The organism is Staphylococcus sp. HMSC14D10 (genome assembly GCF_001808125.1).
Classification (GTDB): Bacteria; Bacillota; Bacilli; order Staphylococcales; family Staphylococcaceae; genus Staphylococcus; species Staphylococcus haemolyticus.
Genome location: NZ_KV792272.1, coordinates 34,966 through 92,636, shown reverse-complemented (window position 1 = coordinate 92,636; position 57,671 = coordinate 34,966). Strand labels below are relative to the sequence as shown.

At 31.6% G+C, this 57,671-nt stretch carries 57 protein-coding genes, 1 pseudogene and 1 riboswitch (1 of these 59 running past the window's edge); of the genes and pseudogenes, 10 read left to right on the top strand and 48 right to left on the bottom strand.

Annotated features, from left to right (window positions below):
* Positions 1-249, bottom strand: the 5' portion of a protein-coding gene (locus HMPREF3134_RS11235) for a DUF1798 family protein (protein WP_070442996.1). It extends 90 nt beyond the left edge of the window; the window shows 249 of its 339 coding nt (coding positions 1-249); the start codon lies at positions 247-249; its stop codon lies beyond the left edge, outside the window.
* Between the two features lie 305 nt (positions 250-554).
* Between HMPREF3134_RS11235 and recU the strand changes: the two genes are divergently transcribed.
* Both recU and HMPREF3134_RS11225 read left to right on the top strand, forming a co-directional pair.
* Complete coding sequence (recU, locus tag HMPREF3134_RS11230; protein ID WP_070442993.1) at positions 555-1,181, top strand: Holliday junction resolvase RecU; 627 nt, start codon at positions 555-557, stop codon at positions 1,179-1,181.
* Positions 1,178-3,457, top strand: a complete 2,280-nt coding sequence (locus tag HMPREF3134_RS11225) for a transglycosylase domain-containing protein (RefSeq protein ID WP_070442990.1) — start codon at positions 1,178-1,180, stop codon at positions 3,455-3,457. Before recU ends, HMPREF3134_RS11225 begins: the two co-directional genes overlap by 4 nt.
* Positions 3,458-3,620: 163 nt before the next feature.
* On the opposite strand, the gene HMPREF3134_RS11220 is transcribed toward HMPREF3134_RS11225, so the two are convergent.
* From HMPREF3134_RS11220 to cmk, 25 genes are all read right to left on the bottom strand, one after another.
* Positions 3,621-3,950, bottom strand: a complete 330-nt coding sequence (locus tag HMPREF3134_RS11220) for a YpoC family protein (protein ID WP_037550426.1) — start codon at positions 3,948-3,950, stop codon at positions 3,621-3,623.
* Positions 3,951-3,954: 4 nt separating this feature from the next.
* Complete coding sequence (gene nth, locus HMPREF3134_RS11215; RefSeq protein ID WP_070442987.1) at positions 3,955-4,614, bottom strand: endonuclease III; 660 nt, start codon at positions 4,612-4,614, stop codon at positions 3,955-3,957.
* Positions 4,604-5,290, bottom strand: a complete 687-nt coding sequence (locus HMPREF3134_RS11210) for a DnaD domain-containing protein (protein ID WP_070442984.1) — start codon at positions 5,288-5,290, stop codon at positions 4,604-4,606. The genes nth and HMPREF3134_RS11210 overlap by 11 nt, the downstream gene beginning before the upstream one ends.
* Before the next feature lie 89 nt (positions 5,291-5,379).
* Positions 5,380-6,672, bottom strand: a complete 1,293-nt coding sequence (asnS, locus tag HMPREF3134_RS11205) for an asparagine--tRNA ligase (protein WP_070442981.1) — start codon at positions 6,670-6,672, stop codon at positions 5,380-5,382.
* Positions 6,673-6,782: 110 nt separating this feature from the next.
* A complete protein-coding gene (locus HMPREF3134_RS11200) occupies positions 6,783-9,485 on the bottom strand; it encodes a helicase C-terminal domain-containing protein (protein ID WP_070442978.1) in 2,703 nt (900 codons plus the stop codon).
* A 32-nt stretch (positions 9,486-9,517) separates the two neighbouring features.
* Positions 9,518-10,489 carry a biotin--[acetyl-CoA-carboxylase] ligase gene (locus tag HMPREF3134_RS11195; protein WP_070442975.1) on the bottom strand — a complete coding sequence of 324 codons (972 nt, stop codon included), beginning with the start codon at positions 10,487-10,489 and terminating at the stop codon, positions 9,518-9,520.
* Positions 10,476-11,678, bottom strand: a complete 1,203-nt coding sequence (locus tag HMPREF3134_RS11190; RefSeq protein WP_070442972.1) for a CCA tRNA nucleotidyltransferase — start codon at positions 11,676-11,678, stop codon at positions 10,476-10,478. Before HMPREF3134_RS11190 ends, HMPREF3134_RS11195 begins: the two co-directional genes overlap by 14 nt.
* Before the next feature lies 1 nt (position 11,679).
* Entirely contained in the window at positions 11,680-12,810 is a 1,131-nt protein-coding gene (gene bshA, locus HMPREF3134_RS11185) for an N-acetyl-alpha-D-glucosaminyl L-malate synthase BshA (RefSeq protein ID WP_070442969.1), read from the bottom strand.
* A 27-nt stretch (positions 12,811-12,837) separates the two neighbouring features.
* Positions 12,838-13,155: a nucleotide pyrophosphohydrolase gene (locus tag HMPREF3134_RS11180; protein WP_011275748.1), complete on the bottom strand. Its 318-nt coding sequence runs from the start codon at positions 13,153-13,155 to the stop codon at positions 12,838-12,840.
* Between the two features lie 290 nt (positions 13,156-13,445).
* Positions 13,446-14,144 (bottom strand): zinc metallopeptidase, encoded by a 699-nt coding sequence (locus HMPREF3134_RS11175; RefSeq protein WP_037550453.1) that lies wholly within the window; start codon positions 14,142-14,144, stop codon positions 13,446-13,448.
* A 44-nt stretch (positions 14,145-14,188) separates the two neighbouring features.
* A complete protein-coding gene (locus HMPREF3134_RS11170; RefSeq protein WP_070442966.1) occupies positions 14,189-14,788 on the bottom strand; it encodes a DUF1405 domain-containing protein in 600 nt (199 codons plus the stop codon).
* A gap of 22 nt (positions 14,789-14,810) precedes the next feature.
* Positions 14,811-15,326, bottom strand: coding sequence for a YpiB family protein (locus HMPREF3134_RS11165; RefSeq protein ID WP_080287547.1), 516 nt, complete (start codon positions 15,324-15,326; stop codon positions 14,811-14,813).
* A gap of 35 nt (positions 15,327-15,361) precedes the next feature.
* Positions 15,362-16,606, bottom strand: coding sequence for a tetratricopeptide repeat protein (locus HMPREF3134_RS11160; protein ID WP_037550462.1), 1,245 nt, complete (start codon positions 16,604-16,606; stop codon positions 15,362-15,364).
* Positions 16,607-16,612: 6 nt separating this feature from the next.
* Positions 16,613-17,911, bottom strand: a complete 1,299-nt coding sequence (gene aroA / locus HMPREF3134_RS11155; protein ID WP_070442964.1) for a 3-phosphoshikimate 1-carboxyvinyltransferase — start codon at positions 17,909-17,911, stop codon at positions 16,613-16,615.
* A 12-nt stretch (positions 17,912-17,923) separates the two neighbouring features.
* Positions 17,924-18,988 (bottom strand): 3-dehydroquinate synthase, encoded by a 1,065-nt coding sequence (aroB, locus tag HMPREF3134_RS11150; RefSeq protein ID WP_070442959.1) that lies wholly within the window; start codon positions 18,986-18,988, stop codon positions 17,924-17,926.
* Between the two features lie 32 nt (positions 18,989-19,020).
* Positions 19,021-20,187 carry a chorismate synthase gene (gene aroC / locus HMPREF3134_RS11145; RefSeq protein ID WP_070442956.1) on the bottom strand — a complete coding sequence of 389 codons (1,167 nt, stop codon included), beginning with the start codon at positions 20,185-20,187 and terminating at the stop codon, positions 19,021-19,023.
* 302 nt (positions 20,188-20,489) lie between these two features.
* On the bottom strand, positions 20,490-20,939 hold the full coding sequence (gene ndk, locus HMPREF3134_RS11140) for a nucleoside-diphosphate kinase (RefSeq protein ID WP_037537054.1): 450 nt from the start codon (positions 20,937-20,939) through the stop codon (positions 20,490-20,492).
* 147 nt (positions 20,940-21,086) lie between these two features.
* Positions 21,087-22,043 carry a polyprenyl synthetase family protein gene (locus tag HMPREF3134_RS11135; protein ID WP_011275739.1) on the bottom strand — a complete coding sequence of 319 codons (957 nt, stop codon included), beginning with the start codon at positions 22,041-22,043 and terminating at the stop codon, positions 21,087-21,089.
* A gap of 12 nt (positions 22,044-22,055) precedes the next feature.
* Positions 22,056-22,775, bottom strand: coding sequence for a demethylmenaquinone methyltransferase (locus tag HMPREF3134_RS11130; RefSeq protein WP_070442953.1), 720 nt, complete (start codon positions 22,773-22,775; stop codon positions 22,056-22,058).
* Entirely contained in the window at positions 22,768-23,355 is a 588-nt protein-coding gene (locus tag HMPREF3134_RS11125; RefSeq protein WP_070442950.1) for a heptaprenyl pyrophosphate synthase subunit A, read from the bottom strand. Before HMPREF3134_RS11125 ends, HMPREF3134_RS11130 begins: the two co-directional genes overlap by 8 nt.
* A 210-nt stretch (positions 23,356-23,565) precedes the next feature.
* Entirely contained in the window at positions 23,566-23,838 is a 273-nt protein-coding gene (locus HMPREF3134_RS11120; RefSeq protein WP_011275733.1) for an HU family DNA-binding protein, read from the bottom strand.
* A 168-nt stretch (positions 23,839-24,006) separates the two neighbouring features.
* Complete coding sequence (locus tag HMPREF3134_RS11115; protein ID WP_059747522.1) at positions 24,007-25,005, bottom strand: NAD(P)H-dependent glycerol-3-phosphate dehydrogenase; 999 nt, start codon at positions 25,003-25,005, stop codon at positions 24,007-24,009.
* Positions 25,006-25,020: 15 nt separating this feature from the next.
* Positions 25,021-26,331 carry a ribosome biogenesis GTPase Der gene (gene der, locus HMPREF3134_RS11110; protein ID WP_070442947.1) on the bottom strand — a complete coding sequence of 437 codons (1,311 nt, stop codon included), beginning with the start codon at positions 26,329-26,331 and terminating at the stop codon, positions 25,021-25,023.
* 224 nt (positions 26,332-26,555) lie between these two features.
* Positions 26,556-27,734, bottom strand: a complete 1,179-nt coding sequence (gene rpsA / locus HMPREF3134_RS11105; RefSeq protein ID WP_070442944.1) for a 30S ribosomal protein S1 — start codon at positions 27,732-27,734, stop codon at positions 26,556-26,558.
* Positions 27,735-28,045: 311 nt separating this feature from the next.
* Positions 28,046-28,702, bottom strand: coding sequence for a (d)CMP kinase (cmk, locus tag HMPREF3134_RS11100; protein WP_011275729.1), 657 nt, complete (start codon positions 28,700-28,702; stop codon positions 28,046-28,048).
* A 75-nt stretch (positions 28,703-28,777) separates the two neighbouring features.
* Here cmk and HMPREF3134_RS11095 point away from each other — a divergent pair, with 75 nt between their 5' ends.
* Complete coding sequence (locus HMPREF3134_RS11095) at positions 28,778-29,752, top strand: asparaginase (protein ID WP_070442941.1); 975 nt, start codon at positions 28,778-28,780, stop codon at positions 29,750-29,752.
* Between the two features lie 177 nt (positions 29,753-29,929).
* Here HMPREF3134_RS11095 and ypdA read toward each other — a convergent pair whose 3' ends face one another.
* The 4 genes from ypdA to HMPREF3134_RS11075 all read right to left on the bottom strand — a co-directional run bounded on the left by ypdA (position 29,930) and on the right by HMPREF3134_RS11075 (position 35,179).
* Complete coding sequence (ypdA, locus tag HMPREF3134_RS11090; RefSeq protein ID WP_070442938.1) at positions 29,930-30,916, bottom strand: bacillithiol disulfide reductase YpdA; 987 nt, start codon at positions 30,914-30,916, stop codon at positions 29,930-29,932.
* Positions 30,917-31,078: 162 nt separating this feature from the next.
* Entirely contained in the window at positions 31,079-32,710 is a 1,632-nt protein-coding gene (ebpS, locus tag HMPREF3134_RS11085; RefSeq protein ID WP_240556435.1) for an elastin-binding protein EbpS, read from the bottom strand.
* 143 nt (positions 32,711-32,853) lie between these two features.
* Entirely contained in the window at positions 32,854-34,233 is a 1,380-nt protein-coding gene (locus HMPREF3134_RS11080; protein ID WP_070442931.1) for a RecQ family ATP-dependent DNA helicase, read from the bottom strand.
* Positions 34,226-35,179 carry a YpbB family protein gene (locus HMPREF3134_RS11075; RefSeq protein WP_070442929.1) on the bottom strand — a complete coding sequence of 318 codons (954 nt, stop codon included), beginning with the start codon at positions 35,177-35,179 and terminating at the stop codon, positions 34,226-34,228. Before HMPREF3134_RS11075 ends, HMPREF3134_RS11080 begins: the two co-directional genes overlap by 8 nt.
* A gap of 109 nt (positions 35,180-35,288) precedes the next feature.
* On the opposite strand from HMPREF3134_RS11075, the gene HMPREF3134_RS11070 reads away from it, so the two are divergent.
* Positions 35,289-35,537 carry a ferredoxin gene (locus HMPREF3134_RS11070; protein ID WP_002449743.1) on the top strand — a complete coding sequence of 83 codons (249 nt, stop codon included), beginning with the start codon at positions 35,289-35,291 and terminating at the stop codon, positions 35,535-35,537.
* A 72-nt stretch (positions 35,538-35,609) separates the two neighbouring features.
* On the opposite strand, the gene HMPREF3134_RS11065 is transcribed toward HMPREF3134_RS11070, so the two are convergent.
* From HMPREF3134_RS11065 to HMPREF3134_RS11040, 6 genes are all read right to left on the bottom strand, one after another.
* Positions 35,610-36,161 (bottom strand): ECF transporter S component, encoded by a 552-nt coding sequence (locus tag HMPREF3134_RS11065; RefSeq protein ID WP_070442926.1) that lies wholly within the window; start codon positions 36,159-36,161, stop codon positions 35,610-35,612.
* A 64-nt stretch (positions 36,162-36,225) separates the two neighbouring features.
* A riboswitch (FMN riboswitch) is annotated at positions 36,226-36,352 on the bottom strand.
* 136 nt (positions 36,353-36,488) lie between these two features.
* Complete coding sequence (locus tag HMPREF3134_RS11060) at positions 36,489-38,258, bottom strand: ATP-binding protein (protein WP_070442923.1); 1,770 nt, start codon at positions 38,256-38,258, stop codon at positions 36,489-36,491.
* Positions 38,239-38,964 carry a response regulator gene (locus tag HMPREF3134_RS11055; protein ID WP_037550503.1) on the bottom strand — a complete coding sequence of 242 codons (726 nt, stop codon included), beginning with the start codon at positions 38,962-38,964 and terminating at the stop codon, positions 38,239-38,241. The genes HMPREF3134_RS11060 and HMPREF3134_RS11055 overlap by 20 nt, the downstream gene beginning before the upstream one ends.
* Before the next feature lie 151 nt (positions 38,965-39,115).
* Entirely contained in the window at positions 39,116-39,853 is a 738-nt protein-coding gene (locus tag HMPREF3134_RS11050) for a pseudouridine synthase (RefSeq protein WP_011275719.1), read from the bottom strand.
* Positions 39,850-40,389 (bottom strand): SMC-Scp complex subunit ScpB, encoded by a 540-nt coding sequence (gene scpB / locus HMPREF3134_RS11045; RefSeq protein WP_070442919.1) that lies wholly within the window; start codon positions 40,387-40,389, stop codon positions 39,850-39,852. The genes HMPREF3134_RS11050 and scpB overlap by 4 nt, the downstream gene beginning before the upstream one ends.
* Positions 40,382-41,113 carry a segregation and condensation protein A gene (locus HMPREF3134_RS11040; protein ID WP_070442916.1) on the bottom strand — a complete coding sequence of 244 codons (732 nt, stop codon included), beginning with the start codon at positions 41,111-41,113 and terminating at the stop codon, positions 40,382-40,384. Before HMPREF3134_RS11040 ends, scpB begins: the two co-directional genes overlap by 8 nt.
* A 93-nt stretch (positions 41,114-41,206) precedes the next feature.
* On the opposite strand from HMPREF3134_RS11040, the gene HMPREF3134_RS11035 reads away from it, so the two are divergent.
* Positions 41,207-41,728 (top strand): DUF309 domain-containing protein, encoded by a 522-nt coding sequence (locus HMPREF3134_RS11035; protein WP_070442913.1) that lies wholly within the window; start codon positions 41,207-41,209, stop codon positions 41,726-41,728.
* 103 nt (positions 41,729-41,831) lie between these two features.
* Here HMPREF3134_RS11035 and xerD read toward each other — a convergent pair whose 3' ends face one another.
* The 3 genes from xerD to HMPREF3134_RS11020 all read right to left on the bottom strand — a co-directional run bounded on the left by xerD (position 41,832) and on the right by HMPREF3134_RS11020 (position 43,913).
* Positions 41,832-42,719: a site-specific tyrosine recombinase XerD gene (gene xerD / locus HMPREF3134_RS11030; RefSeq protein WP_070442911.1), complete on the bottom strand. Its 888-nt coding sequence runs from the start codon at positions 42,717-42,719 to the stop codon at positions 41,832-41,834.
* Between the two features lie 100 nt (positions 42,720-42,819).
* The gene (locus tag HMPREF3134_RS11025; RefSeq protein ID WP_011275714.1) at positions 42,820-43,266 is read right to left on the bottom strand and encodes a ferric iron uptake transcriptional regulator; all 447 of its coding nucleotides are present in this window, start codon (positions 43,264-43,266) and stop codon (positions 42,820-42,822) included.
* A gap of 104 nt (positions 43,267-43,370) precedes the next feature.
* Entirely contained in the window at positions 43,371-43,913 is a 543-nt protein-coding gene (locus tag HMPREF3134_RS11020; RefSeq protein WP_037537035.1) for an NUDIX hydrolase, read from the bottom strand.
* Positions 43,914-43,994: 81 nt separating this feature from the next.
* On the opposite strand from HMPREF3134_RS11020, the gene HMPREF3134_RS11015 reads away from it, so the two are divergent.
* Complete coding sequence (locus tag HMPREF3134_RS11015; protein WP_070442909.1) at positions 43,995-44,903, top strand: aldo/keto reductase; 909 nt, start codon at positions 43,995-43,997, stop codon at positions 44,901-44,903.
* 102 nt (positions 44,904-45,005) lie between these two features.
* On the opposite strand, the gene HMPREF3134_RS11010 is transcribed toward HMPREF3134_RS11015, so the two are convergent.
* Positions 45,006-45,248: a hypothetical protein gene (locus HMPREF3134_RS11010; RefSeq protein ID WP_070442904.1), complete on the bottom strand. Its 243-nt coding sequence runs from the start codon at positions 45,246-45,248 to the stop codon at positions 45,006-45,008.
* Between the two features lie 14 nt (positions 45,249-45,262).
* Entirely contained in the window at positions 45,263-46,018 is a 756-nt protein-coding gene (locus HMPREF3134_RS11005) for an SDR family NAD(P)-dependent oxidoreductase (RefSeq protein ID WP_033079848.1), read from the bottom strand.
* 388 nt (positions 46,019-46,406) lie between these two features.
* On the opposite strand from HMPREF3134_RS11005, the gene proC reads away from it, so the two are divergent.
* On the top strand, positions 46,407-47,222 hold the full coding sequence (gene proC / locus HMPREF3134_RS11000; RefSeq protein ID WP_070442902.1) for a pyrroline-5-carboxylate reductase: 816 nt from the start codon (positions 46,407-46,409) through the stop codon (positions 47,220-47,222).
* A 113-nt stretch (positions 47,223-47,335) separates the two neighbouring features.
* On the opposite strand, the gene rnz is transcribed toward proC, so the two are convergent.
* Positions 47,336-48,256 (bottom strand): ribonuclease Z, encoded by a 921-nt coding sequence (rnz, locus tag HMPREF3134_RS10995; RefSeq protein WP_070442899.1) that lies wholly within the window; start codon positions 48,254-48,256, stop codon positions 47,336-47,338.
* A gap of 235 nt (positions 48,257-48,491) precedes the next feature.
* Here rnz and zwf point away from each other — a divergent pair, with 235 nt between their 5' ends.
* Positions 48,492-49,976 (top strand): glucose-6-phosphate dehydrogenase, encoded by a 1,485-nt coding sequence (gene zwf / locus HMPREF3134_RS10990; protein WP_070442896.1) that lies wholly within the window; start codon positions 48,492-48,494, stop codon positions 49,974-49,976.
* Positions 49,977-50,259: 283 nt separating this feature from the next.
* A complete protein-coding gene (locus HMPREF3134_RS10985) occupies positions 50,260-51,123 on the top strand; it encodes an AraC family transcriptional regulator (protein ID WP_033079852.1) in 864 nt (287 codons plus the stop codon).
* A 161-nt stretch (positions 51,124-51,284) separates the two neighbouring features.
* Here HMPREF3134_RS10985 and HMPREF3134_RS12110 read toward each other — a convergent pair whose 3' ends face one another.
* The 5 genes from HMPREF3134_RS12110 to HMPREF3134_RS10965 form a co-directional block, all read right to left on the bottom strand.
* A complete protein-coding gene (locus tag HMPREF3134_RS12110; protein WP_107609979.1) occupies positions 51,285-51,380 on the bottom strand; it encodes a type I toxin-antitoxin system Fst family toxin in 96 nt (31 codons plus the stop codon).
* A 171-nt stretch (positions 51,381-51,551) separates the two neighbouring features.
* Positions 51,552-53,198 (bottom strand): glycoside hydrolase family 13 protein, encoded by a 1,647-nt coding sequence (locus tag HMPREF3134_RS10980; protein WP_070442893.1) that lies wholly within the window; start codon positions 53,196-53,198, stop codon positions 51,552-51,554.
* 12 nt (positions 53,199-53,210) lie between these two features.
* Positions 53,211-54,206 (bottom strand): LacI family DNA-binding transcriptional regulator, encoded by a 996-nt coding sequence (locus HMPREF3134_RS10975; RefSeq protein WP_070442890.1) that lies wholly within the window; start codon positions 54,204-54,206, stop codon positions 53,211-53,213.
* 175 nt (positions 54,207-54,381) lie between these two features.
* On the bottom strand, positions 54,382-55,788 hold the full coding sequence (gene gndA, locus HMPREF3134_RS10970) for an NADP-dependent phosphogluconate dehydrogenase (protein ID WP_070442887.1): 1,407 nt from the start codon (positions 55,786-55,788) through the stop codon (positions 54,382-54,384).
* Positions 55,789-55,861: 73 nt separating this feature from the next.
* Positions 55,862-56,989 (bottom strand): M20/M25/M40 family metallo-hydrolase, encoded by a 1,128-nt coding sequence (locus HMPREF3134_RS10965; protein ID WP_070442884.1) that lies wholly within the window; start codon positions 56,987-56,989, stop codon positions 55,862-55,864.
* A 157-nt stretch (positions 56,990-57,146) separates the two neighbouring features.
* On the opposite strand from HMPREF3134_RS10965, the gene prli42 reads away from it, so the two are divergent.
* Positions 57,147-57,242: a stressosome-associated protein Prli42 gene (gene prli42 / locus HMPREF3134_RS12260; protein WP_176744141.1), complete on the top strand. Its 96-nt coding sequence runs from the start codon at positions 57,147-57,149 to the stop codon at positions 57,240-57,242.
* Here prli42 and HMPREF3134_RS12585 read toward each other — a convergent pair.
* A pseudogene (locus HMPREF3134_RS12585) lies at positions 57,239-57,671 on the bottom strand (transposase); the annotation flags it as partial. The gene prli42 and the pseudogene HMPREF3134_RS12585 sit on opposite strands and share 4 nt — an antisense overlap.

Below are 57,671 nucleotides of genomic sequence, written 5' to 3'. Positions count from 1 at the left end.
GTGACAATCTACTGATAATTCTTTATATGACTTAATTAGTAAATCAAACTTATTAGCATTCATATAACTCAAATGAATAATCTGGGGTTTTAATTTAATGAGATTTTCTAACTTAGTGTCTATCGCTTGCGAATAAGGGTAAACTACTTCATAAAAATCAAAGTTCGTCTCGGAATTTTTAACAATATTATAGCGATCTTCTATTGTATGTAATTCATTGATTAAATCATTTATCAACATAGTATCCATGAAGACGCCCCCCCTTATATTTAATTTAATTTATCATAATTTAAACTAACCGTCATTTAAATTGCTATCTATATAAACAGGATAAATACATTGAAATATTGTTTTACTAGTTAATTAACGTTAAAATAAAGTAGATTAATAATGAAATTCATAGATAAGATTAAATACTTATTTGTCTATTTTTATTATTATCTATCATAGTTTGAACATATAATCATTTTTCATAAATGATTATTAATAGTATTAGTTAGTGTAAGTTTTACATAACCACTATTATATGAATTCAAACTTGTGTGGTGAATTAAATGAATTACCCTAATGGAAAACCTTTTAAGGGAAATACGACTATGGTCGGAAGAAATGGTAAATCGAATTTTAGTAATATAGAATATGGTGGACGTGGTATGACTCTTGAAAAGGATATTGAACTTTCAAATGATTATTATTTAAAACATGGTAAAGCGGTTATCCATAAAAAACCAACACCTGTTCAAATCGTTAATGTTCATTATCCCAAGCGAAGTAAAGCAGTTATAAATGAGGCTTACTTTCGTACACCTTCAACTACAGATTATAATGGCATTTATAATGGTTATTATATTGATTTTGAAGCAAAGGAAACTAAAAATAAAACATCTTTTCCTTTGAATAATATTCATGATCATCAAGTAGAACATATGAAAAATGTATTTCTTCAAAAAGGAATTGTATTTTTAATTATAAGATTTAAATTACTTGATGAAGTATATTTATTGCCATTTTCCAAATTCCAAAAATATTGGGATAGATATAAAAATGAAATAAAAAAATCAATAACAGTTGAAGAAATAAGAAAAAATAGTTACTATATTCCTTATCAGTATCAACCAAGATTAAATTACCTCAATGCAGTTGATAAGTTGATATTAGATGAAAGTGAGGACCGCGTATGACGGAAAATAAAGGATCTTCTCAACCTAAAAATGGTAAAAATGGGAAGTCCAAAGCAAAAAAGAATAAGAATGTGAAAAGAACGATTATCAAGATTATTGGCTTTTTATTAATTGCCTTTATCGTTTTAGTTCTATTAGGCATTTTATTATTTGCGTATTATGCATGGAAAGCTCCTGCATTTACCGAATCTAAATTACAAGATCCTAAACCGGCAGAAATTTACGACAAAAATGGTGATTTAGTAAAAAAATTAGATAACGGCGCAAGAAGAGAACATGTTGAGTTAAAAGATGTTCCTAAAAATATGAGAAATGCTGTGCTAGCAACTGAAGATAACCGATTCTATGACCACGGTGCAATTGACTATAAACGTTTATTTGGTGCCATTGGTAAAAACTTGACTGGTGGATTTGGTTCACAAGGTGCATCTACTTTAACACAACAAGTAGTTAAACGAGCATTCTTAAGTGAAGAGAAATCTATCGGACGTAAAGCACAAGAAGCTTACCTATCCTACCGTCTAGAACAAGAGTACAGTAAAGATGAAATCTTCCAAATGTACTTAAATAAAATTTATTATTCAGATGGTGTTTATGGCGTTAAAGCTGCAGCTAGATATTACTTCAATAAAGATTTGAAAGATTTAAATCTTGCGGAAGAAGCATATTTAGCAGGTTTACCACAGGTGCCTAACCTTTATAATATTTACGACAACCCTAAACAAGCGGAAAATCGTAAAAACACTGTACTCTACTTAATGCATTATCACAAAAGAATTTCTGATAAAGAGTATAATGCCGCTAAGAAAATTAATTTAAAAGCTAATTTAGTAGATCGTACGACTAAGGAACGTCAAATTGGCACTGATAACTCTGATTCAGAATACGATTCATATGTGAACTTTGTTAAATCTGAATTGATGAACAATAAAGAATTCAAGAATAAAAACTTGAGTGATGTTCTTCAAAGTGGAATTAAGATTTATACAAATATGGACAAAGATGTTCAAAAAACATTACAAGATCGTATAGACAACGGTAATTACTATAAAAATGAAGACCAACGTGTTGGTTCTACAATTCTTGATAGTAAGACTGGTGGCTTAGTTGCAATTTCTGGAGGTCGTAACTTCAAGGACGTTGTTGACAATAACGCTGCAACTGATGCGCATTTAACTGGTTCATCATTGAAACCGTTCTTAGCTTATGGTCCAGCTATTGAAAACATGCAATGGGCTACGAATCATGCAATTCAAGACGAATCAAGCTATTCAATAGATGGTGGTACATTCCGTAACTATGATGGAAATGGACATGGTACTGTAACTGCGTATGATGCGTTAAGACAAAGTTTCAACATTCCAGCGCTTAAAACTTGGCAACAAGTTAATTCACAAGCTGGGGATAATGCAGCTAAGAAATTCGCATCAAAAGTTGGATTAGATTATCAAAGTGACATTGGCCCTTCTGATGTACTTGGTGGTGGCGCTTCTGAGTTCTCACCTACTCAATTAGCATCTGCTTTCGCAGCAATTGCTAACGGCGGTACTTACAATAACGCACATTCTATCCAAAAAGTTGTAACAGCTGATGATGACACAATTGAGTTTGACCATACAAGTCATAAAGCTATGAAAGACTACACTTCTTATATGTTAGCTGAAATGCTTACAGGTACATTCAAAGCCTATGGTTCAGCCTATGGACATGGCGTATCAGGCGTTACTATGGGTGCTAAAACTGGTACAAGTACTTATGGTACTGAAATTAACCAACAATATAACCTACCTGATAACGCTGCAAAAGACGTTTGGATAAATGGTTTCACACCTAAATACACAATATCTATCTGGATGGGCTTCAGTGAAATTAAAGAAGGTGGCGTTAACTCATTCTTAGGTCACTCAGAACAAGAATATCCACAATATTTATATGAGGATGTTATGTCTGATATTACTTCAAGTGATGATGGTGACTTCAAGAAACCAGATTCAGTTAATGGCTCAAGCGCTGATAATTTATCAGTAAGTGGTCACCCAGATAACAACACGACTAATCGTGAAGTAAATGGTAGCAGTGGCTCAAGTTCATCAAATAGCTCAAATAGTTCAAATAACTCAAGTAATTCTAATAGTAGTAACACTAATAATAGTGGCAATACTAATTCAGGAACTACAAACAATAATTCAACAACACAAGGTACTAATACTGTCGGAAGTACACTTTCAAACATCTTTAATTTAAATAATATTTTCGATTTTAAAAAGTCCTCATAGTGTTTTTGAAATGTTAAATAATTAAAAGAAGGCAATTTCTATTACATCAAATAGAAATTGCCTTTCTTTATAATCATTGATACAAACTTAAATATTTGAGTATAAATATAAGCCAGTAGATGAATTAAATAACTCATTTTACTGGCTAATTACTGTTATAGTATTAACTTTGTCGCTTTCTTCTAATTTGGTATGACGCATTCATTTTAATTAACTCATTTTTTAAAGTCTTCATTTGACTATAACCCATAAAGTGATATTTTCTAGCTAACATATATCGATAGCGTTCTTCAAAGTTCATTGGAACTACTGGGTATTGATCTAATAATTTGAAATCAATAGTTTTAATTTCATTAATTTCTTTAAAAAATTGAATTATTAAATCAAAGTACTTATCGATTACTGGCTTAGCGTTTGATGAATTTAATGCTCTTTGTTTAGTGTATTCATCAAGTAACTCTTCAATTTCATCAAATTCTTGTTTATTAATCATTTAATCAAGCTTCCTTTAATTGTCCTTTCATACGTTTTTGCCCTTCTCTACAATCATTTAGTAAGGGACATATGTCACACTTAGGCTTTCTAGCTAAACAATGGTAGCGACCAAAGAAGATAAGTTGATGATGACTTCTACTCCATCTTTCCTTTGGAATAATACTACATAATCTATCTTCTACTTGTGTCACATTATCTTTCCATCTATTAATTCCTAGTCGCTTAGAAACACGTTCAACATGCGTATCAACTGCTAATGATGGCTCATCGAAAGCTACACTCATAACAACATTTGCTGTTTTACGACCGACTCCAGCTAAACTTTCTAATTCTTTATGAGTACTAGGAATTTGACCATTGAATTGTTCGAGTAGTGACTGACAAAGCTTTTGTATATTTTTCGCTTTGTTACGATATAAGCCAATCGAACGTATATCATTTTGCAGTTCTTCGATATCCACATTCAAGTAGTCTTGGGGCGTTTTATACTTTTGAAAAAGCGTACGTGTAACTTTATTTACTAAATTATCGGTACATTGAGCTGATAAAAGGACTGCAATTGTTAATTCGAAAGCATTATCATGTTTGAGCTCGCATTCAGCATTTGGAAACATATCAGCTATGATATCTATCATTTCTAGTGCTTTCTTTTTACTTATCATCTAACTTCTCCCCATTTAACCAATCAAATTTTGGTATATGATTAACCGTATGTGTCATAGATGGCTTGTTAAATTGTTCTCTTATTTTCTTAGATTCTTCAGTAGTTGTGACATTATTCTTTTTCCAATTTAACAATATACGATCTACGTACTTGAAACTAAGTTTGTCATGACTATAAGCTTCATCTAACGCTGCTCTAATTAAAGTAAAGTCATGCTTGTCTGTGTCAATCCATTGATTAAGTGTTTCAATTTCATATGGTGAAATAGGTCTAGCAAACAAGGATTCTATATATTGGAAAAGGTCTTTAAAATTTTGTTGAGCTTGATTTGTTAGTTGTTTTGAATGATCTTGAGATAAAATATTGCTTAATTTTTCATAGAAACCATCTAAATTCATATATTCCGTAAATTTACCTTCTTCGTCCTTTTTTACATGAAGTTGTAATAAATCCCTTTGAATTAAATGCTGAATGATGCTAGTTATTTCACGTGGTTCCATATCTGAGCCTAATTTCAACTCATCGATGGATGGTTGTTTATTTGTTGTTTCAGAGGCATAAATCAATTTAATTAAAATAATTAAATCTTTTTCTGTCAGTCCTAATTCACTATAATGGTCAAATAATTCTCTTCTAACGACGACAGGACGTGTTTTGAGTTGAATTTTATTCAAATTGATATTCCCCCTCTTTAAAGTTGAAAAAGCGTCCAGTCAACATGCTGACTGGACGAGTAAATTAATATGGTATGTGGGATTAGAACTTATGGATATAAACGATTTAATAATCGTGGGAATGGAGCAGTTTCTCTTACGTGTTCCACACCAGAAATCCAAGCAACAGTTCTCTCTAACCCTAATCCAAATCCGCTATGTGGCACACTACCATAACGACGTAAGTCTAAATAATAGTTATAACTTTCAGCGTCTAATTGATGTTCATCTATACGTTGTTCTAATAATTCTAAATCATTAATACGTTCAGAACCACCAATGATTTCACCATAACCCTCTGGTGCAATTAAATCAGCACATAAAACTGTTTCTTCATTCTCTGGATTTGGTTGCATATAGAATGGTTTGATTTTAGTTGGATAATTTGTAATAAATACCGGTAAATCATAATGATTTGCAATAGCAGTTTCATGTGGTGCACCGAAGTCCTCGCCCCACTCAATATCATCGAAACCTTCTTCTTTTAAGAACTTAATTGCATCATCATAAGAAATTCTTGGGAAAGGTGCTGAAACCTTTTCAAGTTTACTCGTATCTCTATCTAGTGCTTTAAGTTCTAATTGACAATTTTTAAGTACAGATTTAACGACATGTGATACATACTGTTCTTGGACTTCTAAACTTTCCACATGATTTGTAAATGCCATTTCTGGTTCAATCATCCAGAATTCAATCAAATGGCGTCGAGTTTTAGATTTTTCAGCTCTGAAAGTTGGTCCAAATGAGAATACACGACCATGAGCCATTGCAGCTGCTTCCATATATAATTGACCACTTTGAGAAAGGAAAGCATCTTCATCAAAGTACTTAGTATGGAACAATTCACTTGTTCCTTCTGGAGCACTTGCTGTTAAGATTGGAGGATCAATTTTAGTGAATCCATTTTCATTAAAGAATTCGTATGTCGCTCTAATAATTTCATTTCTGATTTTCATAACAGCATGTTGTTTTTTTGAACGCAACCATAAATGTCTATGATCCATTAAAAATTCAGTACCGTGATTTTTAGGTGTAATTGGATAATCATGTGCTTCGTGAATAACTTCAATTGATTTCACTTGCATTTCGTAGCCTAAATCTGAACGGTTATCTTCTGTGATAACACCAGTCACATAAAGTGATGATTCTTGTGTAATTTCTTTAGCTAGTTGGAATGTTTCTTCAGAAACCTCTGATTTAACCACTACACCTTGCATAAAGCCACTACCATCACGTAATTGTAAAAAGGCAATCTTGCCACTTGAACGTTTATTTGTTAACCAAGCACCAATAGTCACTTCTTGGTTAAGATGTTGTTTAGCTTGTTTAATCGTTGTTTTCATAACCAATCTCCTAATTGTCATTCTTTGTAATCAATACTTATTTATTTTAACAAAATAAATTGTGAAGTTCTAGCATGTGAACACGCTATCTCAATGTATAACAGTTTGAATCATTTATTAGCATCAATATTATGTTGGATTTTGTTAACAAGTTTGCTAAATTGTTTAATATCGCCCTTTTTTTGCTTATAATTTTCTAAAGTTTGAGCAAAAAAGTTTTTATAGTTACTGCTTACAAGACGATCATCAAAAGAGACAATCAACCCTTGATCATCTTCATTGCGAATTAAACGACCTAAACCTTGTCTAAAACGAGTAACTGCGTCGGGTAAAACATAGTCCTTAAATGTAGAATCAAATTCAGAATCCATAAGCCAATGTTTCGTATTGTATTTATTCATAAATGGAAGTTTAGCTATCATAACACATTTAATACCTTTAGCTTGATAATCAAAACCTTCGAAAAACGTTGATGTGCCGAGTAAAATTGTCTTATCAAAATTATTAAATTGTTGAACAATTTTATAGTTTTGATTTTGTTGTTGTGTAAGTACTACATAGTCTTCAAAAGTGGGTAATTCATTTAATAACTCTTGTACCATGTGCATCATACGGTAGCTTGTAAATAATACTAAACATTTCGAATCAGTGATTGTTACATATTCTTGAATATAATCCACTATAGATGCTACGTAATCATCGATATTTTTGAAGTTATAAGAACTAACATCACTAGGAATAAACACATTCGTATTCGTGCGATTGGATAGTGTCGATGGAACTTGATACGTGTTAAAATGCACATCTTCTTTAAACCAATTTTTGAAGGCATCAAACTTATGATTAAACGTCAATGTTCCAGAAATAAATGTTAATGAATTAAATTTATCTAAAACACGGGTCGTTAAAATATCACGAACTGCATAATCTTTAACAATCAATTTAATAGTTGACTTTTGAGTTAGATTCCTTATGGATAAGTACGCAGTATGTTTATCTTTTAAACTCTGCTCTATATTTCGATAAGTATCATTAATATATAAAAGTTGTTTGCGTAAAGTCTTAATTGTTTTGTGCGTCATACCATTAAAAATTTCTAATGTCTTATTTATCTTATCAACAATCAAATGCAAATCTTTAAGTATCTGAGTTGAATCAAATTCAAATACATAATGGTGTCGATGTATATCATCATCATAAACGTCAGAGTTTTGAATGATTTCGAATATATGATTAAATAGACGCTCATTTAAATCATGTATTTCTGATATATTCATTTTTAATCCGAATACATCAATCGGTGCAATATCTAAACGTTCTAAAATTCGTTGTTGTTCTAGTTTATCAATCGCTTTTAATAATTTTTCATTTTCATTTTTTCCTATTAAACCAAGTTGATATTTTAAATCTGAATAATCGAGTTCATTAGTGACTTGGTTTAATGCATAGTCAGGTAAACGATGTGCCTCATCAATTATACAATCATCGAAAAGTTGATAAATTGAATTCTCTTGGTCTGAGTGTATGAGATGTGCATGATTAGTGATTCCGATTTGAATATGATGTGCATTTCGTTTGATGTAATTGTAATAATGTATATCATGTCTAACTGGTACATAAGTTTCAATCTTTTGGTCAAAATACATTTTCTGGCCACCTTTAAGATTTAAATCTTGAATATCTCCAGTTTCCGTTTCGATAATCCAGGTCAATAATTGCATTTTTAAAATATTAACTTCATAGTTGGTAGTTTCATCTTTCAAAATCTGACTAATTAAGCCAAGTGAAATGTATTCAGATTTACTTTTTATAAGTGTGGCATTAATTTTAAAATTTAGTGCTTGATTGATACTCGGAATATCTTTTAGCAAAAGTTGATTTTGCAACAGTTTAGTATTAGTCGAAATCATGACATGACGTCCAGTTTCAATGTTATACATCAAAGCCGCCAAAAGATATGCCAATGACTTTCCACTACCTAAAGGTGCTTCAATCATCGCTTTATCATTGTGCATGAGTTGCTCTAGGATGATTTCAGATAAATATAGTTGTTGTGGACGATATGTTAGATTAAGTGATTTAACTACTTCACTATACAATTCTTTAAGTGATCCATTAAATGTTGTTTTAGGTGCTTTTAAATCAATTTGCTTTTTATAAATTATTTGTTCGAATTGACCGTATTGATTATCTAAAGGTGAATTTTCATGTTGACGTACCATTTCAAACAAGACATTAAATAAGTCATATTTTAAATTTTTACTTAAATAATAGAGTTGTTTTAATGTATCTATTGGTAGTTGTTCGAACTTTTGAAAGGCTTTAATCATTAGTAATGCAGTAGTAGTAGCGTCTTCATCAGCCCTATGTGCGTTGTCTAAGGGTATGTCGTGTGCCTCTGCTAATTCACTAAGTTGATAACTCTTATCAGTAGGATAAGCAATTTTAAATAATTCTAACGTATCCAGAACCTTTTTAGGTTCAAAATCTATATTACAGTTTTGAAAGGCTTGTTTTATAAAATTTAAGTCAAAATCAACATTATGAGCAACGAACACACAATCTTTCAATTGTTTGTAAATTTCTTGTGCAATTTCATGAAAATAAGGGGCTTGCTCTAACATGGTATCTTCAATAGAAGTCAACGCTTGGATGAATGGAGGAATTTCCAAATCAGTACGAATCATAGAATGATAAGTCCCAGATATTTTATTGTTACTTACAAAAGTAATACCAATTTGTATAATTTCATCATAATCAAGTTGATTGCCAGTTGTCTCTAAATCTACAACTGCATAACTTGTGTGTCCCATAACTAACTCTCCTTATCTTCATGTCATTCGCATTATATATCTATATCCGCACTAATAAGGCGTCTAACTTCATTATTTTCGTCTCTAACTATTAAGAAACCATCGTCATCAATATCGATTGCTTCACCTATAAATTGTTTGTCGTTTTCAGTGAAACGCAATTGGCGTTGCCATATATTTGAGGCTTCAATATACTCATTTCGAATTTCTGTAAAAGGCTTTGTTAAAAATTGTGAATATCGTTTTTCGATTGATGAAATGAGCTTTTCTAAAAATGAGTATCGATTAATTTTATTATTACTATGTAAACGAATGCTTGTTGCTCTCTGTTTAATATCATCAGAGAAATCACTGTCACTGTGGTTTAAATTAATACCTATACCACAAATAATAGCGTCAATTGAATCGTAATTTGCTATCATTTCAGTTAAAAAACCACATACTTTTTTATCAGCAATATAGATATCGTTCGGCCATTTAATTTCGACTTTATCATTCGTGAAAGATTGTATTGCATCCCTAATTCCTAAAGCAATAAACAGGTTAAATTTTGGGATCATTGAAAAAGGTACATTTGGACGCAATACTAGAGACATCCATAAGCCTTTTCCTTTTGAAGAAGCCCAATTACGATTAAATCGACCTCTTCCTTTTGTTTGTTCGTCACTTAATATAATCATAGACTTATTATTATCTACCAATTCTTGCTTAGCAATAATCTGAGTTGATTCAACACTTTCAAATACTTTTATTTCCGAAGCTAGTTGTGAATTTTTTAAAATATAAGATACGATACCATTATACCAACTATCTGGGAGTTCATTTAATTGGTGGCCTTTATGATTGATAGATTCGATTTTGCAACCATTTTTTTTTAATTGATCAATGACTTTTTTAACAGCTGCTCTAGAAATATTTAGCTGATCAGCAATATATTGTCCCGAAATATATTCAGATTGATGTATATATAACATACGTATAACATCTTGACTATATTTTGACATTCTCTTTCACCCACTTCAATAATTCATCTTTTAAATTTGGAACTTTATTTGTTAACACATCATTTTCTATTTGTCTAAGAACTTCTTTCAGCCAAGGGCCACTTTTTTTAGACGTAATTCTAAGTATATCTCCACCATTAATGTTTAGATCTCTACGACTTCTAATAGGTAAATGTTGATCAATTTCTTTTATTGATTGAAGATTAAATATTAACGGAGAGGCTACTTTAATGTTATTGTCTTCAAGTATTGAATTAATAGCAATGATATCTAAAATATTATTCATACCATAGTTATAAACGAATAATTTTAATTGATCTTTAGATGAAACATGAGGCATCTCTAGCATTATTTTATGATATTGATTGATTTTAGTTTTCTCATTGTTGCTTATATTTAAGTCAGAAAGTGAAGTATTTGTTTGTTCAACAGTCATTAATATTGCTAACCATAATTCAAAGCTTATTGGTAAATTAACTTTAGTTTGCTTCATATCAAGACTTCTAAAGAAAGGTACATAATTAAAGAAATTCAAATCTATTAGGTTTAGGTAGCTTTGGCTTACATTTTGACCTTTAATTAATTTTTTTAATTCCACGACAATGCGTTCTATAGATAAATGTTCTACATCTGCGATTTGATGTTTCATCGCATCAAAAGTATCACCTTCTATAGTAAAATTCAATTGGGATTGAAAGCGTAAGCCTCTTAAAATGCGTAATGCATCCTCTTTAAACCGTTCTTTAGCATCACCAACAGTTTTAATAATATGTTGATTTAATGCTGCATTACCGTCAAAATAGTCATAAATATTAAAATTTTTATCCATGGCAATTGCATTAATTGTAAAGTCACGACGTTGTAAATCTTCTTTTAAATCACGCACGAAATAGACTTCACTAGGCCTACGATGATCAACATACTCTGCTTCAGCTCTGAAGGTTGTTACTTCATAATTTGTTCCTTGATACACGACATTTATAGTGCCATGCTCTCTCCCGATTGGGATAGTCTTGTCAAATATTTTTTCTATTTCATCTGGTGTAGCACTAGTAGTAATATCGATGTCGTGAATGGGTCTGTTCATTAAGTAATCTCTCACCGATCCACCAACGAAATATGCTTCAAATCCATGTTGTTCTATTTTTTCTAAAATGGGTTTTGCTTGTTTAAATAGTTCTGTTCCCATACTAATCCTCTTTTTGATTTAACATTTTTCTATAGTAGTGTTCATATTGATCAGTTATTAATTCTGAACCAAATCGTACATCAATATCCTTTAACATAGCAGTTTGCATTTTATTATATAATTCTTTATTTGAAAGCAGTTGTAACGCATATTCACTTGCACTAGTGCTATCTCCTATATCCACAATGAAACCAGTCTCATCATGTTTAATAACCTCTTTAATCCCACCAGCATTAGAACCTATCGGCACTACTCCTGTTTTCATTGCCTCAAGCAAAGTTAATCCAAAGCTTTCTTTTTCACTTAATAGAAGTACTAAATCAGACATTTGGTAAAATTCACTTACTTGGTCTTGCTTGCCTAAGAATAGTACATCACTATCGATACCTAAGTGACGCGCTAACTTTCTCATGTCTAATAATTCAGGACCGTCTCCTAACAAGATTAATTTACTTGGTATGTTTTTATGAACTTTAGCAAATGTCTCTAATATAGTATCTATGCGTTTCACTTTTCTAAAATTAGATACATGTATAAGTACCTTTTCATCAGGTTTAATACCATATACTTCTTTAAGCGTTTCATCATGACGTGTTGGAAATTCATTTTCACGCACAAAATTATAAATAGGAACAATTTCTTTCTTGGTTTCAATGATTGATTTAGTTTGATGTGCTAAAGAGTGACTCACACTTGTAACAATATCACTTTGCTCAATCCCAAATTTAATGGCGCCTTTGAGTGAATGGTCGTAACCTAGCACTGTGATATCAGTACCGTGTAACGTGGTCATTATTTTAATATCTTTTCCAGACATTTGACGTGCTAAAATTCCACAAACTGCATGAGGTACTGCATAGTGCATGTGTAATACATCTAAATCGTATTCCTTTATAACTTCTGAAATTTTAGTACTCAAAGTAATATCATATGGAGGATATTGAAAGACTGCATATTGATTTACTTCAACTTGATGAAAAGTAATATTAGGTAAAGGCTTACGTATTCTAAAAGGAATATTGGAAGTTATAAAATGTACTTCATGGCCTCTTTCTGCCATTTTTATTCCTAGCTCAGTAGCAATAATACCAGAACCGCCCATAGATGGATAACATGTGATACCTATTTTCATGAAAATCTATCCTCCTCTTGTTTATATTTATTTGCGTTCAAAACGATTTTTATCTCTAGTGTTGAACTTTTCCATTGTTTCATTAAAACTTTCAGTCATATCAATATCTAATGAATTAGCTATACAAAGTAAAACAAATAAATTGTCTCCTAATTCAGCTTTAATTGTATTATCTTCTTCAGTTTCTTTCTTTTTCTTTTCACCATGATAGTGGTTTATCTCTCTAGCAAGTTCTCCAACTTCTTCTGTTAAACGTGCTAAATTTGCCAGTGGAGAAAAATAACCAGCTTTGAATTGTCCAATGTACGCATCAACTTCATTTTGCATTTCTTTCATAGATTTCATTACGATCACTTTCTCCTTTATTATTGACTCTTATTAAGTATATATCATATTAAAAAATCATGCATTTTATGAATATGAAAAGAACAGACTATATTTTAAATCATACTGCTATATTTAAAAAATAAAAAAGGAGCAGAACAGAATTCATCTTGAATTCATTGTTCTACTCTCTTATAAGGATATCTAAAGTTAAAAATTTTGGTATTTGAACATTCAAAGTTTTAAATAACTACTAAAAATTTATAGTAGTTTTTACATCATTGTTTTTTATACCTATAACCCTAATTTCATTAATTATCACTTGCTTTAGCGATTAGAATAATTCTAACTAGTTCTGCAACAGCTGTCGCAGTAGCAGCAACATAAGTCATTGCAGCGGCTGAAAGAACCTTTTTAGCATGTTTATATTCTTTTTCATTTACAATGTTTAATGCAGTTATTTGTTTCATTGCTCTTGAACTTGCGTCAAATTCAACAGGTAAAGTTACGATTGAGAATAAGACTGCAAGTGACATTAACCCAGCACCAATCCATAAAGCTGTTGAGCCAAATGCACTACCCATAGCTGTTAAGATGATACCTAACATGATAATCATGTAACTTAATGAACTACCTAAATTAGCTAGTGGTACTAATGCACTTCTAAATCTTAAAAATGCATACCCTTGTTGATGTTGAATCGCATGTCCAACTTCGTGTGCAGCAATAGCTGTACCAGCTACTGAAGGTCTATCGAAGTTTGCAGGAGATAAACAAACAACTTTCTTTTTAGGATCATAGTGGTCTGTTAAGAAACCTTCACCCTTTACTACGTCAACATCATAAATACCATTTGCATGAAGTATTTCTTCTGCTACCTCGCGACCAGTTTTACCACTTGTTGATCTTACTTGTGCATATTTTTCATAGTTAGATTTTACTTTGTGTTGTGCCCACATAGGAATGAGCATAATAATGACAATATATATTATATAAGACATTATAGACAATAATTCCACTCTCCTTTAATCATATTCTACTGACTATCTTGTATTTAATCAAATAATTTAACCGATAAGATTTTTTTAAAATTATAATATAAACTTAGTGCAAAAACACTTAGCCAGAAAGCAATATAGCCTACCATCTCTTTGTGCTGTTCAATAAAATCATAGTACGGGTACTTATTTAAAACATAATCCATATAGTCATTGTTAAGTACCCAGATCATTGCCACTAATAGCCCACTAATCCTAATTTTTAAACGAGGATAGAAATAAATAGCTTGAATCGCCATAATACCATGACTCATAATCAAAAAAACATTCATTATGGTTAAGTTTTGATCTAGATTAATCATGAGAATATTCATTATTATTGCCCAAAGTCCATATTTAACTAAAGTTACGAATGCAAGCGCCTCTACAAATGGGATATGCTTATTAAAAATGAGACAAATAATAACAATACACAAAAAAAGTGAAGCGATTGGGCTATCTGGTATAAATGGCAAGAAATACCAAGGTGTTTTAACTAATTGATCACCATACCAAATAAATCCATATAAGGTACCGAGTATGTTGAAAATAAGTAAAAAGATTAAGCAAGAGTGGCGATATAAGGTTAACTCCCACATCTGTTTTAATGTAAGCATGTGATTAAATTCCTTTGTGGCTTTATCGGTTTTCAAGGACTTCTAAAATCTGTGTTAATTGGTAAAATTGTTCTCGATCATTAAGTTGTAAGCTTAAATCTATATTATGTCGTAAGTGTTCTACTAGCGAATGCACTTTTGTAGAATCGAGAGGTAAATTATAAATTGTGTTTAGATAAGCCATGTACTGAGGAGAGTACATTAATTGATGAATAATTAAATCATTGAATCTAAAATCTATCGAGTGTTGGTCTGAAAAATGAATAAGAATATCGAAGTCGTTATGATGAGTTGTTACGTATTCGAATATCTCATTTGTATTAATGAGTAAGTGATTATTTTTAACTAATCTAATTGCTGGTGCATCTGTATTTGTTAAAGCAAGTTCTAACGTTTTATGGTCAAATATTCTTTGGTTTACAAAATGTACATGTTCTAGTAACTCGGTATGAGATTTAATATAATTTAAAATCCACACGCTAATTCGTGATTTAAAATGATAATGAAACAAAGCATATTCAATATAACTTTGTTTCATTTGTGTAAGTGTTTGAGTCAAAAGAATCACCTACATTAATAATCAAGACGATTGGCTTCTTCTTGCCATGTCTCATTACTAGGGTCCATTTCTATTAATTGTTGTAATATTGTTTTCGCTTTTTCTTTATAACCGATTTCGATTAAATAATAGTAATAGTCATTTAAGAAAGCGCTTTGAGTTTTCATTGTAGGATAAGCTAGTTCAAAGAAATGTTGTGCTTCTTTATCACGTTCTTCTTGGCCAAATGCATGAGCTAAATGCCACATGAATACAGGGTCCAAATCATCTTCATCCACATATGATAGCAATGCGATGATTGCTTCATAATCTTCTTCATTTCGGAACAAATCACTCAAAATTAATAAAGGTTCATGATAAGCATTGTCCACTTCAAGTGCTTGTTTTAGTAATTCAACACCTTCATTTGCATCACCATGTTCAATTTCTAAACTTCCTGTTGAAACCATCAATTCTTTATAAAATTGATTTAAACGTAACCCCTCTTTGCCGGTCTCAATGGCATCAGGATAATTTTTTTCATTTTCATAAAGTGATTGTAAATAGAAATATCCTTGAATAAAATCGGGATCTTTCGATAGAAGGTTCTTAGTAATTTTAATGGCTTCATGAGTGATATCATTTTTTTCATACGCGATTGCTTTTTTGAAGAAATCTTCAGAAGTCATTTCATCTTCATTAATTTCATCATATAGATTAATCGCATCACTATAGTTTCCACTTTGTAATGCACAATCTGCCATACGAGCAAATAAATTAATACCATTTACTTCGTATTCACCCGTATCTAATACGACTTCATATTCACGTGTAGCGCGCAAATATTGACCATCAAAATATAGCATCTCAGCTAATGCGAAATGGATGATTGGATCATTTGGCTCTAATTCCCTAGCTTCAATTAATTTATCAATGGCAACTTCTGTCATATTAATTTGCTGATATAAATCAGCCTCTAACATTAATTTTTCTGTTGATATTGCAACTTGACTTAAATATTCTAATGCTTCATCAGTTTGATTCTCTGACATTAGACCTTCAATAAAATATATAAGTAATTCACTTTCATCTGGATATTTATGATATAAAGTTCTAAATACCTCTAGACCTTGAGGTGTTAAACCAAAATTATATAGGGTTTCACCAAGAATAAATAATGCATCGTCATTATTAGAAGTTAAAGCATCATTTACACGAGAATCTAAATTATCTAATTTTTGAAGATTGATATCGTCTATTAATTTATAGATATCTTCCATACTGTTTTATCCCTCATTTTCTAAAAGCATTAATTTAGGAAGGAAACCTGGGAACGATACATTTACTGCATCAAACTGACGGATATTCAGTGGTTCATCACTTAATAATGATGCAATAGCTAACATCATCCCTATTCGGTGATCTGTTAAACTATCTACGGTTGCTGACTTTTTAAATTCTGAAGGATGAATAATAAGTCCGTCATCAGTGGGTTGCAATTCAAACCCTAATAAACCGAGCATGTCTGCAGTCGTATCAATTCGATTAGTTTCTTTCACTTTTAATTCTTCTGCATCTTTAATAATACTAGTACCACTTGCTTGTGTACACAATAGTGCAATAATTGGTAACTCGTCAATAGCTTTTGGAACTATATCACCTTCAATAAGAACAGGTTTTAAGTTTGGTGTGTATTTAACACGGATTGATGCAGTAGGTTCTGATGTATCTGTGATATTTAAACATTCAATATTTCCTTCCATTTGTTTAACGATATCTATAATACCTGAACGAGTTGGATTGATGCCAACATTATGAATTGTAATATCACTACCAGGAGTAATAAGTGCTGCCACTATAAAGAATGCTGCTGAAGAGATATCACCAGGCACATAAAAATCTTTAGCTTTTATATGTTCGATAGCATTTGGTTGAGTAGTAATTTCTTTACCAGAAATGCTAATCGGAATATTAAAATGTTCAAACATTGTTTCAGTATGATTTCGACTTACATCTAACTCAGTAATTTTAGAACTGTCATTAGAAAATAGACTTGCAAATAATAATGCACTTTTGACTTGTGCACTGGCTACTTCCATTTTATAGGTAATACCATTAATGGAAGCGGGTTTAATAATTAATGGTGTAAAATTATCGTCAATGCCAGTAATATTTGCCCCCATTAATCTGAGTGGCTTCATTATTCTATCCATAGGTCGTTTACCTATTGAAGCATCACCGGACAAAACGCAATTTAGATTGAGCCCACTTAGTAAACCAGCTAATAATCGGGTTGTAGTACCAGAATTTCCAGTATATAGTGTTTGATGTGGTGTTTTAAATTTATTATAACCAGGTGAATCAACTATAATCTTTTCATCAGCAAGCTGTAAGTTAACACCTAATAATTTAAATATTTCTATTGTGCGTAAACAATCTTCACCCAAAAGAGGCTTATATATAATCGATTGACCAGTTGCTAAAGACGCCAACATAATCGCTCGATGGGTCATTGACTTGTCTCCGGGCACTTCAATTTCTCCAATTAAAGGCCCTTTTATATCTATTATTTGCTCATTTGACATACTGTAATCCACCTACTTTAATACTAGTTGTAAATCGTTAAATGCTTTTATTAATATAGTTTTTTCAACGTGACATACTCGTGGTTTTCCAAGTTCTTCAAGTAATACCATTTGAATACCTTCACCGTTATTTTTCTTATCAGTTAGCATATAGTGATACATATCATCAAAGTTTAATTGCTGAACAATTTGAACTGGATAATGAAGTTTCTTTAAATACTTAGCATAATATGAGATGTCGAATTGTGTATCAAGTAAAGTATTAGCAACTATAAATTGGTAAATGATTCCAATCATAACAGCATGACCATGTGGTATTTTAGTCTTGTACTCAACGGCATGACCGAATGTATGTCCTAAATTTAAATACTTTCGCATATTGTGCTCTTTTTCATCTTTAATGATGACGTTTAGTTTAGCTTTAATTCCTTTGAAAATAAACTGATCTATATCATTCAAAGATTCTAGTTTTTCTTTTGTGGAGAAGTGTTTTTCAATGTCATCTACTGCAACTTGACCTGTTAATAGTGCATGCTTATAAACTTCAGCATACCCACTTAGTATTTCGTCATAAGGCAATGTTGCTAAGAAATTTAAATCGTATATCACAGCTTTTGGTCTATAAAATGCGCCAATTAAATTTTTACCGTGAATGGAATTAATCCCTACTTTACCTCCCACGCTAGAGTCATGGGCAAGTATTGTTGTAGGTACTTGTATGAAATCAACACCTCTTAATAAAGATGAAGCAAGAAATCCAGTGAAATCTCCAGTAGCACCGCCTCCTATCGCAACTAAACAAGTATTACGTGTTAAATTGTATTCAAGAAGGTGTTCTAGCGTTTGTTGATAATGTTCAAACATCTTCATCTTCTCACCAGCTGGAACTATTATCTTATATATATGTGTTGATTCAAGTAACGGTGTAAACTTAGTTTTAAAGTTAAAATCGACGTACTCATCAATGATAAGAAACACTTTATCATAGTCTTGTATATATTCAGATAACTCCTCGAAAGCATTATGTTCAACTATAATTGGATAATTATTATTTGGATAAGTTGTTTGTAATTGCATATGAAATACCTCGTTCCTTACCTAATAATTTATTAGAATTCAATATTAAGGCGTCTTCGTTCATCAATTTGGGTTTTTAGCTGATCGATATGATTGGATTGAAACTCTTCTGTAATGGCTTTAGCAACCTCAAAAGCAACAACATGTTCACAAACAACACTTGCTGCAGGTACTGCACAACTGTCAGAACGTTCAATCGTGGCTTTGAAGTCTTCTTTAGTATTAATATCAACGGAATTAAGTGGTTTATATAAAGTAGGAATTGGCTTCATAACACCATTAACAATAATTGGCATACCATTTGTCATTCCACCTTCAAAGCCACCTAAATGATTGGAGCCTCTATAGAATCCAATTTCATTATCATATAAAATTTCGTCTTGAATTTCGCTACCTGGTTTTTCAGCAGCTTTGAATCCTTCACCGAAGCTTACTCCTTTAAATGCGTTAATACTTACAACACCTTGTGCTATACGACCATCTAATTTACGATCATATTGCACATAACTACCGACTGCAACAGGCATATTTTCAACCATAACTTGAACAACACCACCAATTGAATCGCCATCTTTTTTAGCAGCATCAATTTTATCTCTCATTTTTTGAGCGATAGTTTCATCAATTACACGTACGTCATTCTTATCAATATTTTGTTTGAATGTTTCAGTATCATATAAACCTTCATCTTTAATACCACCAATTTCAACAACACGACTATACATGTGAATGTCTAATTGTTCTAGAAGAATTTTAGAAACTGCACCTACTGCAACACGTGCTGCTGTCTCTCGAGCCGATGAACGTTCTAAAACATTTCTTAAATCTCTATGATTATATTTCATACCACCGATTAAATCTGCGTGTCCAGGACGGGGTTTTGTAATCGTACGTTTCATATTATCTTTTTCTTCATCAGAAATAGGCTCAATACCCATAATATTTCTCCAATGTGTGAAATCATCATTTGTGACAACAATCGTAATTGGACTACCAAGTGTATATCCATTTCTGACTCCTGATACAATCTCTACTGCATCTTTTTCAATTTGCATACGACGTCCTCTACCGTAGCCACCTTGACGTTTAAACATTTCTTTATTTATATCTTCCGCTTTAATTTCTAAATTAGCAGGCACACCTTCAATAATTACTGTTAATTGAGGACCATGTGATTCTCCAGATGTTAAATATCTCATGAGAATACGCTCCTTTCCCTTTACTACGTTAAATTGTGATATGTGTTATCATATCACATTCAACCTTATAACATAACTAGTGTGCTACAGTATTTTTTAATTTATTAGAATATTTTAATAATTATCAAATGATAGATTAGTGATTTAATATTCAAATTAAAAAAGAAGGTAGGACAGAATTCATTTTGAATTCATTGTCCTACCTTTAAAATGTTGAATATATGCTTAATTTAAGAAATTACTTATTTCAATCAACTAAAGTCAATTTGAATTGTAAACGCTTAATAAAATATTTCAATTTACTATTCATATAACCAAGTATCTCTAGGTGCTTCGTAGCTACTTAATTCCTCTTCTTTGAACCATAAATTAATCTCTCTTTGTGCTGATTCAACTGAATCAGAACCATGAATTACGTTTCTTCCTACTGTTAAACCTAAATCTCCTCTTATAGAACCTGGCGTAGCTTCAGAAGGATTTGTTTTACCTATAATATGTCTTGATACATCTACAGCGTCTTCACCTTCGACAACCATTGCAAAAACAGGTGCTGAAGTAATAAATGAAATTAATTTACCATAGAATGGCTTGTCAGTATGTTCGGAATAGTGTTCTTCAGCTAGAGATTGAGGAACTGTCATTAATTTAGCACCGACAAGTTTTAACCCTTTTCTTTCAATACGTGAAATAATTTCTCCCACTAAATTACGTTGTACTGCATCTGGTTTAATCATTAAGAAAGTTCTTTCCATCGTAATTGATCCCCCTGTGAATTAAGTCTGATTAATTTAAGACTTAAAATATAAATGTTTATTTATGTATAGTAATATTGTGTAACAAACAACCTGCTACAATTCAATAGTAACAGGTTGTTAAAGCGCTTTCAATATTTTTTCGTTCTAAACACTACGTGATCCCATTTTCTTTATTAATTTAATAAAAAGACTTTGAGCATTGGGTTCATCAAGTTCATCAATTAACTTAAGCGCCTTAGCTAAATATTTGTCACTAATTGCTTTTGATTCTTTAATACTATAAGAATTTCTAATCTGTTCAATTAGAGGTTTAAACTCTTGAGATTCAGATTGATGATTTAGAGCAGCAATTTTTTTCTTAAATGACGTATCTTTTTTCATTTCAAGTAAAACTGGTAACGTTATATGTCCATTCATTAAATCGCTACCAACTGGTTTGCCAAGTTTCTTTTCAGTGCTAGTGAAATCCAAAATATCATCTACTATTTGGAAACTCATACCAATATAATGACCTATCATTTTAAGTTTTCGAATGGTTTCATCATTAGCTTCTGAAGTAATTGCTCCTACTTCAGTTGCTAGCTGAATTAATAAAGCTGTTTTTCTATTGATACGTCTCAGATAGTTAGTAATACTTTGTTCGCTATTAAATTGATCTTGAAATTGGAATAACTCACCAAGTCCTACATTTACAATTGAATTTGAAATTATGTGATGAATTCGATTGTCACGAATTTCAGATAAATGTTCGAGTCCTAATGCTAGTAGAAAGTTTCCAGTTAGTATTGCAGTAGTAACATCCCATTTTTTTACTATGGTTAATCGTCCACGTCGTTTGTCACTCTTATCTATAACATCATCATGAACGAGCGTTGCCATATGAATTAACTCTAATGCAACTGCGACGCGATACGTGTCTTCTGTTTTCTTTTGTGGACCGAATTGACTACTTAATATAACAAATGCCGGTCTAACTCTTTTACCTCCTGAAGAAAGCAAATGTGATGAGGCTTCACGTAATATTGGATCATTGCTTTCAATAGCTTTTTGAAGGCGTTTTTCTACATTTTTTATCTCGCTATTCATGTTTAACTTTGCCACGTTAATCACCTTTTATTTAGTCGAACTTTTTTGTTTATAGCCTAGATGCATTGCAGCAACGCCACCTGTAAAGCTACGAATTTTAATTTTATTAAAGCCAGCATGTTCAAACAATTGTTTTAACTTATCCTTATCTGGAAAATCGAACGTAGATTGTTGTAACCATTCATATTCTTCTTTTGATTTGGCAAATAATTTACCAAATACTGGCATTACAAATTTAAAGTACAATTTATAAACTTGTTTAAACACAGGCATTGTTGGTTGACTTGTTTCAAGACAAACAATCATTCCGCCTGGCTTTAAGACTCTGTTCATTTCTTTTAATGCAACTAAATAATCAGGTACGTTACGTAGACCGAAACCAATAGTTACATAATCAAATGAATTATCTTCAAACGGTAAATTCATTGCATCGCCATGTACTAAATGAATATTGTTCATATGTTTGGTTTTTTCTTTACCAACTTCTAACATGTTTTCACTAAAGTCTAAACCCGTCACCTCACCATGAGCACCAACTGCTTTACTTAAGGCTATTGTCCAATCAGCAGTACCACAACAAACATCAAGTGCTTTACTACCAACTTTAACTTGCATATCTTTCATTACATGTTTACGCCATACTTTGTGTTGTTCGAAACTAATTATGTTATTTAAACGATCATATTTACTTGAAATATTTTGAAAGACTGTATGAACTTGTTCTTTTTTTGCATTATTTTCAGTCATTAATATTACCTCTACTTTTCTCTATATAACTTTGATTGATATCTTTTAAAAACTGATGTACATCAGCGGCTTGATACATTTTAAGGTAAGATGGATAGTAATCATCAACCTCAGGAATTAATTTTTGATACAAATTTAAAGGGGCTACTTGTTCTTTACTGAAATGAGACAAAGTTATATATGGGAAGATTGTTTCTATTTCAATAATTGCATCATAGATATCTTCAGTTTCTATTACTTGATGATGTAAAGATGATTTTAATTCATTAGATTTAACAATTGCTTTACTCATTGCTAATTGAAAAGTTGGATCATTTATTTCAGCTAACAACGTATAAAAATGAGCACTTAGCAAATCACCAATCAAAATAGATTTCTTTGACTTTTGATTTTGAGTAATTTCATCAAGGTGTTTCATTGAAGTATCGATAGTGAGGCAAGCAAGTTTAGCATTCTCAGGAATATCATAACAATCTAATAATTCACCCAATCTAGAGTTTATGTTAATAGCTTCATAGTCATGAATTCCCTTAAGCTTTTGATTAATTTGTCTATTTAATTTGCTTATAGTTCTTTCCATGTTCACACCTCACGTTATTATCACTATACATCTTAACATTATATGAATAAAAATAAAATATAGCGACTTAACGTTACAATTACTTTATTTATTGAATTGAAAAGCTATTACGGAATAACAACATACATAATATAGTAATAAATTATATGCATTAATTCTCTAAAATGATTTATGTATAAAAAAAAGCCCTTTATAGGGCTTTTAAGTAAATTATTTAACAGCATCTTTTAATGCTTTACCAGCTTTAAATGCTGGAACTTTACTTGCAGGAATTTCAATTTCTTTACCTGTTTGAGGGTTACGTCCTTTACGTGCAGCACGTTCACGAACCTCAAAGTTTCCGAAACCAATTAATTGAACTTTTTCACCTTTAGAAAGTGATTGTTGGATTGATTCGAAAACAGCATCTACAGCTGAACCAGCTTCTTTTTTAGTTAAATCAGCTTGTTCTGCAACTGCATTAATTAAATCAGTTTTATTCATTACGAGTTCACCTCCAGATGAATGATAATGATATCTTTATATCATTATGCTATGACTTTAACACAACAATTAATGTTACCGCAATAATTTATGCACTTAAAACACTGAAATATCAGTATTTTATGTACAAGTCTGCGAAAAATTTTTGATAATGAGTAATATTACACTTTATTCAGATTTTTTATCTCTTCCCATTAAATCTTTAACACTGTCTTTAACCGGATTATCTTCGAATAAAACCTTGTAAAGTGCATTAGTTATAGGCATATCAACATTTTGTTGTTTAGCTAAATGGTATACAGAATTAGTAGTATAAATCCCTTCTACTACCATATTCATTTCATTTAAAGCTTCATCCATCGTTTGGCCTTGTCCTAATTTAAATCCTAAAGTGTAATTACGTGAATGCGTTGATGTACAAGTAACAATTAAATCTCCAATACCACCAAGACCTAAAAATGTCATTGGATCAGCACCTAATTTTTCACCTAATCTGCTTATTTCGGCTAAACCTCGTGTCATTAAAGCAGCTTTAGCATTATCACCATAGCCCATGCCGGCTACAATACCACTTGCAACTGCAATGATATTTTTTAATGCTCCTCCTAGTTCAACACCGACTAAATCATTATTAGTGTATACACGTAGATAATCATTCATAAATAAATCTTGAATCAATTTGCTAACTTTTTCATCTTTTGATGATGCGGCGACTGTAGTTGGTTGTTTAATCACTACTTCTTCTGCGTGACTAGGACCTGATAAAACACCGATTCCACCATTGTGTTCTTCTGAAATTGAATCTTCAATCATTTCTGAAACACGTTTGAATGTATCATTTTCTATCCCTTTTGCAACATGTATAAAAGTTTTCTTAGTATCAATTAAATTATCAATTTCACTTGTAACTTCGCGCATTGCTTTAGTTGGTAGAGCCATTAAATATATATCAGTAAAATTTACGGCTTCTTTAATATCACTAGTTGCTTTAATACTACTATTTAAAACGACATCTTTTAGATAGCGTTTATTTTGATGGTGATCATTTAATTCTTTCACACTATCTTCATTTTTTCCCCACATTAAAACAGTATGTCCATTTTCAGCTAATACATTAGCTAATGCAGTACCAAAACTTCCCATACCAAAAACAGTAATTTTAGTCATAGTTTTATCTCCTTCTTAGTTTCTTCTTCTTGGAATGATGTGAATAGGTGTTCCTTCAAAACCAAATGCATGACGGATTTGATTTTCAAGGTAACGTTTGTAAGAAAAATGCATTAGTTCGACATCATTAACGAATACAACAAATGTTGGAGGCTCGATAGCTACTTGTGTAGTATAGAATACATTTAAACGACGGCCTTTATCTGTTGGCGTAGGATTCATAGATATAGCGTCAGTGACAACTTCATTTAAAGTAGAACTTTGAACACGTTTTTTATGGTTTTCGCTTGCTTCATTAATATATGGGAATAACGTGCGTAAACGAGTGCCTTCCTTAGCAGAAACAAAAGCAATTTGAGCATAATCTAAAAATTGGAACTGATTTCTGATATCATCAGCAAATTTCTTCATTGTGTTACTATCTTTGTCAACTGTGTCCCATTTATTCACTACAATGACAACTGCTTTACCTTCTTCGTGAGCATATCCTGCAACACGTTTATCTTGCTCAATTATACCTTCCTCAGCATCGATTACAATCAAGACTACATTAGATCGTTCAATTGCTTTAAGTGCACGTAGTACTGAATATTTTTCAGTTGATTCATACACTTTCCCTTTTTTACGCATACCTGCTGTATCTATTAAAACATAATCTTGTCCATCAAAACTGTATTCAGTATCAACAGCGTCTCTAGTAGTTCCTGCAACATTTGATACAATAACGCGTTCTTCACCAAGAATTGCATTTACTAAACTAGATTTTCCTACATTAGGACGACCAATTATTGAGAGTTTTATAGTATCTTCATCATATGGATCTTCAGTTTCTTCATTAAAGTGCTTAACTACCTCATCTAATAAATCTCCTAAACCTAAGCCGTGTGATCCTGATATTGGATATGGATCTCCAAAACCTAATGAGTAAAAGTCAAAAATGTCATTTCTCATTTCAGGGTTATCTACTTTATTAACGGCCAATACAACAGGCTTTTTAGATTTATATAGCATCTGTGCAACCATTTCATCACTTTGGGTTAAACCTTCTCGTACATTCACCATAAAGATAATGACATCTGCTTCATCAATTGCGATTTCAGCTTGTGCTCTTATTTGGGTTTGAAAAGGAGCATCTCCTATTTCTATTCCACCAGTATCAATAATATTAAATTCATGTGTTAACCATTCGCCTGATGAATATATTCTATCACGTGTAACACCAGGTGTGTCTTCGACAATTGAAACACGTTCACCTACTACTCTATTAAATATTGTAGATTTCCCTACATTAGGCCTACCTACAATAGCTACAATAGGTTTCGTCATAAGCTAACTTCCTCTCTTTCTAAAATCTCTATAATTTTATCATATGACCTACTTATTTCAAACTAAGTATGTAAGTTAAGCAAAAATATGGTTTTTAAAACAATAAATCTCGCTACATTTCATAATTTAATTACCATTATGATCCTTTAAATTGTGAGAAAATGAAAATTCCCAATTAAAGTCTTAAACTTTAATTGGGAATGAGTTTGTATAATAACTTGAGATTAAAATTTTAAGTCTTTAAATTTATCGCCAAAGACATCACCTAATGTTGGATTGTCTTCATTTGAATCATTACTTAAATAAGATTGAGTTGTAGCATCATCGCTCTCAACAACGTCCTCTTTAGGTAATGTAGCTTTAATTGAAAGTGAGATACGTTCATTTTCTTCATCTATACCTAAAATTTTAGCATTAACTTGTTGTCCTGGCTCAAGTTTTTCACCTGGTGTGCCAATATGTTCATGAGCAATTTCTGAAATATGAACTAAACCTTGAACACCTGGAGCAATTTCAACGAAAGCACCGAAGTTAGCTAAACGCGCAACTTTACCTTCAATAACATCATCTTCATGAAATTGTCCTTTAATGCTTTCAAATGGTGTAGGTAAAGTATCTTTGATAGAAAGTGAAATACGTTCAGCATCTTTTTCTACAGACTTAACTTTTACATCTACTTCTTGACCTACAGAAACTACATCTTCTGGAGAATCAACATGTTCATGAGATAATTCAGAAACGTGGACTAAACCATCTACGCCACCGATATCAACAAAAGCACCAAAGTTAGTTAGACGAGCGACTTTACCTTTAATAACATCACCAGCATTAAGTGATTCTAATAAAGAAGCTTTTTTTACATCATTTTCAGCTTGCTCTACTGCTTTACGGCTTAAAATGACTCTATTATTTTCAGGATCTAATTCTTCTACTTTAATGCGAATAGTTTGTCCATCGAATACAGAGAAATCTTCAATGAAATCAGTTGAAATTAGTGAAGCTGGTACAAAACCGCGTTGACCTACATCTACAACCAGGCCACCTTTAACTACTTCTGTAACTTTAGCCTCAATTATTTCGTCATTATCAAGTTTTTCTTGTAAATACTCATATGATTTTTCAGTTTCAAGTTGACGTTTTGAAAGAATATACGCACCTGAGTCATTTTCTTCATCAACTTCGATTTTAGTAACATATGCTTCAATTTCATCACCTTGTTTAACTACCTCACTTGGGTTCTCAATATGATGAGTTGAAAGCTGGCTAATTGGAATGATTCCATTGAATTTGCCACCATTAATATGAACTACGACTTGTTTGTCTTCAACTTGTTGAACCTCACCAGTGACTTTGTCACCTTCTTTAATATCATTAATCATTGATTCATTGAATTCTTCAGTCATCTTGTTTGCCTCCTTATACACTACATACATATAACATCTTATAAACCAGTAGAATTGTCAAGAAATTCCCCTTTAGTTTCATAAGTTCTTAAAAAAATTATCAATTATTAAAATTATAAAATGAAAATTTAACTGATTTATAACTTTTGAAAATTTAAAATTTTTATACGAACTAAATGTATGTTATACGATTAAAAAAGTGCTTAATTGTTACCACTTTTAATTATATAGAATAAAAATAGCTATTTAAAATAATTCGCACTTTAAACTTAGTTAAGTACGAATCACTCTAAATAGCTGTCATTATTTATCTAAATATTGTTAACCAAAGTCATTATTTCTTCAGTCACTTCTTCAATCGTTTTACCAGTTGTATCCACTGTGACGGCGTCATCAGCTTTTTTTAAAGGTGAAATGTCCCGATTCATATCGTAATGATCTCTTTCTTCTATTTCTTTTTTTAATTGTGATAGTGTTGATGGGATACCTCTTTGTTCGTTTTCTTTTTGACGTCTTTCAGCTCTTTCTTCAACTGAAGCGATCATGAACACTTTTAATTCTGCATCTGGTAATACTACTGTGCCAATATCTCGGCCATCCATAACAATTCCTTTTTTAGCTGCTAGATCTTTCTGCTTTTCAACTGCAAATGTTCTAACAGGTTCTTTAGAAGCAACATAAGATACATTTTGAGTTACATCATTTTCTCTTAAAAAATCAGTGACGTCTTGATTATCTAATAAAATTCGTTGTCCTTTACTTTTGTCATAGGTTAATTCCAACGTCGTTTGATTAACGAGTGTTTTAAAATCCTCTGGTTTATCATTTTGAAGATATTTATAAGTAATCGCACGGTACATTGCACCTGTATCAACGTAAATCATAGACAATTTACTAGCTACTTGTCGTGCAATAGTACTTTTACCTGCAGCTGCAGGACCATCCAAGGCAATATTAATTAAGTCCATATTATTTATCCTTCCTTGTTGTTTTATTTGTATTATTTTATCATAAATATGTAAATTAAAAATAGGAGGAACGAAATGAAAAGATTATTAGTTATACATACTGGTGGCACAATTAGTATGTCCCAAAACCAATTTAGTCAGGTAGTAACAAATGATGTGAATCCAATATCTCTTTATAGAGACATTATTGGCCAATACGCTGATGTTGATGAAATTCATCCATTTAACATTCCGTCTCCTCATATAATAATTCAAAATGTCGAGAAGTTGAGAAATATAATTATTGAAGCTAATGAGACAGATAAATATGATGGTTTTGTAATTACACATGGTACTGATACTCTTGAAGAGACTGCATACCTTTTAGATTTATTATTAGACATTAGATGTCCTGTTGTTATAACTGGTGCAATGAGATCTTCTAATGAGATTGGTTCCGATGGATTATATAATTTCATTTCATCAATTCGTGTAGCCTCTTCTAGTGAAGCAAATGACAAAGGCGTTATGGTCGTATTCAATGATGAAATACATACTGCTAGAAATGTAACGAAGACGCATACTTCTAACATCAATACCTTCCAAAGTCCAAATCAAGGACCATTAGGAATATTAACTAAAGATAATGTTCAATTCTATAATCAACCTTATAAACAACAGTCATTTAAAATAATAAATTATCAGTTGAAAGTACCATTGATAAAAGCTTATATGGGTATGGAAAGTGACATATTTAATTTTTATGCGCAACAAAACGTAGATGGTATCGTCATTGAAGCTTTAGGCCAAGGAAATTTACCTCCAAGTTGCTTGAAAGGTGTCCAATCTTGTTTAAATAATAATATACCTATTGTGTTAGTTTCTAGATCTTTTAATGGGATTGTAAGTCCAGTTTATGCCTATGAAGGTGGTGGCTTTCAATTAGCGAATAAAGGTTTAATATTTTCAAATGGATTAAATGGTCCTAAAGCAAGACTTAAGTTACTAATTGGCCTAAGTAATCAACTCAATATTGTAGAATTAAAAAATTATTTTGAAAAGCAAAATTAATTACAAGATTTTAGAAAAATAATGTGATTTAATTTGATTTGCTTGAGAAGTTACTACTTAATAATCTTTTGGTATCATATTAATTTATCTTCATAAGGATGATAAGAGCTGAGAAGACACTAATGTTGCGTCGTTCTCAGCTCTTATTAACTATACTGCTGTTTTATACTTCTGTCCTTAACTTTCAAGTGGTGTTTGCTTTTTACTTAAAATACTCTGAGTAATAATCCCGCCATGATATTTACCATTTTCAATAAAGATTGCATTATTATCATTACCTGCAGCAATTACGCCAGCAATATAGCAATTCTCAACATTTGTCTCAAAAGTTTCTTTATTATGAACTGGAGCAGTTCCATATTCATTTGTATTAATTTCAATTCCAATAGATTCTAAGAAATCGTAATCAGGGTGATACCCTATCATTGCAAATACATGATCATTAGGTATCTCTGTAACTTTACCGTTCTTTTCATAAATCACGCTATTCTCTGTTATTTCAGTAACGTTCGAATTGAACTCCATAGTGATTTTTTCATGATTAACTAATGATTCAAAATTTGGCAATATCCATGGTTTAATGGCAGCTGAATATCGATCACCTCTGTATAGTACAGTTACATTTGCACCTGCTTTTTCTAATTCTAATGCAGCGTCAACAGCAGAATTTTTACCACCTATGACAGTAACATCTAAATTAAAAAACGGGTGTGCTTCTTTAAAATAATGTTGTACTTTAGGAAGTTCTGCCCCTTTAACCTCTAACTTATTATGTTGACCATAATAACCGGTTGCAACAGTTAAAAATTTACACTCATAAACATCTTTAGTAGTTGTTATTGTGAACTTATTGTCAATTTTTTTAACAGTGAGTACTTCTTCAAATGCATGAACATTTAACTGATGATGTTTAACAACTTCTCTATAATATACTAGTGCTTGATTGCGTCGGGGTTTACTTTCTTCGACTATAAAAGGAATATCACCGATACTTAATTTATCACTAGATGAGAAAAATGTTTGGTGTGTTGGATATTTATATATAGCATCTACAACATTCCCTTTTTCGATGACTAATGTATCAATACCCTTTCTTTTTTGTTCAATAGCAGCACTTAAACCGCATGGGCCTCCGCCGATAATAATACTTTCTATGCTTTGCATGTCATTGGCCTCCTTTAATCACCCATATATTATAGCAGTTGTTTCGCTATTTCTAAATAGAATAGCACTCACAATATTTATATAAAATTAAAATTATATGTGCATTGAAACAAAAAAAGACTGAAACAATTTTGTTTCAGTCTCTTTAGAATGATGATTAAGTTATTGTGGGATTATTAATTTTTGACCGTTAGAAATATTATTACTTGATAAGCCATTAGCTTGTTTAAGTTTATTTACATTTTCAACAGTACCTTCTCCGTAGTATTGAATAGCGATACGGTATAAGTTTTCATTACCTGATACTACGTGAGTTTGTTGTCCTGAATTAGAACTATTTGATTGATTATTATTGCTGTTACTTTGACTGCTACTGTTTGAAGTAGCTTGAGAGTTACCATTGTTATTGTCACTATTTGAGTTACTACCAATATTATCTGATGATGAAACGTTATCAGATGAATTTGATGAAGTACTATTATCTGAAGTGCTACTATTATCATCACTTGAATTACTAGATGATTCATTGTCTGTTGTAGCTTTGTCATTTGAGTCGTCATCATTAGTTACTTTGTCTTTATCTTTGTCACTGCTTGCTTTGTCTTTGTCGCTATCATTACTAGCTTTGTCTTTACTATCTTTGTTGTTATCTTTGTTAGCAGTTTGTTCTGTTTTGTTATCTGCTTGGTTGCTATCTTTTTTATCGTTGTTTAAATACATTCCAATAAAGATAGCAAGTGCAGCTAGAATAAGTAATAAAGCGATAAGTGGAAGTAAAATACCTGCTAGACCACGTTTCTTTTTACCATTGTGAGCTTGGAATCCATCATTACCATCGTCATGTTTATGATTTCTATGATCGTCTTGATGATCTCTGTTATGGCTATGATTATCTTTATGGTTATGATTATTATTTTTATGGTCTTTTTTATGTTTTGCAGCTGCTACTCCAGCTGCGCCAGCCGCACCAGCTGCACCGGCACCAACTGCTGCTTTTTTACCTTTATTACCTTTTTTGGGTTCTTCTTTAGAATGGTTATTTTTGGCGTCAAGATGGTCGTCATGAAGGTCTTTATCATGTTTTCTGTTTTGATCATATTGATTATCGTTATTTAAACCACGATCATCTTTATGTTCGTTATATTTTGAGTCATGATGTGCATCTTTTTTACGTTTGTCTTTTGCAGCTTTAGCACCAGCAGCTCCAGCGACTGCGGAACCTCCAGCTATATCAGCGTCTTTGCCATGTCGAGACTTTTTGTTTTGTTGATCTTTGTGATTTCGATTATCTTGACGCTCATCGATACTTTCTTCATGATTACGACGATGACGATCCTCATCATTCAAACTATCATTATCATAGTCTTTATCATGTTTTCTATTTGATGCTTCATGACGATTATTTCTACGTGAAGCATCATCATTAAAGTCTCTATCAAAAGAACGTTTGTCATCCTTATGTATTGGCTCGTTATCTAGATGCTCTTCTTGCTGATTGTGTTGTAACTCATTGAAAGAGTCTTCATCGTGTCGATCATCAAGTGAACCATTAGCATTTGAATCAGAACTTTGATTATCAAATTTTCTGTTTTTATTAGTAGCTTGGTTACGTCGTCTTTGACGTCTTTGTGCGTTTCTAGGTGGGAATTGTTGGTCTGATTGATTATCAAAATCATTGGCCTCATTTGAATTTTCATCAAACTCGTTTGTATTATCTTCGAAATGATCATCAGAATTAATAGACTGACGATTTTTTTCGAAATCATCTCTAAAATTATTTTTAGACACGGTCATCATCCTCTCTTAAATAATTATTTAAATATCACATACCATATACCCCACAAAGCGTGAAATATGTATAGTATTTAAATATTTCTTGAAAAACTTTAAGTATTATAATTATATCCTCTTAAAATAAATTTAGTAAAGAAAAGCAACTATACTTTAAATAAATATTTTAACTTTTCAGTATAACTTAATTTTCTTTTAACTTTTTTTCTATTGGTAACTTTTATAGGCATCAAATTAGAATCTATATCACAACATTGCTGAGGTTGAGTTGGATTATCACCAAAAAATTCTAATAAATAACGACGTCTACATTGATCTAGGGATGTATAACCGATCATTCTTTGATAACCTAATTTTTTTCGAATTAATGAATTGTCAAAAATTGTTTTGAGTACGTTGGATGAATATCTTTGACTCAATATGGTTAGTATTTCTTGCTTTTGAGGAGGTAAAAAAGCACCTATATCAAAAGCATCGATGTCTTCAGTAGTTATCGCATCACTAAACAATAATGTCTCTAATATATAGCTATCGTCTGGCTGATATAGACTAATCGCTTGGCTTTGTAAATTATCTCTCCCGGCTCTACCAATTTCTTGTAAGTAATTTGAAGGACTTGTTGATAAATGAAAATGGATGACTGTTCTAATGTCTTTTTTATTAACGCCCATGCCAAAAGCACTAGTAGCCACGATAACGGGTATAAAGTTCTCCATAAATTGATTTTGTACAGTATGTCGTTCTTGATAAGATAAATCACCATGATAAATACCGGTTAAATAACCATGGTCGTATATCATATTGGCTAATTCTAAACAGACCTTTTTAGATGAAACATAAATAATAGTTGGACCGGATTGTTCTAAAAAGTTTAATAGCCACTTAATTTTAGCACCATCATTTTCAAAGTTAAGATGAGAAAAAGATATATTCTCCCGATTCATAGAAGTCTTAATTACGTTTAATTTCCTAGATAAGATAAGATTCAAGTCGTTTTCTAAATGAGGTGGTGCTGTAGCTGTTAAAGCCAGTATTGATGCATTTTTATAATGAGATGTTATCTTACCTATTAATGCATAATGAGGTCGGAAATCATAACCCCATTCAGATAAACAATGTGCCTCATCAAGTACAATTAATCCGAAGTCAATTTTCCTAATTAATTTAAAGTTTTGTGTTTGTAAAATAAATTCTGGACTTAAAAAAACAAAGCGACTTTTGTGTAATGAATTTATATTTTGTTGTTTTTCATTTTCATCCATGCCTGAATGAATAGAAGTAACAAATTTCTCACCTTGAGCTTTCAATTGCATCACTTGGTCATCCATAAGAGAGATTAACGGAGATATTATTAATGTTGGCTTTCCTTTCATATAGGTTGGCATTTGGTAACATAAGCTTTTACCACTCCCCGTAGGAAGAATACCTAGGGTATCTTTCTTACTAACTACACTTTCGATTATTTTTTTTTGACCAGGATTAAATGATGAGAATCCGAACCATTCTCTCAATTTTTCTTCAAGCACTCAATTCACCTCTCTCAATACCGACTATTAACAATTTAATTTGAAAATAAGATAATTGATCAAATTCTTCTTTATATAATTTTAATCTATGTCCTCTGTTTTGATAATAAAATGCTATAAATTCACTTGTTTGTGGGCCATTAACAAAGGTTTGGTATTCTGAAAAATATCCTTTTATAAATAATTCAAGAACGTGATCTTCGATTGTGTTAATTTTAACATTTTGGGTCACTGCAGCCTCATCCATAGAAAGACCTTTGAGTAATTGATGATACGTAATTGTCGTTTTATTTAACAAAGTCGGTAATATGATTGTTTGAGTTAATATAGGAAATTGTTTATCGTTTTCTAATGCAAACATCATTTGCACTAAATTATTGAGTTCAAGTTCAAATAACTTAGTTACAGGTATATCTTCTATTAAAGAAACCTGCTGTCGCGTATACATAGGTTCTTCATAACCTTGTAGATAATAATGGATTAAACAGTTGTTACTACATTTTTCATCAATAAAATGAAAGAGCTGTTCGATTTCTTTTTCAAAATCATCAACTAAATTTTGTTCCAGTATTTTTGAATAGATTTGTTTCACTCTACTTTGAACAGTTATTTGTTGTGTAATTGGTATAAAGTTTAAGTGGTTGTTTTTAAAATGAGTTATAGTTTGTATTAGTAATTGAATGCAACTAAAAGTTTGAATCATACTATCGTATGTATATCTTGGATGTATTGTAATGTCAGTATTTTGATTATTATAGGTATCTAAAAATCGCTCAAAAGACGGATATTTTAATTTAGGTAAACTATGATATAATGATAAAAGTTGTTGGGAACATGCATCAAAAAATGTTTGATGTGATTTTTTTCCATTCAAAATATTATAAATACTTTTATTGGTTTTATAATCGAATGAATGATTTGATGCATAGGTAATAATTGAGTGCATTAATGAATCCTCACTTTATATAACTAATAGAATAGTAAATAAATTAATCGAAGTGTTATTTAACATTTGTTATACTAGTGTAGCATTTTTATCAAAGGAGGCGAAGAATTTGGCAAAGTATACAATCGTTGATATGGATACATGTATTGCTTGTGGAGCATGTGGTGCTGCTGCACCTGACATTTACGATTATGACGACGAAGGTATTGCTTTCGTAATCCTTGATGATAATCAAGGTACTGCAGAAGTACCAGAAGAATTATATGAAGATATGGAAGATGCGCTTGAAGGTTGTCCGACTGATTCAATTAAGATTGAAGAAGAACCATTTGATGGTGATGCTCTTAAATTTGAATAGTCACATATTATGAGTGAATTAATAAGGAAACCTCCTAATGTTGAACTAATTAGTTCAACATTAGGAGGTTTTCTATGATAATACGCGTTTTAATCTTCTGTATAAAAGCGCAAATATAATTGAAATCACGATACCTTTTATAATATTGAAAGGTATAACACCTGATAAAATGATAATTTTTAGATTGTTGAAGACATCACCTAAATTAAAAATTATTCCATATAATGGAAGTAAAACAAAGTAATTCAGTATACTAAGTACGATAGTCATTACTATAGTACCTATTGCTAGCCCCACAACCAATGAACGTGGTGTATCACTATGACGGCCTTGACGCTTAGTTACATAATAAGCGGATAACAGGAAACTAACACCTGCTAAAAAATTGGCAACTGGACCAACAGGATCTCCCATATTGAATAAAAAATTAAGTATATTTTTGATAAGTGCTACTAAAATACCAGCAATGGGACCTAAAAGAAATGTTGCTAATAAAGTTGGAACATCACTAAAGTCTAATGTTAAGTATGGTGGTAAAAAAGGTAGCGGAAATTTAATGAATGTTAAAATAAACGCTATGGCACTTAACATGCTAATAGTGATAAGACGTTTGTTTTGTTGCATATTTAATTTTCTCCTTCCATTCATCTTACATAGAATAGGAGATAATTTTGAACAACAAAAAAACCTCCATCTTCTCCCATCCAGACTATACTGTCGGCTTCAGATTTCCACTGAATCAGCCACTTCAAAGAAGCGGGTCGCAGGCTTAATTTACTGCCGGTTGGGAATTGCACCCTACCCCGAAGATGAATTATATAATTGATTAATTTAATTTTTATATTACCTTATGTGAAAGCATTGCGCAATAATGGTGCTTAGACTTATTTAAAAAAGAGCAATACACCATTCTTAAGTACAAGGTGTTTGCTCTTAGATAAAATAAATATATTAATAGGTATATTTATTTTTAGGCTTTGGTAACTTAATTATGAATGTTGTACCTTTGTTTACTTCACTTTCAACTTTAATAGTACCACCATGTTCTTCGATTATCATTTTACAGATAAATAGTCCTAAACCAGTCCCCTGTTTACCTCTAGTTCTTGAAGCCTCTACTTTATAAAATCTGTCGAATACGAGTTCAATATGCTCTGGAGATATGCCGCTACCAGTATCTTTAATGTACAACGTTTGATAGGAATCATCCGTAGTTGTTGTAATTGTTATTGAATCACCTGGTTGAGTATAACGTGTGGCATTGTCAATTAAATTTGTTAGAACTTGGTCTATGCGATCGGCATCGTATTCCCATAATTCATCACCGATGTTTGGTTCTAATGACATATTTAATTCTAAATCATCAGCCTGTTGTTTATATTTCATTTGCATTTTAGATAGTATAGGTTTAATGGGTTGTTTTTCTTTATTAACAGTTAAACCCTCTGCATCCATGCGAGCCACATTTAATAATTCATTTACTAATCGATTTAAACGTTTCGTTTCATCTAATACAATTGATAAAGAATCTCGAATTTCTTCTGGTTCGGTTACAATACCATCTACAATTGATTCAGTGTAACCTTGTAATAACGAAATAGGTGTACGTAATTCATGTGAAACATTGGCAATGAAATCTTTCTTCATCTGATCTAAATTATGTTCATTAGTCATATCTCTTATAATGACTACAATTCCACTACGGCCATCTTGTTGAATTCTCTCTACATAACTCATGATTATGACGTAATATTTATTGTTAATCTCGTATTCTTGGAATTCGGTGTCTTTTGAAACAAATGTAGTTTCAATTTGCTTTTCAATTTCTTTATATACAGTTTTGTCTATTGATTTAATAATATCGTCAGCCATTTTATTTGAAAGAATAACTTCCCTCTTATCATTTAAACCCAATACACCTTCAATCATAGAATTAATCAAACTATCTCTTATATTTTTTTGAGTTGAAAGTGCCTCTATATTCTCTTGTATTTCAGAACTCATATTATTAAACGTATGTGATAATTCGCCTATCTCATCTTTAGTTGAAACACTTGTCTGTTTTGAATAATCACCTTTAGAAATATTAATAGCTTGAGTTCTAAGTTGTCGTAAAGGTTTAGTAATTCTATTTGACAAAAAGAATGCAAATATTGTTGAAATAGCGATAAATATAATGGCGGTGATTAAAATGATAATGGTAATTGCATTATTAGTATCTTCAATAGACTTTAAATCTTGATAAATGAATACTGCACTATATTTTGAATTTGCATTTTCTTGTGCTTTCATAGGATAGCCTAACAAAATATAGGAATGGGAATTACCGTTATTACTTATTGTTATATTTTGAGTGGTAGACTTTCCTTGAGAGAAGACGCGTTGGAATTGCGAATTCTTGTGTATCTCTTCAAGCATTTTGTCTTTAGTATTGCTATTTGAACTTTTAAAACTTGAAGACTTATTAGCCATTATAATAACGCCACCTGATCCATCTATTAATTGTTGGCTGTGTTCTATGGCTAAAGTTTTATTATCAGCTTGTTCAACTAAGTGGCTGATTCTAGACGCATCTTCTCTTATAGCATTTTCAGTTTGTTGTGTGTAGTAGTATTGTATAAAAGTAATTAATGCCGCACTTAATAAAATTAAAACTGTCGTTACTATGAAAAGTATAGTTAACCACAGTTTTATTACCACACTATTTAGTCGATTCGTCATTAGACTTTACCTCGAATTTGTAACCAACACCCCAAACAGTTTGAATCATATGTGCAGCATCTTCTGATACACGATTAAGTTTCTCACGCAGGCGTTTAACATGAGTGTCTACTGTTCTTAAATCACCATAAAATTCATAATGCCATACTTCTTTTAAAAGTTGTTCACGATCAAACACTTTATTAGGTGTCTTAGCTAAATAAATAAGTAATTCGTACTCTTTTGGAGTTAAATTAACTTGTTGGTTATCTGCTAATACACGATGTGCATCATTATCAATAATTAAATGATTAAATTCAATAACATCTCTTGCATGAGGTTCACTTTGTTCAGGTTTAGAAGATTGCGTTCTACGTAATAATGCTTTTACTCTTAAAACAACCTCTCTTGGTGAGAATGGTTTGACGATATAATCATCTGCGCCAGACTCAAATCCTTCTACCCTATTTGTTTCTTCGCCTTTAGCTGTAAGCATAATAATAGGTGTGTCTTTATGTTCACGTAACTTAGATGCTACTTCAATACCTTCCATTTCTGGTAACATCAAGTCTAAAAGTATGCACGCATAGTCATTTTCTATAGCAAGATTATAAGCTTCTTTGCCATTACTTGCTTCATGAATCGTAAACGATTCTCTCTCTAGGTATAGTTTCAATAATCTTCTGATTCTATCCTCATCGTCTACAATTAATATTTCATTTGTCATTTTGTTTATACCTCCTACACATGCTCAATTCACTCATTATTATAGCATACAGCATGATTGAAAGCTTTACTTTAAAGTTAACTTTGTGAAAAAAATAGCAAGAGAAATTAATATCATTTAATTTCTCTTGCTATTGTAAAATATACTTCATTTATTTTCCGTTTTCTGCCATATGTCTTAATACTTTAACTTCATGAGGTGTCAGTACTCTGCCCTCACCTGCATTTAATCCTTTAAGGTTCAAATTGCCGAACTCAATTCTTGTTAATTTATCAACTTGATGTCCAAAATGCTCGAACATACGACGAACTTGTCGATTTCGTCCTTCACTAATAGTGATTTCTACAAGTGTAATATTTTTATCTTTATCTTGCTTTTTTACTTTGACTTGAGCTGGTTGGGTAAAACCATCTTCAAGTTCAATTCCATTTTCTAAAGCTTTAACTTCTTCTCTCATGAGGTAACCTTTTAATTTAGCCACATATTTTTTTTGAATATGATATCTTGGATGAGTCATTAAGTTTGTAAATTCGCCATCATTAGTAAGTAACAATAATCCTGATGTATCATAATCTAATCTACCAACAGGATAAATTCTTGTCTCTAAATCTTTAAAGTAGTCAGTAACCACAGTTCGTCCTCTATCGTCAGACACACTTGTTATAACTTGAGTTGGTTTATAGAACAAAATATACATTTTGTCTTCTTGTTCAATTTTAATTCCTTCAACCTCAACTGTATCAGAACTTTTTACTTTAGTACCTAATTCAGTTACGGTTTGCCCGTTAACTTTAACTTTGCCTTCGGTAATTAAAGTTTCAGCTTTTCTTCGTGAAGTGTATCCACTATTAGCAATTCGTTTTTGAAGCCTTTCTAATTCTTTACTCATTTTGTATCTCCTTTTTGATTTACTAAATTACTAAAGAAATCTTCCATTTCTTCTTCATCTTCTTCAGTTGTTGGTAAATCTTCCATTTTTTCTATTCCAAATACATTTAAAAACAAATCCGTTGTTTGTAAAGCATGACTACGAGAATTTTCTACATCTTTAGCTTCAATTAATCCACGTGCAATTAATGTTCTAACTGCACCATCAGAATTAATTCCTCTAATTAATTCTATGTCACTACGACTCAATGGCTGATTATACGCAATAATTGATAATGTTTCCATTGCAGCTTGAGATAATTTCATATTAGATTTTTGTTCAATTAATTGTTCGATATAAGGTGAAGCTTCTTTTTTTGAAGTTAAAATATATGTTGAACCAAATTTTTGAATTATTAAACCACTAGAGGTGTATGATGAAATTAATTCAGATAATTTAGCTTGATTAATATCGAGAATTTCTAATAATTGCTTTTCGTCAAGCCCTTCATCCCCAGCTGTGTATAGTAATGCTTCTATGATTCCGTGTTTATCCAATATTAAAATTCACTCCTCTAATGATACGTATATCATCAAAATTTCTAACTTGTTCTATGTTAATTACTCCTGATTTAGACATCTCCAATATAGCTAAAAAGTGAGTAACCACCTGTTCTATTGGCTCGCTAAAAGTAAATAAACTGAAGAAATTAAAAGATGTATGATGCTTTAATTGTGTAGTTACCTTTTCAGTAGCTTGTTGAATAGTGAAACTTTCTTTAATTATTTCAACTGTCTTAGGTTTATTAAGAGCTAATCTGCTTTTAACGCGTTGATAAGCAACAATTAAATCTGTTAAATCTAAGGTTTGGCTTTCATCCCATGTTACGTTTTTCTCAAGATGGGATAGGTCAGTTGGGTGTTTAGTAAAATAGTGCTCTCGCTCTTCTTTTTTCTCAGTTAACAATTGTGTGTATTCTTTATAATTTTGATATTCAATTAATCGCCCTACCAAATCTTCACGAGGATCTTCTTCAAGGTTATCGTCTACATCATGTTGAGGGAGTAATAATTTACTTTTTATCATTAATAGCTCTGAAGCCATAACTAAATATTCACTAGCTACATTAATTTCTAGTTGCTTCATAGCGTGGACGTATTGCATATATTGCTCTGTTAATGATTTCATTGGTATATCATAAATATCAATTTCATATTTTTGAATTAAGTGGAGTAGCAAATCTAATGGGCCATTAAAGGCATCTAATTTTACTTCATACATATTAATCGTCCTCATATTGAATCTCTATCGTGCATAATTTCCTAAAATATTATAGCATGAATAATACAAACATTAAATTAAGGATGAGATGGATTGGACAAAGCCTTAATCGATTTTTATTATTATTTTCACAAACACCAACATTATTTCTTATGTCATGATATTTTGGAAGAAGCATGGAAATCAAATATAAATTTTTCTAAAAAGGATGGCATAGTGAGTTTAATTTTATTTTCAACTGCTATGTACCATTATAGAAGAGGTAACACAAAAGGTGCACTTGTAACTTTGAAAAAGTCATTGAGCACTTTTGAAAAAGCAAATGATAAAACGTTGTTGCAACTTAATGAGCAAGATTATAAAACATTAATTTTAAGTCAAATTAAATCCATTGAAGATTCAAAATCTTTTAAACCTGTATACATACCGATAAATAATATTTTTGAAAAACAGATTATTAATACTTATCCAGATTACAAATTTACAACACTTTTAACTCAAGATGAATATATAATTAATCATCATAAAAAACGAGATAGAAGTGATGTAATCAGTGCAAGACATCAAGCGATGATTGAAAAACAAAATATTAGGAGTGGAAAAGATTTAAAATAAAATTTAGTGTAGCTCGACTTACATTAATTATAAAATATCTATTTGGAAACTTTTATGAAAGTACTCTTAATCCACTCCCAATTTAAGAGTATTTATTTGTGGTCTAGGCTCTCGGATGAAATTGGTTATACATCTGTCTGATTTGAGTTTTAGAAACATGTGTATATAACTGAGTAGTAGAAATATCAGAATGACCTAACATCTCTTGAACTGCTCGTAAATCTGCGCCATTTTCTAATAAATGAGTAGCAAACGAGTGTCTTAATGTGTGTGGGGTCAAAGTTTTAGTAATATTCGCTCTTAAACCATATTGTTTAATTAGCTTCCATATACCTTGACGTGTCAAAGGTCGACCATGCAAGTTCAAAAACAGTACATTCGTTACCGTTTTTTTAAGTAATTGAGGTCTAACAGTATTGATATAAGTATCTAAATATTCAATGACAGTGTCACCTAAAGGAATGATTCTCTCTTTGTTCCCTTTACCGAAAACTTTAACAAATCCCATAATTAAGTTGACATCATCTATCTCAATTTGTATTAATTCAGTAACACGCATGCCTGTTGCGTATAATAATTCTAAAATTGTACGATCGCGATACCCATTATTTTTAGTTAAATCCGGTGTTTCTAGTAACTGAATTACTTCTTCAACATCTAAAACATCTGGAAGTTTTTTTTCGTACTTAGGCGTTTCAATTAAAACGGTGGGATCTTTAGCAGCATATTTTTCGCGTAAAGCAAATTGATGAAAACTACGTATTGTTGAAATAAATCTTGCAATAGATTTTGCGGACGCGCCTTGATCTATTAGAGAACCAAGGCATTCTTGTATTGTTTGTCTATCTATAAAATCAATATGAGCAATTTTTTGTTCTTGCATATATAATTGATATTTTTTCAAATCTCTGCGATAAGCGCCAATCGTATTTTCACTTAAACCTTTTTCAATTTGTATAAATTTTAAATATTCCTCGATAATTGTTTCCATGACAACACCTCTATTTGAATAAACTCAAAATCATTTTTATGTAATAGTATTAAGAAAGACTAAGACAATGATTTAAAATTGTCCTAGCCTATAAGTTAATCTATTTTCCTTTAGCTTGGCATTCAGCGCAAACGCCGTGAAAAGTTAATCTGTGATCAAGAATTTTAAAGTTATATTCTGTTTCTACTCTTTCTTCAACTTGAGGTAATAAGTCTTCATGAATTTCATCAACTTTACCACATTCCATACACACTAAATGGTGATGGAAGTGTTTAGCGCCCTCTTTTCTTAAATCAAAGCGTGCAACACCATCACCAAAATTAATTTTGTCAACTACTTTTATTTCAGCTAAAAGTTCTAATGTTCTATAAACAGTTGCTAGTCCAATTTCAGGTGCTTTGTCTTTCACTTTTAAATAAACATCTTCCGCGCTTAGGTGATCCTTTTCATTTTCAATTAGAACTCGTACTGTGGCTTCTCTTTGTGGTGTTAATTTATATGAAGATTGTTGTAATTGTTGTTTAACTCGATTTAATCGTTCTTCCATGGGAGCGACACTCCTCTATCAATAATTATAATCATTTTAAATTGAAAATATTTCAATTACTAAATTACCAATATTTTCAATTAAATGCAAGAGCTTTACAGCACTTAATTAGAATGATTATAATTTAATAATATATATTGTAAACCAATTATGGTTTTAGCATCTTCTATTTCATGATTATCAAGCAATGCTTTTATATCTGAAATCGGTACTTTATGCAATTCAACAAACTCATCTTCATCTAGGTTAAGTTGCCCTTCGCTTAGATTATTGCTGAAGTATATAGTGAGTTTTTCATTTGTGAATCCAGGACAACCATACATGTCTGTTATAAATTCTAAATTATTTGCCACATAACCTGTTTCTTCTTCTAATTCTCGTTTGGCAGCCTCTTCACGAACTTCATCTTGTTCTAATTTTCCAGCGGGTATTTCTAACAAAGCTTTTTCAACTGGTTTACGAAATTGCTTAACAAGTAATACTTCATCATTAGGCGTTATTGCACAGACTGCCACTGCACCGTTATGGTAGACTAATTCCCTTCTAGATGTATTGCCATCAGGCAACTCCACATCATGAATTTCTAAATCTATAATTTTGCCATTATAAATTACTGTTCTATCAAACGTCTTTTCATTAAATTCCATTAAATTCACGTCCCTTTCAATTCATTATATAAATTGGTAAGATGAATGCGTTACCTAAAGTTTATCGGAAGGAGATTGGACATGCAAAAGAATATTTTAAAGAGTGGCATCGAAATTTCAGAATTAGGGTTAGGTTGTATGAGTTTAGGTACAGAGTATGCTAATGCTGAACCTATCATTGAAAAAGCAATCGAAAGTGGTATCACTTATTTTGATACTGCTGATATTTATGATAGAGGGACTAATGAAGAAATTGTGGGCAAAGCTTTAAAAAAATATCAAAATCGTGATGATATTGTAATTGGAACAAAAGTTGGAAATCGCCCTACTGAAGATGGAGGTACAACATGGGACCCTTCTAAGAAATATATTAAAGAAAGTGTAAAGGGATCATTAAAACGATTAGGACTAGATCATATAGATTTATATCAATTGCATGGTGGTACAATAGATGATCCATTGGATGAAACGATTAGTGCATTTAATGAATTAAAGCAAGAAGGTATCATTAAGGCATATGGTATTTCTTCAATACGCCCAAATGTTATTGATTATTATTTAAAACATAGTGAAATCGAGACAATTATGTCGCAATTTAATTTAATTGATAATCGTCCAGAACAATTATTGAGTGACATCCATGCGAAAGGCGTTAAAGTCTTAGCACGCGGACCCGTATTTAAAGGGTTGTTAACTTCCAATAGTATTGATGCTTTAGATCATAAATTTAGTGAGGGCATATTTGATTATACACATCATGATTTAGGAGAAACGATTGCTTCTGTTAAAGAAATAGAAAGTAATCTTAGTGCTTTATCTTTTGAATATTTAAAATCTCATGATGCACTTGGCGCAATTATCGTTGGCGCTAGTTCGCCACAACAATTGGAAGAAAACGTTAATAATTACAATAAAAAAGTAAGTCTTGATCAAGTGAAAGCAGCTCGAGAAAGAGTGAAGAACTTAGAATATACTCAACATTTAAAATAGATAACATACTTAATTAGTTTTTTAATAATCTCTTAGGTGTTAGAGACAATAAATTAAAAACTTGTCCTAAACACCTTTTGTTTCAATTTAAATTGATTTAATTTAATATTGCTTTAAATACCTATGTTTATCATGTTCACTTTCTTCTTTAATGACTACATTCATGATTTCCCCTCTTAATATTAGCTCATGAAATTTGAAATCTATAAATGATTGTTCGGCAGAATCTAATGAATCATAATAGTCTTGTCCTAATAAATCTGTAATAGTAAAAATTGATTGTGATGATAGTGTATTCACATTCTCAATACATTGTTTGACGTCTCGGTTCACACAACATAACATACAATCACTCCTGTTTACTGTTTGTTCTTAAATAAAAATGGAAAAAGCGATTCAAGAAATCTAGGGCATAATTGATAAAATTTTAAAGCGGAGTGCATCCATTTAGGTTGATTGATTTCACATTTACGTTTAATAATACCGTCAATAATATCTTTAGCTAATAGTGTTGGATCTAACATCATTGCGTCATACTTATGTGCATATGCGAGACTTGGATCTGCTTTTTCGTGAAAAGGCGTTCGAACAGGTCCGGGATTAACTAACATGACATGGTAAGATGGATGTTCTAAACGAAGTGCATTTAGAACTGCATTAAAAGCCGCTTTAGATGCACCATAATAAGCCGCATTTGCTTGTGTGATGAATGCTGCTTGACTCGAAATCCCTACAATACTCGCATGTTTGGATAAATATGGCAGTAAGGCATGCAGTAATAAATTAAAACCGATGATATTAACTTCGTAAGTTTCTAACATTTCATTAGTGGAATGTTGACTTATCGATTTAAAATACCCAAGCCCAGCACTATAAATGATACCGTCAATTTGAGTATCGATATATTGTGGTAACATGCTAATAGCATTTTTATCTTGCAAATCACAAGTTAGCATTTGTACTCTTTTTTCAAATGGTTTGAAATTGATTTGTTTATACTTTTCTTTGTTCCTAGCAAGAATTGTAACATTAGCCCCTTTTTTGATAAGTTGCTTAGTGATTTCAAGCCCCAATCCACTAGTGCCTCCAGTAACGATATAATGTTTACCTAACATAGTAATACCCTCTTTAATTATGATTAAGATTATAATAACCTAAATCATTTCATACATAAAGTTATCTATTATATAAAAAGAAGTGCCCTGGGATCACCTGAGCTAAAGCTCATGCGTATAGTGAGAGTGGAACAGAATTCTATATGAGAATTCATGGTTCCACCCCTGCAAGGATGACTAGAACTGAGATAGTTTGATTATAAGCGCCTTCTCAGTTCAGTCAGCTACTGCGAATTCGCAATTTAATTCTTATAATATTAACTAATCTGACACTTGTTGATCACCTGAGCTAAAGCTCATGCGTATAGTAGCACTAACTTTTATAAAAAAAGTGCTACTAATATGTTACTATGGTTTTATAAATTAAAGAGTGAGGATGATGTTGTCAATGAAATTAGTATTTTATGGTGCAGGAAATATGGCACAAGCAATCTTCAAAGGTATAATTAATTCAAAAAAATTAAAGTCACATGATATTTACTTAACAAATAAATCGAATGAAGAAGCGTTAAAAAATTTCGCTGAGGAATTAGGTGTTGAATACAGCTACGATGATGAAAACTTATTACAAGACGCAGATTATGTCTTCTTAGGTTCTAAACCTTATGATTTCGAAAAAGTAGCACAAAGAATTCAACCATACATCAATGAAAACAATCGCTTTATTTCTATTATGGCTGGTTTACCTATCAATTATATTCAGGAACAATTACATGTTGAAAATCCTATCGCTCGAATTATGCCTAATACAAATGCTCAAGTTGGTCATTCTGTAACAGGTATCAGCTTTTCAGGAAATTTTGGACCTAAATCAAAGGAAGAGGTTATCGATTTAGTAAATGCTTTTGGTTCAGTAATTGAGGTGGATGAAGACCACTTACATCAAGTAACTGCGATTACAGGAAGCGGTCCTGCATTTTTATATCATGTCTTTGAACAATATGTTAAAGCAGGTACAGATTTAGGTCTTGAGAAAGATCAAGTTGAAGAATCAATTAAAAATTTAATTATTGGTACAAGTAAGATGATTGAAAGAACAGATTTAAGTATGGAACAGTTGCGTAAAAATATTACTTCTAAAGGTGGAACAACTCAAGCGGGTTTAAATGCATTAGCTCAACATGATATTGAAGCAATCTTTAAGGATTGTTTGAATGCAGCAGTTCATCGTAGCGTTGAATTATCTAAAAATGAAGATAATTAAATTTTACTGTAAAAGAGACTAGGATAATGATTTCTCTGTGACTTCTATATCCCAGTCTCTTACTTAGTAATTTTAATTATACTTACTTTAAAGAGTTAAAGAATTAGTAGTATTTAAATTTTAAACGTATCAAAATCTTTAACAAATTCAAAATTTGGAACGTCTTCATGTGTCTTTAATTGTTGTTTAATAAGTTGAATATTCTCGTGATTATAGCGATTACTTAAATGTGTGATTAAGCTTCTTTTTACATTAGCTTGTTTTATTAATTCAAAAACATCTTCAATATGACTATGGTGATAATTATTTGCTAATGTTTTTTCGCCTTCAATGTATGTAGCTTCATGAATCATTACATCAGAATCTTTAGCAATGCTTAATTCCGACTGACATGGTTTTGTATCACCAAAGATAGATATAATTGGTCCGGGTTTAGCTGGCCCTTTGAAATCATCCGAATTATATACTTGTCCTTCATATTCAAAATTATCATAAGATTTTACTTCTTGATATTTTGGTCCAGGATATAAACCAATAGATTTAAGTGCCTCAACATCAATTGTTCCTGGTGTCGTCGGAGATTCAATGCGATAACCATAAGATGGGATACCATGATTTAACAAATGTGCACTAATTGAGAATCCTTTATGATGATATGTGAAATGATTATCAATTTCTATATAAGTAATCGGATAGTTTAGATGAGATTCAGATAATCTTAGTGTAGTCTCAATATATTGCTGTAAACCTCTAGGACCAATAACTGTCAGTGGTTTGTCTTCTCCACCTTGAAAAGAACGGCTTGTAAGTAGTCCAGGCAATCCGAAAATATGATCTCCGTGCATATGCGTTATAAAAATATGGTCAACTTTTCCTAGCTTAATTGAATGATGTAAAATTTGATGTTGTGTGCCCTCTCCGACATCAAATAGCCATATACTATTCGAAAAAGGCTCAAGGTTCAAAGCTATAGCTTGAGTATTTCTCTCTTTAGTAGGTAACCCAGCACTTGTTCCGAAGAATGTAACTTCCATGCATATGCCTCCTTTTCCTTCATTATATTTTATCATATGTGATTATTTTTGCTATAAAAAGACATAAAATAAATGCATTAGATACATTTTGAGTTATAATGATATTAAATTGTGCATCATTCCATTATATAAGTGCCCTAGCAAAATAATAAATATTAGGCAAATCAGTTTGAAGCGGTGCAAATATAATTTATAATAATACAATCATAGTATTAATAGAATTGAGGTTTTGAACTTGAGTAAACATTCTAAACATATTCCTTGTTTAATTACTATTTTCGGTGCTACCGGAGATTTAAGTCATAGAAAATTATTTCCATCACTATTCCATTTATTTCAACAAGATAATTTAGATGAACATATTGCAATAATTGGAATTGGACGTAGAGATTACACGAACGAAGTCTTTCGTGAACAAGTTAAAAGTTCTATCCAAAAGCATGTCAAAGATACGAATCAAATAGATGCATTTATGGAACATGTCTATTATTTTAAACATGATGTAAGTGATGAACAAAGTTATAATTCATTATTGAGTTTTTCAAATGAATTAGATTCACAATATCAGTTAAAAGGAAATCGCTTATTTTATTTAGCAATGGCACCTCAATTCTTTGGTATTATTTCGGATTACTTAAAATCATCTGGTTTAACCGATACTACTGGTTTTAAACGATTAGTTATTGAAAAACCATTTGGCAGTGATTTAAAATCGGCTGAGCAATTAAACAATCAATTAAGACGCTCATTTAAAGAAGAAGAAATATACAGAATTGATCATTATTTAGGTAAAGATATGGTTCAAAATATAGAAGTCTTACGCTTTTCAAATGCGATGTTTGAACCATTATGGAATAATAAATACATTTCAAACATTCAAGTAACATCCTCAGAAGTATTAGGTGTTGAGGACCGTGGAGGTTATTATGAATCTAGTGGCGCATTAAAAGATATGGTACAAAATCATATGTTACAAATGGTGGCCCTTTTAGCTATGGAAGCGCCAATTAGCTTAAATAGTGAAGATATACGTGCTGAAAAAGTAAAAGTATTGAAATCACTTAGACAGCTTGAACCTCAAGAAGTAAAACAAAATTTTGTACGTGGACAGTATGATGAAGGATTTATTGATGGTGAAAAAGTCATTGCCTATCGAGATGAAGATCGAGTAGCCGAAGATTCAAATACTCCAACTTTTGTATCAGGCCGACTAACAATTGATAACTTCCGTTGGGCTGGTGTACCTTTCTATATTAGAACGGGAAAACGTATGAAATCTAAATCGATTCAAGTTGTAGTTGAGTTCAAAGAAGTACCAATGAACTTATACTATCAGACCGATAAATTGTTGGATTCAAACTTATTAGTTATTAATATTCAACCTAATGAGGGTATATCACTTCATTTAAACGCGAAAAAGAACATCCAAGGTATTGATACAGAACCCGTTCAATTATCATATGCAATGAGTGCTCAAGATAAGATGAACACTGTGGATGCCTATGAAAATTTATTATTCGATTGTTTAAAAGGTGATGCTACAAACTTTACACATTGGGAAGAATTAAAATCTACATGGAAGTTTGTTGATGTTATACAAGATGAATGGACAATGAATGAACCTAACTTCCCTAACTATGAGTCAGGTACAAATGGACCATTAGAAAGTGATTTACTATTAAGTAGAGATGGTAATCATTGGTGGGATGATATACAATAAATAGACAATTGATAAGCCTATAGTGAAGCCTTCTGGACTAAAGTAATATTTTGAGTTCAAGTATTATTTTAATAGTAGCTACCTAAATTGAGCATGTGCTTATAGCCAGCCTCTTTCAACTATAGTCATTCTTTTGGTGGTGGGACAATGAATTGATTTTAAATTCTGTCCTACCACCCTTTTCTATTAAAAAATTTTCAATATGTCACATGTTAAGATGTATATTTTCTAAAAATAAGGTAAAATAAAAGTTAATGATTGTAAATTTATTGGAGTGAGAGTTTTGGACGTTATCAAGCAGATACAACAGGCAATTGTATTTATCGAAGATCGTTTATTAGAGCCGTTTAATTTGCAAGATTTGAGTGATTACGTTGGTCTTTCTCCTTACCATCTTGATCAATCATTTAAAATGATTGTTGGACAATCACCTGAACATTACGCACACGCAAGAAAAATGACTGCAGCTGCTAAAGAAATGGTTCAAAGTTCTTCGAGGTTAGTAGATGTCGCAAAAAAGTATAACTATCATAGTTCAAATGATTTTGCGAATGATTTTAGTGATTTTCATGGAATTTCACCAATTCAAGCATCTACAAAAAAAGATGAATTAAAATTACAAGAACGTTTATATATAAAGTTGACAACTACTGAACGAGCACCTTATCCATATAGACTAGATACCACGGAAGATATAGCATTAGTAGGTTATGTACGTTATATTGAAGCAAATAATTTATCTAATCCTTATAAAGTTCCTGATTTTTTAGAAGATTTAATTCTTGATGGTAAAATAAAAGATTTAAAAAGGTATAATAACATAAGTCCATATGAGTTATTTGTAATCACTTGTCCATTAGATAATGGATTGGAATTATTTATTGGTGTTCCAAGTGATAGATATCCATCTCATTTAGAAAGTAGAATATTACCTGGAAGACATTATGCGAAATTTAATCTCCAAGGTGAAATAGACTATGCGGTTAATGAAGCTTGGTATTATATCGAATCAAGTTTACAACTTACTTTACCTTATGAAAGAGATAGCTTATATGTTGAAATATATCCCTTTGATGTCTCATTTGAGGACCCATTCACTAAAATTCAATTATGGTTGCCAATTGAACAAGAAAATTATGATTTGTAAATATCAAAGAAATACATTCTCTAATCAAAGCACCATATCTTTTTGCAAATCTATAACGATAAGTGTTATAATCTAACTAACAAGAATATCTGCATTTTATGCACCAATCCCCTCACTATGCCAGTAGTGAGGGGATTTTTTTGGTGTGGCTTGTCGCCTATTTACTTATTGTTACGGTTTCGAAGCCAATACGAAAATAACGCAACAATACAACCACTTGTCACTGTGGCTACGATGTGCACAAGAATATCTGCCATTTTAGCACCCCCTCTCTGCGTATAGATAAACGCCTGAGAGATAGGCGACTTATTTATTATATCATCTCTAATATATGAGTCATGTATTATTTACGCTCGTAAAATGATTTTTTATTTTTCAAAAGAAAAAGAGGTTAGGACAAAAAAGTATGTCCTAACATTGCTTATGAATTAAATTTCTGCTACAAATGCTTCGAATGGCTTAAGTGATTTTGAATCTAATTGACTATTGTAGTTATGTAATTTGATTGCATTCTCATCGATATCAAAAGGTAATGTTAATGAACTTTGTTTATCAGTTAAGTTACCTGCAACCACTACAGTTTTGCCTTCTAATTGCCTAGTATAAGCGAACACATTTTCATTTTCTGCATCAATTAAATCAAACTGTCCGTACGTATAAATTTCATGAGATTTCTTTAATTGAATCAATTTTTTGTAAAAATTAAGTACAGAATGCTCGTCTTCTAATTGATGAGCTACATTAATATCTCTATAATTTGGATTAACAGGGAACCAAGGTTTTCCCTCTGTAAAGCCACCATTTGTAGAATCATTCCATTGCATAGGTGTACGAGAATTATCACGATTTTCCATTCTATACTTATCTAATAATTGATCAACGTCTCCACCTTGTTCTTTTACAATTTTATATTCATTTCTAACCGCAACATCATTAAACGTTTCAATACTTTCAAAAGGATAATTGGTCATACCAATTTCTTGTCCTTGATAGATAAAAGGTGTACCTTGCTGTAAGAAATACACAACGGCATGGCTTGTAGCAGATTCAAACCAGTAATCTTTATCGTTACCCCAAGTTGATACACGACGAGGTTGATCATGGTTTTCTATGAAAAGTGCATTCCAACCAATTCCTTCTAGTCTCTTTTGCCAGCGATTTAACACCTCTTTATATGATTTAACGTCAAATTGAGAATCACCAGTACTCCATAAACCTAAATGTTCAAATTGGAAGATCATATTGAATTTACCTTTATCTTCTCCAACCCACTCTTCTGCATTATCTGGATTTACACCGTTGGCTTCTCCAACAGTCATAATATCATATTGGCTTAGTGACTCATCTTTCATTTCTTGTAGCCAATTGTGAATACCAGGTTGATTCATATCTACATCAAAGGCTGGAGCATATTTTTTTCCTTCTGGTACAGGTAAGTCACCAGCTTCAAATGTTTTCTTGATATGTGTAATAGCATCGACACGGAATCCATCAATACCCTTTTCAAACCACCAATTCATCATGTTGAATACTGATTCACGTACTTCTTGATTATCCCAATTTAAATCTGGTTGTTTTTTACTAAATAAATGGAAGTAATATTGATTAGTTGTTTCATCAAATTGCCATGTTGAACCATTAAAAATGCTCTCCCAATTATTTGGTTCAGAACCATCATCTTTAGGGTCTGCCCATATGTACCAGTCTCTTTTAGGGTTCTCTTTACTAGATTTTGATTCAATAAACCAAGGATGCTCATCAGATGTATGGTTAACGACTAAATCTAATATTAGTTTCATACCACGGTCATGTACACCTTTTAATAGACGATCAAAATCTTCCATTGTACCAAATTCATCCATAATATCTTGATAATCACTGATATCATATCCATTATCATCATTAGGTGATTTATACATTGGACTTAGCCATATAACATCAATACCTAAGTCTTTAAGATAGTCTAATTTTTCGATTACACCTGGTAAATCACCAATACCATCATTGTTAGTATCATTAAAACTTCTTGGATAAACTTGATACGCTACTGCTTCTTTCCACCAATTTTTATTCATAATTATGCTCCTTTATATTTTTGTAGTTGATACCCTTTCAACTATTTGAGTTGAAATCAATTTTTCTCTAAAAGAAATAGTTTCATTTCTTAATACATCAATGATTGTATTGCCTGCTGTGAGGCCTAATACATCTGGGTTAATGTTTACGCTTGTTTGAGATGGTGTTGCATTTTCAGTGAGAAAAGATGTATTAAACGTGGCAGTTTGTACATCCTCAGGAATGCGTAGTTGATATTCATAAAGCACATTTAATAATTGCATATTTAACATAGCATCAGACGTTATAATCACTGAAGGCGTATGACTAGCATCAATACAATATTGCTTTATACAATCACGTAAATCATTCATGGACTTTATTACGATACAGTCATTTGAAAGTTTAACGTTGTCACAGTATTGTTTAAATCCTACTGTTCTGTCTTCTGTAACTGCATAATGTCCAGTTTCTTGTAAAAATAATATATGGCGGTGTCCTAAATGATATAAATATTGTGTTAATTGATAAGCTGCATCGATATTATTATTATCAATATGTATTATATTTTCGTAGTTCAAAGATTTCCCAATTATAAGATAAGGAACTTTAAACTCATAAAGTAGGTGCTCAATAGGATCATCTTTCAATGAATATAAAAGAATAAATCCATCCACACTTTTAGATTGAATCATTGTTTTTACTTCATGATATAAGTCCCTGCTATTTTCCGACACAGTCATTCTAGTTGAATAGCCTCTTACATTACATGCCTGATTAATACCATTAAGAACGTCACTATTAAATGGATTTTGACGTATTTCAGGAGTGGAACTTTTCTGTATTAATCCAATGGTCATTGTTTTATTTGTTATTAATGTTCTTGCCGCTTGATTGGGTATGTATCCTAATTTTGACATAGCCGTTTTGACTTTATTTGAAGTTGCCTCACTAATTTTTGCATTGTTCCGTATCACCCTCGATACTGTAGATGTAGCTACATTAGCCTCTTTGGCAACATCTTTAATTGTAACCGTTGTATATCACCTCAATCTTTAAACTTTAGTAAACGCTTTCAATCATCTTATATTTTCATGGTATAGAATTCGTATTAGGAAGTCAATCATTTTGTGCAATCGTTTGCATAATTTTTAAAAAAGAAGTAAACCATTGAATTGGTTTACTTCTGTAACTAGTATGTGATTACTCTTCAACCCATTGAGTATGGAAGATACCTTCTTTATCTTTACGTTCATACGTATGTGCACCGAAATAGTCACGTTGTGCTTGAATTAAGTTTGCTGGTAAATTTTCAGAGCGATAACTATCATAGTAGTTTACGCTGGCAGAGAATCCAGGTGTTGGTACGCCGTTACGTACACCTGTTGCTACTACATCTCTCAATGCATCTTGATATTCTGTGACAATACCTTTGAAATAAGGATCTAATAAAAGGTTTTGTAATTCTGAGTTGTTATCATATGCGTCTTTAATTTTTTGTAAGAATTGAGCACGAATAATACAACCTTCACGCCATATCATTGCTAAATCGCCTAATTTTAAATTCCATTCATTTTCTTCACTAGCTTTACGCATTTGCGCAAATCCTTGTGCGTATGAACAAATTTTACTCATATATAAAGCTTTACGGATTTTTTCTAAGAATTCATCTTTATTACCAATAAATTCTGCTTTAGGACCGTTTAATTCCTTAGAAGCATTCACACGTTCTTGTTTAATTGATGAAATGAAACGAGCAAATACTGATTCAGTGATAATCGTTAAAGGAATACCTAATTCTAAGGCATTGATAGAAGTCCATTTACCTGTACCTTTTTGACCCGCAGTGTCTAAGATCTTTTCGACAAGTGCTTCATTGTCATCATCTAATTTAGTGAAGATATCACCAGTGATTTCAATCAAATAACTTTCTAATTCACCAGCATTCCATTCTTTAAATGTCTTAGAGATGTCTTCATGTGACATACCTAATAAATCTTTCATCATCGCATAGCTCTCTGCTATAAGTTGCATATCTGCATATTCAATACCATTATGAACCATCTTAACATAGTGGCCGGCACCATTTGGTCCAATATATTCTACACATGATGCACCATCTTTAGCTTTTGCAGCAATTGCATCTAGTATATCACTCACTTTATTATAAGCTGCTTCTTGACCACCTGGCATTAATGAAGGACCAGTAAGGGCACCTACTTCACCACCAGATACACCCATGCCAATAAAGTTAATACCACTTTCAGCTAAGGCTTTATTACGACGGATTGTATCTTGATAATTAGTGTTACCACCATCAATTAAAATGTCATCATCATCTAATAATGGAAGTAAACTGTCAATTGTTGCATCTGTTGCAGGACCTGCTTTAACCATTAATAAAATTTTACGTGGCTTTTCTAATGAATTAACAAATTCTTCCAAAGAATATGTTGGGTGGATTTGTTTACCTTTAGATTCATTAACCATTTCATCTGTTTTTTCGCTTGAACGGTTATATACAGAAACGCTATAACCACGTGATTCAATGTTCCAAGCGAGGTTTTTACCCATTACTGCTAAACCTACTACACCTATTTGTTGAGTCATATTACTTACCTCTCTCATTCAATTTTTCAATAGTATTGTATCATAAAAGTCGAAAGTACTTCACTAAACTAAATTACGATTTAGCTACTAACTCAATAATTTTGATAATTTGTTTTGCTAATTGATTAAGTGAATTCACTGAAATACGTTCAGATGTTGTATGAATATGTTCATAGCCCACACCTAAAATGACTGTAGGGATTCCAAATGTATTAATAATACTGCCATCTGATCCGCCTCCAGCAATAACAGTATCCCCTGCTAATCCAAGTTCTCTAGCACTATTAGTAGCAAATTGAGTTACTTTGTCATCATTTTCTAATTTAAAACCAGGGTAGCTCTTCTCGATGATAACTTTTGCTTCACCACCTAATTCTTGTGCGGTAGTCTCGAATGTTTCCTTCATATGAGTGACTTGTTGTTCAATACTTTGATTATCATGAGAGCGTGTCTCAGCTTCTAAAACTACTTCATCAGCAACGATGTTTGTAGCAGAGCCACCATGAAATTTACCTATATTAGCAGTAGTATAGTCATCAATTTGTCCTAGCTTCATGCGACTAATAGCTTTTGCAGCAATGTTTATTGCACTAATTCCTTCTGAAGGTGTACTAGCATGAGCTGTTTTTCCTAAAATAGTCGTGTTTATTACCATTTGAGTTGGTGCTCCTACTACTGTTGTGCCAACGGGTTGACTAGCATCAACTGCATAACCAAACTCAGCGTCAATGTATGTTGAATCTAGTTCTTTAGCACCTTTAAGACCAGATTCCTCACCAACAGTAATAATAAATTGGATTTGGCCATGTGGAATTTCATTTTCATTAAGATATTGAATGGTTTCAATTACTGCTGCTAATCCCGCCTTATCATCAGCACCTAGAATGGTACTACCATCAGAATAAATATATCCATCCTCTTTAATTTGAGGTTTAATATTTATTCCAGGTATAACAGTGTCCATGTGACTAGTGAAGTAAATTTTAGACACATCTTCTTTCGCACTAGTGGCTGGTAAAGTACATATAAGATTGTTAGCACCTAACCATGACTTTTCTGATGCATGATCTTCAATTACATTTAAACCTAGTTCTTCAAATTTCTTTTTTAAAATGGGTTGAATGACTTCCTCATGTCCTGTTTCAGAATTTATTTGGACTAATTCTAAAAATGTTTCAAGTAATCGTTGACTGTTTATCATTATGACAAACCCCCTTTCTCGTTTGATTTCTATTTTAACTAATTTTCTACAATATCAAAAATAAATTGATTGCCATTTGTATAAAAATCATTTATGGTTAATTATATATTAAGTAAAGTGTATTATGTAAGTGTTTTTAAATAAGGAGCGTCAAATAGTGAATAATAAAGTGTTAAGAATTATAATAATTGTAATGTTGATTGCAATTGTGGCAGCATTACTACTCACAAGTTTAGTGCCACTAATGTATTAATCTTCGCAATAAAAAAGAGTCCGGGACATAAAGTTCCAGGATAAGTAAATAAAGACAATTTCTATTGAAATAATATAGAAATTGTCTTTTTTATAATGTTTTTGATTACTTTCAGCTCATTGAGCTGTTACTTTTCTTATATTAAGTGCCATTAGCACAAATCCTAGTTCTCTTTTGTCTTTATTTATCCCTCGAACGGAGATTCGAGGGAAACCCAAAATAGCTTTCATAAATCCAAAAACAGGCTCCACATCAATTTTTCTTTGATTGTAGTTGGTTTTGTTTTTGGTTCTGAATGCTTTTTATTAATTTGGCCTTTAAAATATTCCCAATTATAATTCTTCATTATTTTTTTATTTGCTTTTGAATTGAAGTTCATACATTGTTGTTTCAGTGGACATTCTGAACAATCATCACATTCATATAATT

What these genes read in the sequence shown, in the direction of transcription:
- recU (WP_070442993.1), top strand. Translation starts at nt 555, where the DNA reads ATGAATTACCCTAATGGAAAACCTTTTAAGGGAAATACGACTATGGTC.
- HMPREF3134_RS11225 (WP_070442990.1), top strand. Translation starts at nt 1,178, where the DNA reads ATGACGGAAAATAAAGGATCTTCTCAACCTAAAAATGGTAAAAATGGG.
- HMPREF3134_RS11220 (WP_037550426.1), bottom strand. Translation starts at nt 3,950, where the DNA reads ATGATTAATAAACAAGAATTTGATGAAATTGAAGAGTTACTTGATGAA.
- nth (WP_070442987.1), bottom strand. Translation starts at nt 4,614, where the DNA reads ATGATAAGTAAAAAGAAAGCACTAGAAATGATAGATATCATAGCTGAT.
- asnS (WP_070442981.1), bottom strand. Translation starts at nt 6,672, where the DNA reads ATGAAAACAACGATTAAACAAGCTAAACAACATCTTAACCAAGAAGTG.
- HMPREF3134_RS11200 (WP_070442978.1), bottom strand. Translation starts at nt 9,485, where the DNA reads ATGGGACACACAAGTTATGCAGTTGTAGATTTAGAGACAACTGGCAAT.
- HMPREF3134_RS11195 (WP_070442975.1), bottom strand. Translation starts at nt 10,489, where the DNA reads ATGTCAAAATATAGTCAAGATGTTATACGTATGTTATATATACATCAA.
- HMPREF3134_RS11190 (WP_070442972.1), bottom strand. Translation starts at nt 11,678, where the DNA reads ATGGGAACAGAACTATTTAAACAAGCAAAACCCATTTTAGAAAAAATA.
- bshA (WP_070442969.1), bottom strand. Translation starts at nt 12,810, where the DNA reads ATGAAAATAGGTATCACATGTTATCCATCTATGGGCGGTTCTGGTATT.
- HMPREF3134_RS11180 (WP_011275748.1), bottom strand. Translation starts at nt 13,155, where the DNA reads ATGAAATCTATGAAAGAAATGCAAAATGAAGTTGATGCGTACATTGGA.
- HMPREF3134_RS11170 (WP_070442966.1), bottom strand. Translation starts at nt 14,788, where the DNA reads ATGCTTACATTAAAACAGATGTGGGAGTTAACCTTATATCGCCACTCT.
- HMPREF3134_RS11165 (WP_080287547.1), bottom strand. Translation starts at nt 15,326, where the DNA reads ATGAAACAAAGTTATATTGAATATGCTTTGTTTCATTATCATTTTAAA.
- HMPREF3134_RS11160 (WP_037550462.1), bottom strand. Translation starts at nt 16,606, where the DNA reads ATGGAAGATATCTATAAATTAATAGACGATATCAATCTTCAAAAATTA.
- aroA (WP_070442964.1), bottom strand. Translation starts at nt 17,911, where the DNA reads ATGTCAAATGAGCAAATAATAGATATAAAAGGGCCTTTAATTGGAGAA.
- aroB (WP_070442959.1), bottom strand. Translation starts at nt 18,988, where the DNA reads ATGCAATTACAAACAACTTATCCAAATAATAATTATCCAATTATAGTT.
- aroC (WP_070442956.1), bottom strand. Translation starts at nt 20,187, where the DNA reads ATGAGATATTTAACATCTGGAGAATCACATGGTCCTCAATTAACAGTA.
- ndk (WP_037537054.1), bottom strand. Translation starts at nt 20,939, where the DNA reads ATGGAAAGAACTTTCTTAATGATTAAACCAGATGCAGTACAACGTAAT.
- HMPREF3134_RS11130 (WP_070442953.1), bottom strand. Translation starts at nt 22,775, where the DNA reads ATGACTGAAAATAATGCAAAAAAAGAACAAGTTCATACAGTCTTTCAA.
- HMPREF3134_RS11125 (WP_070442950.1), bottom strand. Translation starts at nt 23,355, where the DNA reads ATGGAAAGAACTATAAGCAAATTAAATAGACAAATTAATCAAAAGCTT.
- HMPREF3134_RS11120 (WP_011275733.1), bottom strand. Translation starts at nt 23,838, where the DNA reads ATGAATAAAACTGATTTAATTAATGCAGTTGCAGAACAAGCTGATTTA.
- HMPREF3134_RS11115 (WP_059747522.1), bottom strand. Translation starts at nt 25,005, where the DNA reads ATGACTAAAATTACTGTTTTTGGTATGGGAAGTTTTGGTACTGCATTA.
- der (WP_070442947.1), bottom strand. Translation starts at nt 26,331, where the DNA reads ATGACGAAACCTATTGTAGCTATTGTAGGTAGGCCTAATGTAGGGAAA.
- rpsA (WP_070442944.1), bottom strand. Translation starts at nt 27,734, where the DNA reads ATGACTGAAGAATTCAATGAATCAATGATTAATGATATTAAAGAAGGT.
- cmk (WP_011275729.1), bottom strand. Translation starts at nt 28,702, where the DNA reads ATGGACTTAATTAATATTGCCTTGGATGGTCCTGCAGCTGCAGGTAAA.
- HMPREF3134_RS11095 (WP_070442941.1), top strand. Translation starts at nt 28,778, where the DNA reads ATGAAAAGATTATTAGTTATACATACTGGTGGCACAATTAGTATGTCC.
- ypdA (WP_070442938.1), bottom strand. Translation starts at nt 30,916, where the DNA reads ATGCAAAGCATAGAAAGTATTATTATCGGCGGAGGCCCATGCGGTTTA.
- ebpS (WP_240556435.1), bottom strand. Translation starts at nt 32,710, where the DNA reads ATGACCGTGTCTAAAAATAATTTTAGAGATGATTTCGAAAAAAATCGT.
- HMPREF3134_RS11075 (WP_070442929.1), bottom strand. Translation starts at nt 35,179, where the DNA reads ATGCACTCAATTATTACCTATGCATCAAATCATTCATTCGATTATAAA.
- HMPREF3134_RS11065 (WP_070442926.1), bottom strand. Translation starts at nt 36,161, where the DNA reads ATGCAACAAAACAAACGTCTTATCACTATTAGCATGTTAAGTGCCATA.
- HMPREF3134_RS11060 (WP_070442923.1), bottom strand. Translation starts at nt 38,258, where the DNA reads ATGACGAATCGACTAAATAGTGTGGTAATAAAACTGTGGTTAACTATA.
- HMPREF3134_RS11055 (WP_037550503.1), bottom strand. Translation starts at nt 38,964, where the DNA reads ATGACAAATGAAATATTAATTGTAGACGATGAGGATAGAATCAGAAGA.
- HMPREF3134_RS11050 (WP_011275719.1), bottom strand. Translation starts at nt 39,853, where the DNA reads ATGAGTAAAGAATTAGAAAGGCTTCAAAAACGAATTGCTAATAGTGGA.
- HMPREF3134_RS11040 (WP_070442916.1), bottom strand. Translation starts at nt 41,113, where the DNA reads ATGTATGAAGTAAAATTAGATGCCTTTAATGGCCCATTAGATTTGCTA.
- xerD (WP_070442911.1), bottom strand. Translation starts at nt 42,719, where the DNA reads ATGGAAACAATTATCGAGGAATATTTAAAATTTATACAAATTGAAAAA.
- HMPREF3134_RS11025 (WP_011275714.1), bottom strand. Translation starts at nt 43,266, where the DNA reads ATGGAAGAACGATTAAATCGAGTTAAACAACAATTACAACAATCTTCA.
- HMPREF3134_RS11020 (WP_037537035.1), bottom strand. Translation starts at nt 43,913, where the DNA reads ATGGAATTTAATGAAAAGACGTTTGATAGAACAGTAATTTATAATGGC.
- HMPREF3134_RS11015 (WP_070442909.1), top strand. Translation starts at nt 43,995, where the DNA reads ATGCAAAAGAATATTTTAAAGAGTGGCATCGAAATTTCAGAATTAGGG.
- HMPREF3134_RS11010 (WP_070442904.1), bottom strand. Translation starts at nt 45,248, where the DNA reads ATGTTATGTTGTGTGAACCGAGACGTCAAACAATGTATTGAGAATGTG.
- HMPREF3134_RS11005 (WP_033079848.1), bottom strand. Translation starts at nt 46,018, where the DNA reads ATGTTAGGTAAACATTATATCGTTACTGGAGGCACTAGTGGATTGGGG.
- proC (WP_070442902.1), top strand. Translation starts at nt 46,407, where the DNA reads ATGAAATTAGTATTTTATGGTGCAGGAAATATGGCACAAGCAATCTTC.
- rnz (WP_070442899.1), bottom strand. Translation starts at nt 48,256, where the DNA reads ATGGAAGTTACATTCTTCGGAACAAGTGCTGGGTTACCTACTAAAGAG.
- HMPREF3134_RS12110 (WP_107609979.1), bottom strand. Translation starts at nt 51,380, where the DNA reads ATGGCAGATATTCTTGTGCACATCGTAGCCACAGTGACAAGTGGTTGT.
- HMPREF3134_RS10980 (WP_070442893.1), bottom strand. Translation starts at nt 53,198, where the DNA reads ATGAATAAAAATTGGTGGAAAGAAGCAGTAGCGTATCAAGTTTATCCA.
- gndA (WP_070442887.1), bottom strand. Translation starts at nt 55,788, where the DNA reads ATGACTCAACAAATAGGTGTAGTAGGTTTAGCAGTAATGGGTAAAAAC.
- HMPREF3134_RS10965 (WP_070442884.1), bottom strand. Translation starts at nt 56,989, where the DNA reads ATGATAAACAGTCAACGATTACTTGAAACATTTTTAGAATTAGTCCAA.